This window comes from Streptococcus sp. NPS 308, assembly GCF_002355895.1.
Taxonomy (GTDB): Bacteria; Bacillota; Bacilli; order Lactobacillales; family Streptococcaceae; genus Streptococcus.
On sequence record NZ_AP017652.1, the window covers coordinates 190,001 to 247,671 of the forward strand.

Below are 57,671 nucleotides of genomic sequence, written 5' to 3' on the forward strand. Positions count from 1 at the left end.
TTTTGCACCTTGTCTTTTTTTATCAGTTTTTGTTGAGTTAGCAATTTTTCCATTTTAAAATAAATCATCAAGTTTATTAGCCAATGTTTTCTGTTTGCTAGGGTACAAATGAGAATAAGTATCAATTGTTGTTGTAATAGATGCGTGTCCTAATCTTTCTTTGACAACAAGATAATCCTCTCCTTGATTTATAAGTAATGATGTATGAGAGTGTCTCAAATCATGTATTCTTATTTTCTTTAAATCTTTACCCCTTTCTAGTATTTGCTTAAACTTCTTATCAATCATATTTTTTGTAATTGTTATTCCTTGAGGTTATCCGAACGTTAAATTATCTTCAGCATGTATTTACAAAAGAGTATAATCCCTTTCATCAACAGAGCATTTTTGATATACTATATTTAATTAGAATATAAAAACTTTTGGAGAGAAGGAGGTAAAAGAGTGGACAAACAAACCATTTTTTACTGCTATAGAATGACTCATGATTATGGTATCAATCCTTGTGTCTTTACAGAAAATTATGATACAACTCCTCATCTTCTTACCGAAGGAGGATGTATGCTTCAGCTAAGAAGGAATATTAAAAAGAACTGGGCGGATAAAATAAACTCTAAGTCTGTAGATGCTTACATAATGGCTGTAGCAGGGCATTCAAATGATGGGAAAAAATGGAGAGATGATCAAGGAATGTTTATCACTCCAAAATATAATCATCTAATTTTTGTTGCTAAAATTAGTGAAATTTTAACAATGAAAGAATATTTACTTTCTCCAAAATCTAATAATAGAAGAGATGCTTATACTTATCAATGGCTGATTGAAAAGTATGGATTAAACCAATCAAGTTTTATGAAAGAAATAGTGATTCTTGCAGACCGTTTTAATTATTTTGGCAAGTCTCCACTTAAAATTCCTAAAGAAATTTTAGACTTTTTTCCGATGGGAGAACGAGCAAGAATGAATGGGAAACCATTCCCAAGATGGAATGCTAAAAATGGATTTTATAATTCGGAAGAGAGATTTACTGATGTGTTAGAATTAATGGAATTTGCTGAAACTATACTAGGTTCACAAAACAAAGTAATGGATTTGCCCTATCATCCATTCTTTATACGAGGAAAAGAATTGTGAAAATAATTTTATCAAGAAAGGGATTTGATTCATCCAATGGTTCCATCCCGAGTCCTATATTACCTGACGGGACGCTACTTTCATTGCCAATACCTGCCAAGTTTGATAGTATCTCTTTTGACGACTTAAACTATAACGGAGTATTATTTTCAGATATCTTAAGACAACTAAAAGGGAAAGAAGATAAAACAAATCATTATAATTGTCATCTTGATCCAGATATAAGAGGAAATCTTAGGAATACTCCTGTTTCTAACTGGAGAGCAGCATTTGGTCAAATTAAAAGCTCACAGGGATTATTAAGAAATCAAAATGTTTCTATCGGCGATCTTTTTCTATTTTTCGGATGGTTTAGACAAACCGAAGGAGATATTTACAACGGAACATTGCATTTTAAAAAAGATGCCCCGGATCTAAATATCATTTATGGTTATTTGCAAATTGGTAATATGATGAATGATAAAGAATCTCTGCAAAATATGTATCCATTTCATCCTCATTCTTGCGACCATATGAGTAATTTGCAATCAAATATGCTTTATATCCCAAGTGAAAACTTATCATTTTTACCTCAAGAAAAAGGATATGGAACTTTTAATTTTCACGATGACAGAGTATTAACAATGAATGGTAAATCAAGAAGTGTATGGAAAGAGATACCAGCGCTCATGCCTGAAAATATAAATGGGAATCATAAAAATTCTGCTAAAGATTGTGGTTTAAAATATTCTGGTATATGGCAAGAAAAAGTTTTGTTAGAAAATGAATTATCAAATTTTTGGGCTAAAGAGTTATTTTTGTTATAATAAAAAAACACTTACCCTAATTAAAGGAGAAAATAAAATGATTACATTAACTGTTGAAAAAGATTGGACTGGGAAATACACGTTTATAGTTTCGAATGGATTTGATAGTCAAAGTTTGACACCAGGAACATTTGTTTCAGATTTTCAAATCGACCAAGCTAAACAAAACATTCAGTATGCCGGAAGTATTGATGATGGTATTAGAGTAGTAAAAAATGCTTTAGGAATTATCTAAAAGAAAAATATTAGAGTCATTTATACAAAAATTAGACCTAATTTATGTCTAGTTTGTTAATATTCTATATACCTCAAATAATCGTACAAGTGTCTTGAATACCTCTGGATGAATATAACCTGTTGGGATATATCGTCTATTCTCTGATGATGCTCTTAGAACGATACGGTATGGAGTGTTACCAAAAAGTTACAAAAATTTGAAAAATGAGTCTATTTTGCAAGATTCAAAAGTCCTAAAACCCTATTAAATCAAGGTTATAAGAGTTAAAAAATGTATTCATAGAACTCAAAATCCAGTGTCCATTAGGACGTGCCGGTTCGACCCCAGCCGCCGGTATAGTATGAAATACAAGGTTTTCGGACCTTGTTTTTTGATTTAGTGAAGATTTTGATATTTTTCTTTAAGTACAGATAACTGATGAATGATCTTTTTCTTCTTATTCTAGTCATTTTTAGTGTATTTTTGGTATAATATTACTTATTCACAATTTATTTTGATTATGAAAGAGTTTGGTGATTAATGTCTCGGTCTGTTGAATTACTAAAGAAACGTTACTTAAAGAATATAAAAGAGAACCCAGATTTATTTATTGGGATTGAGTTAGAATTTCCGATTGTAAATTTAGAGGGTAAAGCTACAGATGGTGAAGTTGGTAAGGATCTCTTTCGGTATTTACCATCAGTACTGGGATTTACTATCGAAAAAGTGGATGATTTTGGGAATCCAATTCAGTTACTTGATCCAGTTAGCCAAGATACTATCTTATTCGAAGTCTCCTATACAACTATCGAGTTTGCATTCGGAAAGGCCGAATCTATCCAAGAGGTAGAAGAACGCTTTAACTTCTATATGGCTACGATTCAGAATAAGTTGGGCGAAGCTAATCATGCTATTGTTGGTTGTGGTATTCATCCCAACTGGGATAAAAATGAGAATTGTCCAGTGGCTTATCCCCGCTATCAGATGTTGATGGATTATTTGAATTTGAGTAGAAATGTTACTAAATCAGATTTACATCAATTCCCTGAGTATGGAGCCTTTATCTGTGGGAGTCAGGTTCAACTAGACGTTTCAAGGTCCAACTACCTGCGTGTTATCAATGCTTTTACGCAAATTGAAGCAGCAAAAGCCTATTTGTTTGCAAACTCTGAGTTTTCAGGGGCAGATTGGGATACTAAGATTTCCAGGGATATTTTTTGGGAAGAATCCATGCATGGTATCTATCCAGAGAATGTCGGTGTCAATACTAGACTCTTTAAAGACGAGGATGATTTTTTTGACTATCTAAATTATTCTGCGATTTTTACTGCGGAGCGTGATGGGCAGACCTATTATTTTTATCCGATTCAGGCTAGAGATTATTTGGCTACACCTGAAATTCAGGCATTTACCCTTAATGGGGATGAAGTTCTTATTTACCCTCGGGAGAAGGATTTTGAAACCCATCGTAGTTACCAGTACCAAGACTTAACGACTCGAGGAACAGTTGAATTTCGTAGTGTTTGTACGCAAGCTCTAGATAGAACTTTTACTTCTGCTGCCTTTCACTTGGGATTGTTGGTTCATTTAGACAAGCTTGAAGCTTACTTGCGAACTGCTCCATTTTTTACCACAGCTGGTCGTGATTATAAGTTTTTAAGACGACATTTTTCTAAAAAACAACTCACAGGTGAGGAAGAAGCTGCGATTCGAGAATTTTCTAAAGACTTACTCATCCTAGCTGAGGAAGGACTGGAGAAGAGAGGCAAGCAAGAAATGACCTACTTACAGCCTTTGAAAGAAGAATTGGGCCTATAATTTCTCTGATAAAGGGAGAATTTTCTGAAAAATCATGATATAATGGAAAAGACTATAGATAAAGGATAGAGATTCATGACATTAGTTTATCAATCAACGCGTGATGCGAACAATACAGTAACTGCCAGCCAAGCGATTTTGCAAGGTTTGGCGACGGATGGTGGTTTGTTTACACCGCTTACTTATCCAAAGGTGGATTTGGACTTTGAAACATTAAAAGATGCTTCTTACCAAGAAGTGGCTAAGTTAGTTTTGTCAGCCTTTTTAGATGACTTTACAGCTGAGGAGTTGGACTACTGTATCAACAATGCCTACGATAGCAAGTTTGATACTCCAGCTATTGCGCCATTGGTGAAACTGGATGGGCAATACAACTTGGAATTGTTCCATGGTTCAACGATTGCCTTTAAGGATATGGCCTTGTCTATCTTGCCATACTTTATGACGACGGCTGCTAAAAAGCATGGTTTGGAGAACAAGATTGTCATTTTGACAGCGACATCGGGTGATACTGGGAAAGCTGCTATGGCAGGATTTGCCGATGTGCCTGGAACTGAGATTATCGTCTTTTATCCAAAGGATGGTGTCAGCAAGGTGCAAGAGTTGCAAATGACTACTCAGACTGGCGACAATACTCATGTTATTGCTATTGATGGTAACTTTGACGATGCGCAAACTAACGTCAAACATATGTTTAACGATGTAGCTCTGCGTGAAAAGTTGGCTGCCAATAAACTGCAATTTTCATCAGCTAACTCTATGAACATTGGTCGTTTGGTACCACAGATTGTCTACTATGTTTATGCCTACGCTCAGTTGGTCAAGTCTGGTGAGATTGTGGCTGGTGATAAGGTCAACTTCACAGTACCAACAGGAAACTTTGGAAATATCTTGGCTGCCTTTTATGCTAAACAAATCGGTCTGCCAGTTGGTAAATTGATCTGTGCTTCAAATGACAATAATGTTTTAACTGACTTCTTCAAGACACGTGTTTACGATAAGAAACGTGAGTTTAAAGTAACAACTAGTCCATCTATGGATATCTTGGTATCTTCAAACTTGGAGCGTTTGATTTTCCATCTTTTGGGGAATGATGCGGTTAAGACAGCTGAACTCATGAATGCCTTGAGTACACAAGGACAATATGAATTGACAGACTTTGATGCAGCGATTCTGGAACTCTTTGTAGCTGAATATGCGACTGAGGAAGAAACTGCGACAGAAATTAAACGTGTTTATGATACAGATGCCTACATCGAGGACCCACACACAGCTGTTGCCTCAGCTGTTTATAGAAAATACCAAGTGGCTACTGGCGATGCGACTAAGACAGTGATTGCTTCAACAGCTAGTCCATACAAGTTCCCAGTGGTTGCCGTAGAAGCGGTAACAGGAAAATCAGGCTTGACTGACTTTGAAGCCTTGGCTCAATTACATGACATTTCAGGAGTGGCAGTGCCACCAGCGGTTGATGGGCTTGAAACAGCTCCGGTTCGTCATAAAACAACAGTGGCAGCTGCTGACATGCAAGCAGCGGTGGAGACTTATCTAGGACTTTAAGACAGAGGAAGTAAACTCGGTTGGGAAACCAACTGAGTTTCTTTTCATCAGGAGGAGAGATTGTTTAAGAAAAATAAAGACATTCTTAATATTGCCTTGCCAGCTATGGGTGAAAACTTTTTGCAGATGCTCATGGGGATGGTGGACAGCTACTTGGTCGCCCACTTGGGCTTGATCGCTATTTCGGGTGTTTCAGTAGCTGGCAATGTTATCACGATTTACCAGGCCATTTTCATCGCTTTGGGGGCTGCTATTTCCAGTGTTATTTCAAAAAGCATGGGGCAGAAAGACCAGTCCAAGCTAGCTTATCATGTGACTGAAGCGCTGAAGATTACCTTGCTACTGAGTTTGCTTTTAGGAGCCTTGTCTATCTTTGCTGGGAAAGAGATGATAGGACTTTTGGGGACTGAACAGGCTGTAGCCGAAAGTGGAGGACTCTACCTTTCTTTGGTGGGAGGTTCAATTGTTCTTTTGGGCTTGATGACCAGTTTTGGGGCCTTGATTCGTGCAACGCATAATCCACGTCTACCCCTCTATGTTAGTTTTTTATCCAATGCCTTGAATATTCTCTTTTCGAGTCTAGCTATTTTTGTCCTTGATATGGGGATAGCTGGTGTTGCATGGGGGACTATTCTGTCTCGCTTGGTTGGTCTTGTGATTTTATGGTCGCAATTAAAACTGCCTTATGAGAAGCCATCTTTTGGTCTAGATAAGGAACTATTGACCTTAGCTTTACCAGCAGCTGGAGAGCGGCTTATGATGAGGGCTGGAGATGTCGTCATCATTGCTTTGGTCGTTTCTTTTGGGACGGAGGCAGTAGCGGGAAATGCAGTCGGGGAGGTTTTAACCCAGTTTAACTATATGCCTGCCTTTGGCGTCGCTACGGCAACGGTCATGCTGGTGGCTCGAGCAGTTGGAGAGGATAATTGGAAAAGAGTAGATAATTTGAGTAAACAAACCTTTTGGCTTTCTCTGCTTCTCATGTTGCCCTTAACTTTCAGTATCTATGCCTTAGGGACACCACTGACACACCTCTATACGACGGATCCTGTTGCGGTTGAAGCTAGCGTTTTGGTGGCACTTTTCTCACTACTAGGGACTCCCATGGCGACAGGGACAGTTATTTATACGGCGGTTTGGCAGGGCTTAGGAAATGCTCGTCTCCCCTTTTATGCGACAAGTATCGGGATGTGGTGTATCCGCATTGGGACAGCCTATCTGATGGGGATTGTGCTTGGTTGGGGCTTACCTGGTATTTGGGCAGGAACCCTTTTGGATAATGGTTTTCGATGGTTATTTCTACGCTACCGTTACCAGCGTTATATGAGTTTGAAAGGATAGGAAATGCAAAGAACAGCTTTCATTTGGGATTTAGATGGAACCTTATTGGACTCTTACGAAGCGATTTTGTCAGGAATTGAGGAAACCTTTGGTCAGTTTTCTATTCCTTATGATAAGGAGAGCGTGAGAGAGTTTATCCTCAAGTATTCGGTGCAGGATTTGCTGGAGCAGGTGGCAGAAGAGCGAAAGCTGGATGCGGAAGTACTCAATCAGGTACGTGCCCAGAGCTTGTCTGAGAAAAATGCCCAGGTAGTTTTGATGCCAGGTGCGCGTGAAGTGCTAGCTTGGGCAGATCAAGCAGGGATTCAGCAGTTTGTTTATACCCATAAAGGGGGCAATGCCTTTACCATTTTAAGAGACTTGGGGTTGGAATCCTATTTTACAGAGATTTTAACCAGTCAGAGTGGTTTTGCGCGCAAGCCCAGTCCAGAAGCAGCGACATATCTGCTAGACAAATATCAGCTGGATCCTGATAACACTTATTATATAGGAGACCGGACTTTGGATGTGGAATTTGCCCAGAATAGTGGCATTCAAAGCATTAACTTTTTAGAGTCGTCTTATGAAGGGAATCAGAGGATTCAAGTACTAGCTGACATTCCTTATATTTTTGAGGATAAGTGATGAGAAGATTGTGTCAGTTTTGTGACAGAAACCTAACAAACTATTTCAAGTAATAGTGTTTGTTACAAGGAATAGACAGTTCTGTTAAATAGGCCCGAGGGGGCTTTTTTTGTGCTTTTTTTGTGTTATGATAGACAGGTACTCATTTGAAAGGAATGTGAAAGAATGAAGAAAAGAATTATTTTAGCCTCAACAGTAGCCTTGTCTTTTGCGCCAGCATTGGCAACTCAAGCGAAAGAAATTGCATGGACAGCACGTACCGTTGAGCAAATCCAAAATGACGTGACGAAAAACGAGAACAAAAACAGCTATACAGTTCAGTATGGTGATACCCTGAGCACGATTGCAGAAGCTTTGGGGATAGATGTGACGGTTCTTGCCAATTTGAACAAAATCACTAATATGGACTTGATTTTCCCAGATACTGTCCTCACTACAACTGTCAATGAGGCAGAAGAGGTGACGGAAGTTGAAATCCAAACTCCTCAAACAGATGCTAGTGAAGAAGTGACGACTGCGACAGCTGATTTGACGACTAATCAAGTGACCGTCGATGAACAAACAGTTCAAGTAGAAGACCTTTCTCAACCAATTGAGGATGCTCCAACTGCAACAGAGACTGAAAAACCAGTAGAAGTAGCGCCAAGTTCAGAAGTTTCTGAGACAGCGACAGTTGCTGAAGAGACACCATCTACAGAAACACCTGTAGCTGAAGAAACAGCTGAAACGACTCCAGCGGAAGCACCAGTAGCAGCAACAACTCGCCCAGTTGAAGAAGCTCCTCAAGCAGCGACTACAGTAACCGAAGAAACGGCAGCAACAACTCCAGCAGAAGCACCAGTAGCAGCTGCTCCAGCAACTGAAACACCTGCTGATACAGCAGGATCAAGTGCAACAGAAGAAGCAGCATCAACAGCAACTTCTGACACTGCAACTTCGACTTATCAAGCAGAGCAAAGCCAAACTCCTTCAAGAACGTATTCAGCTCCAGCGGCTCCTGACTATGCAGGACTTGCTGTAGCTAAGTCTGAGAATGCTGGTCTTCAACCGCAAACGGCAGCCTTTAAGGAAGAAGTAGCCAACTTGTTTGGGATTACATCCTTTAGTGGCTACCGTCCTGGTGACAGTGGGGACCATGGTAAAGGTTTGGCCATCGACTTCATGGTTCCAGTGAGTTCAGCACTAGGGGATCAAATTGCAGAATATGCAGTCAAAAATATGGCTAGCCGTGGTATCAACTATATCATTTGGAAACAACGTTTCTACGCTCCATATGATAGTAAATATGGGCCAGCCTATACGTGGAATCCAATGCCAGACCGTGGAAGTGTGACCGAAAACCACTATGACCACGTTCACGTTTCAATGAACTAATCATTAAAATGGAAGTTGGGAACTGATTAAGTTCCCGCTTCTTTTTTGTGTGTAAATTCTTCAGGATAATAAGAAAAGCCGCATCCTGCAAGATGCTGCTTTTTTAGGTTTTTATCCATTTCGACGTTTACGAGCTAGTAGGGCTCTGTAAAAGAAGATATGATTGTTTTGTATATAGGGAAGGATTGAAAAACTAGCAATTCCAAAAGTGAGCCAGTTGAGGAAGTACCAAGGGAGTAGTTGCAAGTCGAGGACAAAGCGCTGGAATTTGTAACCCTTCATCAAGAAACGGCTGGTTTTCAGGATTTGACGGGGTTTAGCCTGTCCTAAATCCAGAGTGTCGCAGAGGAGGAATTCTACCTGCGAGTAGGCATAATGTTGCGGAACGTAGAGGATGTTCCCTACAATCATCAAGATGAGACTCGCGAAAAAGTAGAGACCAAAGGTCATAAGGAATTGCTCTGTTTCAACTGATGAGAGGTCTAATTTTGGAAATTCAGGATGTAGGGCGACAAATCTCCGAGCTAAGAGATTGCTATAAAAGAGAAAATAAACGCCTACTAAGTTTGGAATGCTCCATAAAAAGAGGTAGAAACGTTTGAGGAGCAGAGTTAGGAAGGTTTGCGAGAAGCGCTCTTCAGCAAAGAGAGCCAGGCTTGATTTTACTGAGAGTTCTGTATCAGGATCCTTGAGGAGTCTGAGTGTCGCAAAAGCAGCACCTGCTAGAAAAATCGTGCTCATAAAAGAAACCACTAGCGGGAAGAGATAGGCTTGGAGAACTTGTGCCAGCATGCTGAAAAAGGATTGCTCTAAAACACTTTCTTCGAGACGAGCCAAGGGGTTGAGAAAGCCTGACAAGATGACCAGCATACTAGGTAAGAGATAGACGAGAAAGAGGCGGGGATTTTCAGCCTGAAATTGCCTCGTCTGCAGACGAATGGTTTTTAAATCAATTTTTGGGTATTTCATTCTCTCATTATACCATAGTTCGTGACAGTTCCTAGTTTTTTTGATAAAATCATACAGTATGCCTTTGGGCACAAAGTATGAACTGGGACTGTTTTTCCCAGCTTCGGAGGTAAAAAATGTCAGATTCACCAATCAAATACCGTTTGATTAAGAAAGAGAAACACACGGGAGCTCGTCTGGGAGAAATCATCACCCCGCACGGTACCTTCCCGACACCTATGTTTATGCCAGTTGGGACCCAAGCTACTGTAAAAACCCAGTCACCAGAGGAGTTGAAGGAGATGGGATCAGGGATTATCCTCTCTAATACCTATCATCTCTGGCTTCGCCCAGGGGACGAACTCATTGCACGCGCAGGTGGTCTCCACAAATTTATGAACTGGGACCAGCCAATCTTGACGGATAGTGGTGGTTTCCAGGTTTATTCCCTAGCAGATAGCCGAAATATCACCGAAGAAGGCGTAACCTTTAAAAACCATCTCAATGGCTCCAAGATGTTCCTATCCCCAGAAAAGGCCATCTCTATTCAGAACAATCTGGGCTCAGACATCATGATGTCCTTTGACGAATGTCCTCAATTTTATCAACCTTATGACTACGTTAAGAAATCAATCGAGCGTACTAGCCGTTGGGCTGAGCGTGGTTTGAAGGCTCACCGTCGCCCACATGACCAAGGTTTGTTTGGAATTGTACAGGGGGCAGGCTTTGAAGATCTTCGCCGTCAGTCAGCTCATGACCTTGTCAGCATGGACTTCCCTGGCTACTCTATCGGTGGTTTGGCAGTAGGAGAAACGCACGAAGAAATGAATACAGTCTTGGACTTCACAACTCAACTTCTTCCTGAAAACAAACCTCGCTATTTGATGGGTGTGGGAGCACCAGATAGCTTGATCGATGGAGTTATTCGTGGTGTGGATATGTTTGACTGTGTCTTGCCGACTCGTATCGCTCGTAACGGGACTTGTATGACCAGTCAAGGTCGTTTGGTTGTCAAAAATGCCCAGTTTGCTGAGGACTTTACACCACTGGATCCTGAGTGTGATTGCTACACATGTAAGAACTACACACGCGCCTACCTTCGTCATTTGCTCAAGGCTGATGAAACCTTCGGTATCCGCTTGACTAGCTACCATAATCTCTACTTCTTGCTTAATCTGATGAAGCAAGTACGTCAAGCCATTATGGATGACAATCTCTTGGAATTTCGTGAGTATTTTGTGGAAAAATATGGCTACAATAAGTCGGGCCGCAATTTCTAAAATGGAATTTATAGAAGCTAAAAAATCCTGCGTTTTCTCGTAGGATTTTTCTTCTTTTTTTGATAGAATAAAGTGTATAACGAAAGGGAGAATAAACTCGTATGCGCATTAAATGGTTTTCCTTGATTAGGATTACAGGTTTACTACTGGTACTCTTGTACCACTTCTTTCAGACCATCTTTCCTGGAGGCTTTTTCGGGGTAGATGTCTTTTTCACATTTTCAGGATTCTTGATTACCTCTCTCCTCTTGGAAGAGTTTGGTAAGAAAAGCCAGATTGATTTGCTGGGCTTTTTTAAGAGACGGTTTTACCGTATCGTACCACCTGTGGTTTTGATGGTTTTGGTGACCATGCCCTTTACTCTCTTAGTTCGTCAAGACTATGTTGCAGGTATTGGCGGTCAGATTGCTGGAGTTTTCGGCTTTGTGACCAACTTCTATGAAATGCTTACGGGGGGCAGTTACGAATCTCAGTTCATTCCCCACCTCTTTGTTCATAACTGGAGTTTGGCTGTTGAGGTTCACTACTACATCCTTTGGGGTTTGGCTGTCTGGTTCTTGTCTAAACGATCAAAATCTAGTAGTCAGTTGAGAGGAACCGTCTTTCTCCTGTCTGCGGGAGCATTCATCCTTAGCTTCTTCTCTATGTTTATTGGTAGTCTCATGGCTAGTTCCTATTCGTCTGTCTATTTTTCAAGTCTAACCCATGTCTACCCTTTCTTTTTAGGAAGTATCCTTGCGACAGTTGTGGGAGTTCGTCAGACGACTGATTTGGTCAAACAATTTGATCGAATGTGGAATCTTCGTCAGAATCTACTGGTGTTTGCTGCAGGGCTTTTGGTATTGTTGCTTCTGACTTTCTTTGTTAAGTTTACCTACCTGTTCGCTTACTTGTTTGGTTTCTTACTTGCCAGCTTAGCAGCCGTGGTCATGATTTTCGCTGCACGTGTCTTGCATGAGAAGACTCCAGAGATACAAGAACCTAGGATAATCACCTTTCTAGCGGATACCAGCTATGCGGTTTATCTCTTCCACTGGCCTTTCTATATTATCTTTTCTCAATTAATGGGGAATCTATTAGCTGTTATCCTGACAGTTATCTTTTCCTATTTCTTTGCTATCTTGTCCTTTTATATTATTGAGCCATTGATTGCTGGTAGGACCAATCCTATCATTAGGAAAATCAGTAAACTGCCTCATATCAAATCCATTAGTGCTTCTAGTGTGGGAATCCTTGTAGTGATTGCCTTAGTGATTACTATTGTATCTCCTCAGGTTGGAGCCTTTGAAACAGACTTGATGGTCAATGGTTTTAAACAAGCGCAAACCAATATAGGACAAACAAAGACTCTTGCTGAACAAGCCGAACTGAGTCGTTTGGGAATTTCTGAGGGAACGAGTCTGATTGGAGATTCGGTAGCCTTGCGTGCTAATACAGCCTTACAAGAGGCACTTCCTGAAGCAAATATTAACGCTCAGGTTAGTCGGACGACCAAGCAAGCCAATGACATTATGCTTCTTAACAACCAGAACAAGGCACTGCTAAAAACAGTTGTCATTGCAACAGGGGTTAATAATCCTGAAGGTTATAAGAATGATTTGGACAGCATCGTTAACAATCTGCCCAAAGGACACCATCTGATATTGGTGACACCTTATGAGGGAGACAAGAGCAAGGATACTTATACATCAGTAGAGCAGTATGCGGCTTATGCGCGAGAATTAGCTGAAAAGAATCCTTATGTGAGCATCGCAGACTGGAATAAGGTCGCTAAGGAGCACCCTGAAATCTGGGCTGGAACTGACCAAGTCCACTTTGGAAATGATAGCAACATGATTGAAGAAGGTGCTAAATTATACGCAGAGACGATTGCAGCTGCTGTTAAGGCTGCTCAAGAACTACCTGTGAAATCAAAATAAGATCAAAGAGTTGGAGAAATCCAGCTCTTTTAAAATATCTCCAGAAAATAGGTCTATACCATTTACAAATGAAAAAGAAAGGTTTATAATGTAATTGACATAATAAATTCTAGAAACAATCTATCAAGGAGGTTATCATTATGCCTAATTATATTAAAGCGGATCAGTTTTTCTACCCACACGGAGTTCGTCGTGGCGGTTACTTGGAACTTGTGGATGGCAAGTTTGGAAAGCATGTAGAAGAGATTCCTGAAGGAGCTGAGGTGATTGACTATACAGGCTACAGCATTGCCCCAGGACTTGTGGATACCCACATTCATGGATTTGGTGGTGTGGATGTTATGGATAATAACATCGAAGGAACCCTTCATACCATGAGTGAAGGGCTCCTTAGCATGGGAGTAACGAGTTTCTTGCCAACTACTTTGACCTCTTCTTATGAGCAATTGCTCGCAGTAACAGAAAATATCGGTGCCCGTTACCAGGAAGCAACTGGAGCGAAAATTCGGGGTATCTATTTTGAAGGTCCGTATTTCACAGAAAAATACAAGGGGGCTCAAAACCCTACCTACATGAAAGATCCTCGTATGGATGAGTTTCGTGCTTGGCAAAAAGCAGCAAATGGCTTGCTCAATAAAATTGCCCTTGCGCCAGAACGTGAAGGTGTAGAAGACTTTGTACGTACGGTTACGGGAGAAGGTGTGACAGTTGCTCTTGGTCACTCAGATGCAACATTTGACGAAGCTAAAAAGGCAGTAGATGCTGGGGCTAGTGTTTGGGTACATGCCTACAATGGGATGCGTGGTTTGACTCACCGTGAACTCGGTATGGTTGGAGCCATGTATCAATTACCTCATACCTATGCAGAGTTGATCTGTGACGGTCACCATGTGGATCCGAAAGCCTGCGAAATCCTTATCAAACAAAAAGGAACAGAAAATATTGCTCTTATCACAGACTGTATGACAGCTGGTGGATTGGAAGACGGCGACTACATGTTGGGAGAATTCCCAGTTGTCGTTGCAAATGGAACTGCTCGTCTCAAATCCACAGGTAACTTGGCGGGTTCTATTCTCAAACTCAAAGACGGTTTGAAGAATGTGGTTGACTGGAACATTGCCTCTCCACATGAAGCAGTCATGATGGCGAGCTTCAACCCAGCAAAATCTGTTCACATTGATGATGTTTGTGGCCAAATCCGTGAAGGCTACGATGCTGACTTTATCGTGCTAGATAAAGATTTGGAATTGGTAGCTACCTATCTAGATGGTGTGAAACGTTATCAAGCATAAGATGATAAAATAGGGGTCGGCAAAGGACTCCTATTTTTATGATAGTCTCAAAATAGGTTTTAATAAGTTTCTCTGATAGGGCACTTAAGCAAAATTCTTTCCTTGTTTTGAAAAATTCGTTATAATATACGGTACAAAGGAAGTAGTGAAAATGTATCGTGTTATAGAAATGTATGGGGACTTTGAGCCTTGGTGGTTCATGGAAGGTTGGGAAGAAGATGTCATCATGAGTCAACGGTTTGACAAGTACTATGATGCTCTAAAATATTACAAAACTTGCTGGTTTGAGTTAGAAAGCAAAACTCCTTTCTATAAGAGTCGGAGTGACCTTATGACCATTTTTTGGGATCCTGCGGACCAGCGTTGGTGTGATGAGTGTGATGAGTATTTGCAACAATATCACTCCCTCCTCCTTCTAGAAGACGAAGGCATCATACCCGATGAAAAACTACGCCCAGGTTATGAAAAACAAACAGGTCAAGAAAAGCACCGTTCTTGCCGCATAAAATGGAGATAAAAAAGTAACTTTTTAAGTTGCTTTTTTTATTTTTTTGCGAATAGTTAGATAAGGAGGGAGCTATGGTACAAGAAATTGCACAGAAAATGATTGCGACTGCTAAGGAAAAAGGAGCTCAGGATATCTATTTCATTCCCAAGGAAGCTACTTATGAACTTCATATGCGAATTGGTGATGAGAGGTGTCTCATTGACTCCTATGATTTTGAGGTTTTAGCTGCAGTGATTAGTCATTTCAAGTTTGTGGCGGGTATGAATGTAGGAGAAAAACGCCGTAGTCAGCTGGGCTCTTGCGACTACCAGCATGGAAAGAAGGTATCTTCTCTGCGCTTGTCAACCGTAGGAGATTATCGGGGACATGAGAGTTTGGTCATTCGTTTGTTGCACGACGAGGAAAGGGAGTTGCGCTTTTGGTTTCAGGATCTAGTTGAGTTAGGAGAGCAGTACAGGCAACGGGGCCTCTATCTCTTTGCAGGTCCAGTCGGCAGTGGTAAGACGACCTTGATGCACGAATTAGCTAAGTCCCTCTTTAAGGGACAGCAGGTCATGTCTATCGAAGATCCAGTAGAAATCAAGCAGGACGACATGCTCCAGTTGCAGTTGAATGAGGCGATTGGACTGACCTATGAAAATCTAATCAAACTGTCTCTCCGACATCGCCCAGACCTCTTGATTATCGGTGAAATTCGGGACAGTGAGACGGCGCGTGCAGTTGTCAGAGCCAGTTTGACAGGTGCGACGGTCTTTTCAACCATTCATGCCAAAAGTATCCGAGGTGTTTATGAGCGCCTTCTGGAGTTAGGTGTGACGGAGGAGGAACTAGCAGTTGTTCTGCAAGGCGTCTGCTACCAGAGATTAATCGGGGGAGGAGGAATCCTTGACTTTGCAAACAAAGACTATCAAGAACACCAGCCAACTAGCTGGAATGAGCAGATTGACCAGCTTCTTAAAGATGGACATATCACAAGTCTTCAGGCTGAAACGGAAAAAATTACCTACCGCTAAGCAGAAGAAAATTATCACCCTGTTTCATAATCTCTTCTCTAGTGGATTTCACTTGGTGGAAATTATTTCTTTCTTGGGCAGAAGTGCGCTGCTGGAAAAGGACTATGTGGCCCAGATGCACCAAGGCTTGTCTCAGGGAAAATCTTTCTCAGAAATGATGAACAGCTTGGGCTTTTCAAGTGCTATTGTGACCCAGCTATCCCTAGCTGAAGTTCATGGAAATCTTCATCTGAGTTTGGGCAAGATAGAAGAATATCTGGATAATTTGGCCAAGGTTAAGAAAAAGTTAATCGAAGTGGCGACTTATCCCTTGATTTTGCTGGGATTTCTCCTGCTAATCATGCTGGGGTTGAGGAACTATTTGCTCCCTCAACTAGATAGTAGCAATATTGCTACCCAAATCATCGGCAATCTGCCACAAATTTTTCTGGTACTCGTGCTGATTTTCTCTCTAATTCTACTTTTAGCCCTCACTTTCTATAAAAGAAGTTCCAAAATGTGCGTCTTTTCTATTTTGGCACGGATTCCTTTCCTTGGAATCTTTGTTCAGACCTATCTGACGGCCTATTACGCGCGTGAATGGGGCAATATGATTTCGCAGGGGATGGAGCTGATGCAGATTTTTCAGATTATGCAGGAACAAGGCTCTCAGCTCTTTAAAGAAATCGGTCAAGATCTGGCTCAAGCCCTGCAAAATGGTCGTGAATTTTCCCAAATCATAGCAACCTATCCCTTCTTTAAAAAGGAGTTGAGTCTCATCATCGAGTATGGGGAAGTCAAGTCCAAGCTGGGGAGCGAGTTGGAAATCTATGCCGAAAAAACTTGGGAAGCCTTTTTTACCCGAGTCAATCGCACCATGAACTTAGTACAGCCACTGGTTTTTATTTTTGTGGCCCTGATTATCGTTTTACTTTATGCGGCAATGCTTATGCCCATGTATCAAAATATGGAGGTAAATTTTTAAAATGAACAAACTCATGACAAAATTAAAAAAAGCCAAAGTTCAAGCTTTCACTCTGGTAGAGATGTTAGTCGTCTTGCTCATCATCAGCGTTCTTCTCTTGCTCTTTGTACCCAATTTGACCAAGCAAAAGGATGCCGTAGATGACAAAGGAAAAGCTGCTGTTGTCAAGGTGGTGGAAAGTCAGGCAGAACTTTATCGTTTGGATAAAAATGATGATGCTACCCTCAGCAAATTACAAGCGGACGGTCGTATCACAGCTGAGCAAGCCAAAGCTTATAAAGACTACCATGCAAAACAAAAAACAAGTCAAACGGTTGCAGATTAAGGCCTTTACCATGTTTGAAAGTCTCTTGGTTTTAGGACTTGTGAGTATCCTTGCCTTGGGCTTATCCGGCTCTGTCCAGTCCACTTTTGCGGCGGTAGAGGAGCAGATTTTCTTTATGGAGTTTGAAGAACTCTATCGGGAAACCCAAAAACGCAGTGTAGCCAGCCAGCAAAAGACTAGTCTAAACTTGGATGGGCAGACGATTAGCAATGGCAGTCAAAAGTTGACCGTTCCTAAAGGAATTCAAGCACCATCGGGACAAAGTATCACATTTGACCGAGCTGGGGGCAATTCGTCCTTGGCTAAGGTTGAATTTCAGACCAGTAAAGGAGCGATTCGCTATCAGTTATATCTAGGAAATGGAAAAATTAAACGCATTAAGGAAACAAAAAATTAGGGCAGTGATTTTACTGGAAGCAGTAGTTGCTTTAGCTATCTTTGCCAGCATTGCGACGCTTCTTTTGGGACAAATTCAGAAAAATAGGCAAGAAGAAGCAAAAATCTTACAAAAGGAAGAAGTCTTGAGGGTAGCTAAGATGGCACTGCAGACAGGTCAAAATCAGGTAAAGATAAACGGAGTTGAGATTCAGGTGTTTTCTAGTGAAAAGGGATTGGAGGTCTACCATGGTTCAGAGAAGTTACTCGACCTTAAAGAGCAGTAAGGTAAGAGCTTTCACTCTTTTAGAATCTCTGATTGCCCTTATCGTCATTAGCGGTGGCTTGCTTCTCTTTCAAGCCATGAGTCAGCTCCTCATTACAGAAGTTCGCTATCAGCAACAAAGCGAGCAAAAGGAGTGGCTCTTGTTTGTGGACCAGCTAGAGGCTGAGTTAGAGCGTTCGCAGTTTGAGAAGGTGGAAGACAATCGCCTCTATATGAAGCAAGACGGCAAGGCTATCGCTATGGGCACATTCAAATCGGATGATTTTCGAAAAACCGATAGCAGTGGACGGGGTTACCAGCCGATGGTTTATGGCCTCAAATCAGCACAAATCACAGAGGATAATCAACTGGTTCGCTTTCGTTTCCAGTTTCAAAAAGGCTTAGAAAGGGAATTCATCTATCGTGTGGAAAAAGCAAAAAGTTAAGGCAGGAGTTCTCCTATATGCGGTCACCATGGCAGCCATTTTTAGCCTTTTGTTGCAGTTTTATTTGAATCGGCAAGTTGCCCATCACAAAGACTTTGCCCTAAACAAAGAAAAGTTGGCCGCTTTTGCCATGGCCAAGCGAAGCAAAGATAAGGCTGAGCAAGAAAGTGGGGAACGAGTCTTTAACCTAGGAAAAGTCACTTATCAAAATACCAAAACAGGTTTTGCAACAAGTGTTCATATGAATAAGGGCAACTATGAATTTCTCTTTCCGTCGATGAAAGCCAAGGAAAATAAAACGGATAAAAAGCAACAGCTAGCGACTGATTCAAATCCAAAACAAAATCAGAAAAAAACAGAAGACAAGGCAGATAAGAAAGCCAATTCCTAGGCAATTCAACTTCTTTGTGTTACACTAAAAGCATGAAACACGATTTTAATCACAAAGCAGAAACCTTTGATTCGCCCAAAAATATCTTTCTCGCAAACTTGGTTTGTCAAGCAATTGAAAAACAGATTGATTTTCTATCAGACAAGGCAATACTGGACTTTGGTGGTGGGACGGGTCTGTTAGCCTTGCCTCTAGCTAAGCAAGCCCAGTCGGTTACCCTTGTAGACATCTCGGAAAAAATGCTGGAGCAAGCCCGTTTGAAAGCAGAGGACCAAGAAATCAGGAATCTTCAACTCTTGGAGCAGGATTTACTGGCAAATCCCTTGGATCAGCAATTTGATCTGATTGTTGTCAGTCGGGTTCTTCATCATATGCCTGATCTAGATGCGACTCTTGCCATGTTTCACCATCATCTTAGGGAGAATGGACAGGTCCTCATTGCTGATTTTGTCAAGACAGATACCAACCACCACGGATTTGAATTGGCTGAACTAGAAACCAAGCTAACCCAGTTTGGTTTTTCGAGCATTGACAGTCAGATTCTTTACAGTGCTGAAGATCTTTTCCTAGGAAATTACGCAGAGCTCTTTTTAACTGTAGCCCAAAAATCACTCGCTCACTAAAGCAGTGATTTTTTCTCTTCAGATGGAAAAAATAGGGGAATTTTGATAAGATAGGAATATGGATTTTGAAAAAATTGAACAAGCTTATACGTATTTACTAGAGAATGTCCAAATCATCCAAAGTGATTTGGCGACCAACTTTTATGACGCCTTGGTAGAGCAAAACAGCATTTATCTGGATGGCGAGACTGAGCTAAAGCAGGTCAAGGAGAACAATCAAGCCCTTAGGCGCTTAGCACTTCGCAAGGAAGAGTGGCTCAAGACCTACCAGTTTCTCTTGATGAAGGCAGGGCAAACGGAGCCTTTACAAGCCAATCACCAGTTTACACCGGATGCCATTGCCCTCCTCTTGGTACTTATTGTGGAAGAGTTGCTTCATAAAGAGGAAATTAGCATCCTCGAAATGGGTTCTGGCATGGGGATTCTGGGGGCTACCTTCTTGACTTCTCTTGCTAAAAAAGTGGATTACTTGGGAGTCGAAGTGGATGATTTGCTAATTGATCTGGCAGCCAGTATGGCAGATGTGATTGGTTTGCAGGCAGGTTTTGTTCAAGGTGATGCCGTTCGACCGCAAATGCTTAAAGAAAGCGATGTGGTCATCAGCGATTTGCCTGTCGGCTATTACCCAGACGATGCCATCGCTTCACGCTATCAAGTGGCTTCTAGTCAAGAACATACCTATGCCCATCATTTGCTGATGGAACAAGGTCTTAAGTACCTCAAGTCAGATGGCTATGCTATTTTTATGGCTCCGAGTGATTTGTTGACCAGTCCTCAAAGTGATTTGTTAAAAGATTGGCTCAAAGACGAAGTGAGTCTGGCTGCTATCATCGCCTTACCAGAGGATATTTTTTCAACGGCCAGTCAGGCCAAGAGTATTTTTGTCTTACAAAAGAAAAGAGACAAGGAAACAGAACCTTTTGTCTATCCTCTAACAAGTCTGCAAGATCCGTCAGTATTGTTGACCTTTAAAGAAAATTTTCAAAATTGGAGCAAAGGTACTGAAATATAAGGTAGATTTTGTTATAATAGATGAAAACGCTTAAAAGGGGTATCATCTTATGACAAAAACAATTGCAATCAATGCTGGAAGTTCGAGTTTGAAATGGCAACTATACCAAATGCCAGAAGAAACTGTATTGGCGAAAGGCTTGATTGAACGTATTGGCTTGAAGGATTCAATCTCAACTGTAAAATTTGACGACCGTTCTGAAAAACAAATTCTTGATATTGACGATCACACACAAGCCGTTAAAATTTTATTGGATGATTTGATTCGTTTCGATATCATCAAATCTTATGATGAGATTACAGGTGTTGGACACCGCGTTGTAGCTGGTGGTGAATACTTCAAGGAATCAACGGTCGTTGAGGGCGATGTTTTAGAGAAAGTCGAAGAGTTGGGACTTTTGGCTCCTCTCCACAATCCAGCCAACGCAGCAGGAATTCGTGCATTCAAGGAATTGCTTCCGGATATTACCAGCGTTGTTGTATTTGATACCTCATTCCACACAACCATGCCAGAGAAGGCTTACCGCTATCCTCTACCAACTAAATACTACACAGAGAACAAGGTTCGTAAATACGGAGCCCACGGGACAAGTCATCAGTTTGTAGCTGGAGAAGCAGCAAAACTTTTGGGACGCCCTCTAGAAGATTTGAAATTGATTACCTGCCACATCGGTAATGGTGTTTCGATTACGGCAGTTAAGGGCGGTCGTTCGGTTGACACTTCTATGGGCTTCACACCACTTGGTGGAGTGATGATGGGAACTCGTACAGGAGATATTGACCCAGCTATCATCCCTTATTTGATGCAGTATACTGAGGACTTCAACACGCCAGAAGATATCAGTCGTATTCTCAATCGTGAATCAGGACTCATGGGTGTTTCAGGCAAGTCAAGTGATATGCGTGATATCGAAGCGGCTGTAGCAGAAGGTAACCACGATGCGAAATTGGCTTATGAAATCTATGTTGACCGTATCCAAAAACATATCGGTCAATACCTTGCTGTCCTAAACGGAGCAGACGCAATCATCTTTACAGCAGGTGTTGGTGAAAATGCAGTAAATTTCCGTCGTGATGTTATTTCAGGCATCTCTTGGTTTGGATGTGATGTAGATTCAGAGAAGAACGTCTTTGGCGTAACTGGAGATATCTCAACAGATGCAGCATCTGTTCGTGTCTTGGTTATCCCAACTGATGAAGAATTAGTGATTGCGCGTGATGTGGAACGCTTGAAAAAATAAGCTGTTTAACATTTTATTGAGCAAAGAATAGAAGAAAAGAAGGTCGGAAAACGTAGTTTCCCACCTTTTTTTATGGAGAAAATCTCTAAAACCTTGCTGTTATTGGCTTTTTGGAAAAATATGGTATAATAGTAGTAATTTAATAGATGGAGTTGAGTTTTGAAGAAAAACTTTCGTGTAAAAAGAGAGAAAGATTTTAAGGCAATTTTCAAGGAAGGGACAAGTTTTGCCAATCGAAAATTTGTTGTCTACCAATTGGAAAACCAGCAAAACCATTTTCGAGTAGGACTGTCCGTTAGTAAAAAACTGGGGAATGCAGTTACCAGAAATCAAATTAAGAGACGAATCCGACATATCATACAAAATGCAAAGGGGAGTCTGGTAGATCATGTCGATTTTGTTGTGATTGCTCGAAAAGGGGTGGAAACCTTGGAATATGCAGAGATGGAGAAAAATCTACTCCACGTATTAAAGTTATCAAAGATATACCAGGAAGGAAATGGGAGTGAAAAAGAAACTACAGTTGACTAGTTTGTTGGGTCTGTCCTTGTTTATCATGACGGCCTGTGCAACAAATGGTACAGCTAGCGATATAACGGCAGATTCGACAGATCTTTGGAGCAAATTTGTCTACTTTTTTGCTGAAATTATCCGCTTTTTGTCCTTTGACATTAGTATCGGAGTGGGGATTATCCTCTTTACAATCCTGATTCGTACGATTCTATTACCAGTCTTTCAGACTCAGATGGTTGCCTCTAGAAAAATGCAAGAGGCTCAACCACGCATCAAGGCTCTGCAAGAACAATATCCGGGTCGTGATATGGAAAGTAGAACCAAGCTAGACCAGGAGATGCGGAAGGTCTATAAAGAATTGGGAGTCAAACATTCGTCCTCTATTTGGCCGATTCTAATACAAATGCCGGTCCTCTTGGCTTTGTTCCAAGCCTTGAGTCGAGTGGAATTTTTAAAAACAGGGCACTTCTTATGGGTGAACCTAGGGGGAGTAGACACAAGCTTTATCCTTCCGATTTTGGCGGCAGTCTTTACCTTCTTGAGCAGTTGGTTATCAAATAAGGCCTTGCCTGAAAGAAGTGGAGCTATGACAGGGATGATGTACGGGATGCCGGTACTGATCTTTATCTTTGCCATCTCTGCACCTAGTGGAGTTGCCTTGTACTGGGCTGTATCCAATGCTTATCAAGTTTTGCAAACCTATTTCTTGAACAATCCTTTCAAGATTATTGCTGAAAGAGAAGCAGTAGTCCAAGCAGAAAGAGATTTAGAAGGCAAGAAGAGAAGAGCCTTGAAGAAAGCACAGAAAAAGAAAAAATAAGGAGGAATCTGGTAATGGTATTATTTACAGGTTCAACGGTTGAAGAAGCAATCCAAAAAGGGTTGAAAGAATTAAATATTTCAAGAATGAAGGCCCACATCAAGGTCGTTTCAAAAGAGAAAAAAGGTTTCTTGGGCTTGTTTGGTAAGAAGCCAGCTCAAGTTGATATCGAAGCAATCAGTGAAACAACAGTGATTAAAGCCAATCAACAGGCTGTCAAAGGTGTTCCAAAAGAAGTCAATGAAAAGAATGAGCCAGTGAAAACCGTCAGCGAAGCGACTGTTGATTTGGGATATGTGGTTGAAGCCATCAAGAAAATTGAAGAAGAAGGTCAAGGTGTCTCTGAAGAGGTCAAGGCTGAAATCCTGAAAAATGAAAAACATGCCAGCACGATTTTGGAAGAAACAGGTCATATTTCAATTTTAAATGAACTGCAAGTAGAAGATGCTACTGAGGAAGTTAAGCCTGCTCCAGAAAAAGAAGCTGAAACGCAAGAAGTAGCGAGCCAATCGTTGGAAGATTTGGGCTTAAAAGTAGAGCCAAGTTATGATACCGAACAAGTGGCAACAGAAGTAGCTAACTACGTTCAAACCATTGTGGATGATATGGATGTTGAAGGAACGATTTCGAGCGACTACAATCGTCGTACCATCAATCTTCAAATTGACACCAACGAACCAGGCCGTATTATCGGCTATCATGGAAAAGTCTTGAAGGCCCTTCAACTCTTGGCACAAAATTATCTTTACAATCGCTATTCAAGAACGTTCTACATTACGATTAATGTCAATGATTATGTTGAACACCGTGCAGAAGTCTTGCAAACCTACGCTCAAAAATTGGCGACTCGCGTTTTAGAGGAAGGGCGTAGTCAACAAACTGATCCAATGTCAAATAGCGAACGCAAGATAATCCATCGCATTATTTCACGCATGGATGGCGTGACGAGTTACTCTGAAGGTGACGAGCCAAATCGCTATGTTGTCGTAGATGCAGAATAAGCAAAGCAAAATCAGGTTCATCCTGATTTTTTGCTAGGAAAGGAAAGATTCAGATATGCTGAAAGCAGTTAGAGAATACCTATCATTTGCAGGAATCCAGTATCGTAATCCAGATAAGTCTGGAGATGAGCGAGAGAAGATGCTGGAATTACGCCACAAAGGGCAGGAGGCTCGTAAGGCTTTTACAAACCTGGTCAAGACCTTCCAAGCAAGTCATCCCGAATGGCAATTGCAACAGACTAGTCAGTGGATGAATCAAGCGCAGCGTTTGCGACCGCATTTCTGGGCCTATCTACAGAGAGAGGGGCAGGTAACAGAACCCATGTTAGCCTTGCGTTTGTATGGCGAAACCTCAGATTTTGGGATTTCCTTAGAAGTCAGTTTCATCGAGCGCAAGAAGGATGAGCAGACGCTGAGCAAACAAGCCAAGATTTTAGATATTCCACCAGTAGAAGGAATCTATTATCTAGCATATACCGATGGTCAAAGTCAAAAGGTAGAAGCTAATGAAGAAAACCGTCTGCTCTTACGCGAGAAGGTGCGCAATCAGGAAGTCCGTAAAGTTTTGGTTAAGGCAGATGTTTCCTTCATTGCAAATCAGTCAGTAAAAGCGATATTGGAGAAGCTAGAAGACGCTTATACTCGCTTGCTCCCGTACTATGAAGTGACGAGGGGATAGACAAATCAAATGTGATAGATGAACGCAAATTGTTTTATTGCTATTCTATACATTTTTTCATATAATAGTAAAATAGGATGTGTGATTCATTAATCACCTCAAAGAGAAAGGAAATTCTATGTCAAATCTATCTGTTAATGCAATTCGTTTCCTAGGAATTGACGCTATCAACAAAGCCAACTCAGGTCACCCAGGGGTGGTTATGGGGGCTGCTCCTATGGCCTATAGCCTCTTTACAAAGCAACTTCGTATCAATCCTGCACAACCAAACTGGATCAACCGTGATCGCTTTATCCTCTCAGCAGGTCACGGTTCTATGCTTCTCTATGCCCTTCTTCACCTTTCTGGTTTTGAAGATGTTAGCATGGATGAGGTCAAGAACTTCCGTCAATGGGGTTCCAAAACACCAGGTCACCCAGAATTTGGCCATACTGCAGGGGTTGATGCTACAACTGGTCCTCTAGGACAAGGGATTTCGACTGCCACTGGTTTTGCCCAAGCAGAACGATTCCTTGCAGCGAAGTATAACCGCGAGGGCTTCAATATCTTTGACCACTATACTTATGTGATCTGTGGTGACGGAGATTTGATGGAAGGTGTTTCAAGCGAGGCAGCTTCATACGCAGGTTTGCAAAAACTCGACAAGTTGGTTGTTCTTTATGATTCAAATGACATTAACTTGGATGGTGAAACAAAGGATTCCTTTACTGAAAGTGTTCGTGACCGCTACAATGCCTACGGTTGGCATACAGCCTTGGTTGAAGATGGAACAGACTTGGAAGCAATCCATGCTGCTATCGAAGCAGCTAAAGCTTCAGGAAAACCATCTTTGATTGAAGTGAAGACTGTTATTGGATACGGTTCTCCAAATAAACAAGGAACGAATGCGGTACACGGTGCTCCTCTTGGAGCAGATGAAACTGTGGCTACTCGCCAAGCTCTCGGTTGGGACTATGAACCATTTGAAATCCCAGAGCAAGTTTACGCTGATTTCAAAGAAAATGTTGCAGATCGTGGCGCATCAGCTTATCAAGCTTGGACAAAACTAGTTGCTGATTATAAAGAAGCTCATCCCGAACTGGCTGCAGAAGTCGAAGCCATCATCGACGGACGCGACCCAGTTGAGGTAACTCCAGCAGACTTCCCAGCCTTAGAAAACGGCTTCTCTCAAGCAACTCGTAATTCAAGCCAAGATGCTTTGAATGTTGTAGCTGCCAAGTTACCAACTTTCTTAGGTGGATCCGCTGACCTCGCTCACTCAAACATGACTTATATCAAGACTGACGGACTTCAAGATGATGCCAATCGCTTGAACCGCAACATTCAGTTTGGTGTTCGTGAATTTGCAATGGGAACGATTTTGAACGGGATGGCCCTTCATGGTGGACTTCGTGTATACGGTGGTACTTTCTTTGTCTTCTCTGACTATGTGAAAGCAGCTGTCCGTTTGTCAGCATTGCAAGGACTTCCTGTGACTTATGTCTTCACCCATGACTCTATTGCGGTTGGTGAAGATGGTCCAACTCATGAACCAGTTGAACACCTAGCAGGTCTTCGTGCTATGCCAAATCTCAATGTTTTCCGCCCAGCAGATGCGCGTGAAACTCAAGCAGCTTGGTACCTTGCAGTGACAAGCGAAAAGACACCAACTGCCCTTGTCTTGACACGTCAAAACTTGACTGTTGAAGAGGGAACAGACTTTGGCAAGGTTGCTAAAGGTGCCTATGTTGTCTATGAAAATGCAGCTGACTTTGACACTATCTTGATTGCAACAGGTTCTGAGGTAAATCTCGCTGTCGCAGCTGCCAAAGAATTGGCTGGTCAAGGTGCAAAAGTCCGCGTAGTCAGCATGCCATCTACAGATGTCTTTGACGCACAAGACGCAGCTTATAAAGAAGAAATCCTTCCAAATGCAGTTCGTCGTCGCGTTGCAGTCGAAATGGGAGCAACCCAAAACTGGTACAAATATGTTGGTCTTGATGGAGCAGTTCTCGGTATTGATACCTTTGGAGCATCTGCCCCAGCACCAAAAGTATTGGCAGAGTATGGATTTACAGTTGAGAATCTAGTCAAAGTCGTTCAAAACTTGAAATAATCGCAGAAATCAGAGTGAAAACTCTGATTTTTTATAACCATAAAAACAAGGCACAACCTTGTAAAAGTAGCTGAAATTTGATATAGTAGTCCTATGTAAAATACAAAGGAGAAAATACTATGGAAAATATTAGTCCAAATTTAACATTTGTGATCATGCTTGTAGGTATGTTTGCCTTGATGTTCTTTATGCAACGTTCTCAAAAGAAACAAGCACAAAAGCGTATGGAAAGCTTGAACAAGCTTCAAAAAGGCTATGAAGTGATCACAATCGGTGGACTCTACGGAACAGTGGATGAAGTAGATACTGAGAAACGAACAATCGTACTGGACGTAGATGGTGTTTATTTGACTTTTGAATTAGCTGCTATCAAGACAGTGTTGCCCCTCAAAGAAGCTGTGACACCAGAAGGAGCAGTTATCGACGAAAGTGGAGCAATCGAAGAATAAAACGGGATCCTATCACTCCCGTTTTTCTATGATATGAGAGGAAAAGGGATGAAAAAAATAGTATTTGTGTGCTTAGGAAATATCTGTCGCAGTCCTATGGCAGAGTTTGTGATGAAGTCCATGACGAGTGATTATCAAGTTGAGAGTCGTGCAACTTCGTCTTGGGAACATGGCAATCCGATTCATAAGGGAACGCAAGGGATTTTCCAGCAGTATCAGATTCCTTATGACAAAGACAAAACATCGCTTCAGATTGGCAGAGAAGACTTTGAGTCGTTTGATTATATTATCGGTATGGATGCTTCAAACGTTGCAGATTTGCGTCAAATGTGTCCTCAGGAACAAGAGCACAAGATTTATGCTTTTGCATCTGAAAGTGTTCCAGATCCATGGTACACAGGAGATTTTGAGGAAACCTATGCACGCATCACAAGTGGATGCCAAAGCTGGTTAGACCGTTTAGAAAATGAGAATGACAATGGAAAAGTTTAAAGAAATCTTCGAAAAATATCGAGTATATCTAACTCGCTCGCGTATAGAGATTGCAACCGTTCTTCTAATCGCTATCTGTGCCGTATCAGTTTTTCTACTAAACATACCAAAAAAAGGAGTACTGATACTTGACAATGGTGCGCTTGTTTATGATGGAACCTTGGTAAGAGGAAAGATGAATGGTCAGGGGACTATGACTTTTGAAAACGGGGACCAATACACAGGAGAGTTCAATAATGGGGCTTTCAATGGTAAAGGAACCTTCCAGTCCAAATCTGGCTGGAAATACGAAGGCGATTTTGTAAACGGCCAGGCCGAAGGTCAAGGGAAATTGACAACCGAGCAAGAAGTTGTCTATGAAGGAAGCTTTAAACAAGGCGTTTTCCAACAAAAACAATAACCTCCTGATTAGGGGGTATTCTTACAGACGAAAAAGAAAGCGCTTACCAGAATGCTTGTTAGAGAAGACCCCTCAATGTAGAAAAAGTTTGTGAAATAAAAATATTTTTATTCTAATTTCACAATCATTAGAGTAAAATCCCGTAGCACCGCGATATTGATAATAAATTCACAAATGAATAAAATTTCTTTGTGAAATCTACATGAAACTGTTTACAAAGTCTGAAAAAAGAGTTATAATAAACTTGTGAAAAAATTAACAAAGGGTTTAAATCCTTTAAGGCTATGGAGGAAAATATGGCTGATAAAAAAACTGTAACACCTGAGCAAAAACAACTCGCTGCTGAAAAGCATGTAGACGGACTAGTACAAAAAGCTTTGGTTGCGCTTGATGAAATGCGCAAGTTGAACCAAGAACAAGTTGACTACATCGTAGCGAAAGCTTCGGTTGCAGCTCTTGATGCGCACGGTATCCTAGCACAACACGCAATTGAAGAAACTGGTCGTGGTGTATTTGAAGATAAGGCGACAAAAAACCTTTTTGCCTGTGAACATGTTGTGAATAACATGCGCGGAGTTAAAACTGTCGGAGTTATCGAAGATGATCCCGTTACAGGATTGACTAAGATTGCAGAACCTGTCGGTGTTGTGTGTGGTGTCACTCCAACAACAAACCCAACATCAACAGCAATTTTCAAATCATTGATTGCTTTGAAAACACGTAATCCAATCGTGTTTGCCTTCCACCCATCAGCTCAAGAATCTTCTGCCCATGCAGCACAAATCGTTCGTGATGCGGCAATCGCAGCTGGAGCTCCTGAAAACTGTGTTCAATGGATTACAGAGCCATCTATGGAGGCAACTGGAGCGCTTATGAACCACGAAGGTATTGCGACTATCCTTGCAACTGGTGGTAATGCCATGGTTAAGGCTGCTTACTCATGTGGGAAGCCAGCTCTTGGGGTAGGTGCCGGAAACGTTCCAGCCTATGTAGAAAAATCTGCCGACCTTCGTCAAGCTGCCCATGACATCGTTATGTCTAAATCATTTGATAATGGTATGGTCTGTGCATCAGAGCAAGCGGTTATCATTGATAAAGAAGTGTATGACGAATTTGTAGAAGAATTCAAATCATACCACACTTACTTTGTAAACAAAAAAGAAAAAGCCCTTCTTGAAGAATTCTGTTTCGGTGTGAAAGCAAACAGCAAAAACTGTGCTGGTGCTAAACTAAATGCCAACATCGTTGGTAAACCAGCAACATGGATTGCAGAACAAGCAGGATTCAGCGTTCCAGAAGGAACAAACATCTTGGCTGCAGAATGTGCAGAAGTAGGACCAAAAGAACCATTGACTCGTGAGAAATTGTCACCAGTTATTGCTGTCCTAAAAGCTGAAGACACAGAAGATGGTCTTACAAAAGCTCGTCAAATGGTTGAGTTTAACGGACTTGGTCACTCAGCAGCTATCCATACAAAAGACGAAGAGCTTGCTAAACGCTTTGGTACAGAAATCAAAGCTATGCGTATTATCTGGAACTCTCCATCTACTTTCGGTGGTATTGGTGATGTTTACAATGCCTTCATCCCATCATTGACACTTGGATGTGGTTCATACGGACGCAACTCAGTTGGTGATAACGTGAGCGCTATTAACCTTCTAAACATCAAGAAAGTAGGGAAACGTAGAAATAATATGCAATGGTTTAAAGTTCCTTCAAAAATTTACTTCGAACGCAACTCTATCCAATATCTTCAAACATGTGAAGATATTGAGCGCGTTCTGATTGTTACAGACAAATCTATCGAAAAACTTGGCTTTGTTCAACGTGTTATTGATCAATTGAACGCACGTAGCAACCGTGTAACTATTCAAGTCTTCTCAGATGTTGAACCAGATCCAGACATCACAACTGTAGAACGTGGTGCTGAAGTGATGAAAGCATTTGAACCAGATACAATTATCGCTCTTGGTGGTGGTTCTCCAATGGACGCTGCGAAAGTGATGTGGCTCTTCTACGAACAACCAGAAATCGACTTCCGTGACTTGGTTCAAAAATTCATGGATATCCGTAAACGTGCCTTCCGCTTCCCATCACTTGGTAAGAAAGCGAAGTACATCGGTATCCCAACAACTTCAGGTACAGGTTCAGAAGTAACACCATTTGCCGTTATCTCTGACAAGAAAAACAACCGCAAATACCCATTGGCTGACTACTCATTGACACCAACGATTGCGATTGTTGATCCTGCTTTGGTTGAATCAGTTCCAGACTTCATCGCAGCTGACACTGGTATGGACGTCTTGACTCACGCTACTGAAGCTTACACTTCAAACTTTGCCAACGACTACACAGACGGTATTGCGCTTCAAACAATCAAACTTGTCTTTGAATGGTTGGAAAAATCTGTTAAGACAGCTGACCCAGAAGCACGTGAAAAAATGCATAATGCGTCTACAATGGCTGGTATGGCCTTCGCCAATGCCTTCCTTGGTATGAGCCACTCAATGGCCCACAAGATCGGTGGTGTTCACCATACTGTTCACGGACGTACAAACGCAATCTTGCTTCCATACGTTATCCGTTACAACGGAACTCGTCCATCTAAGACGACTACATGGCCTAAATACAACTACTGGAAAGCTGATGAGAAATTCCAAGACATCGCGAAAATGCTTGGCTTGCCTCACTCAACTCCAGAAGAAGCAGTTGAAGCATACGCTAAAGCTGTTTACGAACTTGGTGTTGCAGTAGGTATCAAGATGAACTTCAAGGATCAAGGGATTGATGAAAAAGCTTGGAAAGACAGCTTGCATGAAATTGCCTTGCTTGCTTATGAAGACCAATGTTCACCTGCTAACCCTCGCTTGCCAATGGTAGCTGACATGGAAGAAATCATGGCAGATGCTTACTATGGTTATGCAGAACGTCCAGGACGTCGTAAATAATCGTTTATCAGCCTAGAGACAGGAGAAATCCTGTCTCTTTTTTGTACATTTTTTTGAAAAATGGTATAATAAGCGTATATATTTATTTGAAAATCAAACATTTTTATGGCATTGTGAGGAAGACATGGGACAAGTGAATGAATTAGGAGAGAAGGTACGAATCCTTAGAGAGGAGAAAGGTCTTAGTCGTCCAGTTTTTTGTGGGGATGAGTCAGAATTGTCAGTCCGTCAGTTGGTCCGCATCGAAAAAGGAGAATTTCGTCCTACGATAAAAACACTAGAATATATAGCGAATACACTAGGTATTCCATCTTATGTCTTGATGCCAGACTATAAGGAATTACCCAAGCGTTACCAAGAATTAAAGTACTTTCTTCTTCATCATCCTGACTACGGCGACAAAGAGTTGCAGGAACAGAAGGAAGAATATTTTGATGAGATTTTTGAATATTTTTATGATGGTTTGCCACATGATGAGAAAGTGCTAGTGGATTGTCTTCAAGCTATAGATGCAGTGAGAGCGACTGGTAATTCCTTGTATGGTGATAGTGTGCTTGAGAATGGTTTACAAGATTTACTATCCAGAGATGTATATAAGGCTGAGGATTTATTGAAATTGAGGCTGTATTTTGTATGTAAGTTAATGGATGGTTTAAACGAGGGTGAGATAAAAAAGTCTGAGCATGAAACTATTCTTTATTTTCATGATAAATTAAGTTCTCAGGTTGATAAGATAGAGTTCGATTGTTTGGACTTACTTAGAGACTCCTTGTTAGCTTCTTTAACTTGTATAGAGATTATGGGGCTATTTCATTATTTTAAGAGAGCAGTTGAGACCTTAAATAGAATAGGACAGAAAACACGAGATTTTCAAAAACAACCGATTGTCTTGATGGTGGAGTGGAAATATTATATTCAGACGGATTATGAAACAGCCAAACAAAAGTATGAAGAAGCAAAAATGATGGCAAGGATGTTTGGCAATGAGAAGTTAATTGTTAGTTTAGATAATGAATGGGCCGAGGATCTAGAAAGATATCGTTAAAGGGTTTATAGGAGTGACATTTCTGTTATAGGGAATGTCTCTTTTTGTACATTTTTTGATAAAATGTTATAATAAATGCATATATTTGTTTGAGTATCAAAGTTTTTGGAATGATCCTAGAGGTAAAGAGAAGTGAATGAATTAGGAGAGAAGGTACGAATCCTTAGAGAGGAGAAAGGTCTTAGTCGTCCAGTTTTTTGTGGGGATGAGTCAGAGTTGTCCGTTCGTCAGTTGGTCCGCATTGAAAAAGGAGAATTTCGTCCTACGATAAAAACACTGGAATATATTGCGGATAGGCTAGGTATTCCATCGTATGTCTTGATGCCAGACTATAAGGAATTACCCAAGCGTTACCAAGAATTAAAGTACTTTCTTCTTCATCATCCTGACTATGGAGACAAAGAGTTGCAGGAACAAAAGGAAGAATATTTTGATGAGATTTTTGAGAGTTTTTATGATGATTTACCACGTGATGAGAAAGTGATAGTGGATTGTCTTCAAGCCATAGATGCAGTGAGAGCGACTGATGATGAACAGTATGGGCTTGCGCTAGTAGATGAGTATTTGGACGAACTTTGTAATCAAAGTGAGTTTTCGTTTTCAGACCTTTTGAAAATTCGATTGTATTTTTTATGTAGTTATTTAGAAAATATAAAAAAAGGATACTTATCTATTAGCGAGCAGATAAAACTTCAATCAATGTTTCAAAAGGTTTGTGATAAAGTAGAGAAAAGTAATACCGAAGATTTATTTCTAGTTCGAGACGTATTATTTGCAGGATTAGGTAGTTGTGAACTGCTTAACAACCTAGAGTTATTTAAGTTGGCGGTGGAAAAACTCAATTGGATTGCTGAAAAAACACGAGATTTTCAAAAACAACCGATTGTCTTGATGGTGGAGTGGAAATATTATATTCAGACGGATTATGAAACAGCCAAACAAAAGTATGAAGAAGCAAAAATGATGGCAAGGATGTTTGGTAATGAGCAGTTACTCATTAGTTTAGATAATGAATGGGCCGAGGATCTAGAAAGATATCTTTAAATGCTTTATAGGAGTGACATTTCTGTCATTGGGGAAATGTCACTTTTTTGTTACAATGGATTCGAAAAAAGAAGGAATTTTTTTGAATCTGATTCTGTTAGATTAATTTATATTAGCATTGTTTATTGTAGTTTGTATCGGTACACGATAACACAAGTGATTAAAGGAGATTATAATGTCTATTTTATCCATGAAAAATATTTCAAAATTTTACGCTTTGGACGGCAAACATAAAGAGCAGGCTCTAAGAAATATTAATCTACAGATTGCAGAAGGAAAAATTACAGCGATTTATGGTCCGTCAGGCTGTGGCAAAACCAGTCTATTGAATATTATCAGTGGTCTTGATAGAGAGTATGAGGGAATTTTAGCTTTTAAAGGGGAGTCTCTCAGAGAACTATCGGAGATTGAATTAACTCAATTCCGTAAAGATAATATTGGATTTGTCTTTCAAAACTTCAATCTCATTCCTCACCAGTCTGTTTTGGACAATGTTAAGTTGCCTCTCTATGTCAAAGATTTATCCGATAAAGAAATGACAAGGATCGCTCAGGAGCAACTTCATAGTCTAGGGATGGAGCCTTTTATGGCTAAGAATGTAAAACAGCTTTCTGGTGGGCAAAAGCAACGTGTAGCCATTGCACGTGCTTTGGTCAATCAACCAGATATGATTGTAGCTGATGAGCCAACTGGGTCACTCGATTCTCAATCTCAGGAGATGGTTTTGGAAGTGTTCAAAAATTTGGCCCAAGCTGGGAAAACAGTTCTGATTGTTACTCATAACCCGGAGGTTGCTGAGTATGCAGATGTGATTATCAAAATGAAGGATGGTGAAGTCGTTGAAGAAGTCAAAAAATAAAGGATTATCCTTTAAAAATAAATTCAAGCTTTCTTTAAGTAACTTTATGGAAAGAAAGTGGCGTAACTTGTTGATTGCAGTAGCAACCTCGATTGGTTTTGTAGGCGTGTTGATTTCTTTTGGTTTAGGAAATGCCTTGATTTCGATGATTGATGAAAATACCAACGGGGGCAAGCTTCCTTCCCAAGTTCAGATTGCACTGAATTCTAGTGTTGCTGGAAGAGGTTTTCTAAACCAAGATGATAAGAACTACATCACAGATACGATTGGGAAAGAAAATATTAAATATCTAGAGAGTCCTTTTGGTATGACCATGTCAAAGATCAGCATAGACGGACACGAAGTGGATTTTAGCCAAGCCCTGCCTTCTTATGCTCAAATCGTGAGTTTATATGAAGATACAAGTATTTCTGTTAGTAGCAATGAAAAAGAAAAAGTGCTAGCAGGCTCTCTTTATACGGATGTTAACGAGCAGGGATTGACGATTCCGATGAGTTTGCTCAAAAATTGGAATGAACAAACCGGGAACAATCTGACGGCTAGTGATGTGATTGGTAAACCAGTATCGGCAACCATTGTAGAAAATGCTGCTGAAGGTAGCAAGTTGGCAGGTTTTCAGACTCATATTGTGCGTGTCATCAATGACGAAGATGATACAGAAGATAGTAATAGTTTTATGGCATCCAAGCAGATAGAAACGATTTTAAAAGAAGCTGAATTCACAAAGGCCGTATCCTATTTTATTTTGGAGCTTAAAGACCCATCTCGTACGAAAACAGTAACAGAAGAATTGCAGAAAAATAAGAAGTATACAGTTCTCTCTCAACAGGCTGTTCTTGATATTGTGATTACCTTTATTCGTGTCATCCAGGGATTACTGATTGTGCTTTCTTCACAAGCGATTGTGGTGGCAGCAGTTATGATAGGCATCATCATTTATATCAATATCATGCAACGTTCTAAGGAAATCGGTGTCATGAAGGCTGTTGGCTATCAAAATAGAGATGTGAAAGGAATCTTTATCTACGAAGCTCTTTGGATTGTAGGAATTGCCTTGTTTATAGCTTTCATCATTGCTCAAGGGATAGGCAGTCTAGCGAATGTTATTGTTCACCATTTCTATCCATCAATCTCTAAAGTTTTTGAATTAAATCTTCTCTCTATTTTAGGGACTTTGGTTTTTGCTTTGTTTCTTGGCTATATTTCTGCCTTCTTCCCAGCACGTAAGATTAGCAAAATGGATCCAGTGGAATCCTTACGCTATGAGTAGAGAAAGAAATTACAGAGGCATCCTATCAAAAAGAAACTGACATAGAAAATCAAGGTCAGCACTTGCAATTAAGCTCAAATAGTTATATAATAGGTTCGTTGAAAGGTGATTTGTAGTGATTCAAGTTACTCTTTTCACAATAAAAATTTCATGATTTTCATAAGGAGGAAATCACTAATGGTAGTTAAAGTTGGTATTAACGGTTTCGGCCGTATCGGTCGTCTTGCTTTCCGCCGTATCCAAAACGTAGAAGGTGTTGAAGTTACTCGCATCAACGACCTTACAGATCCAGTTATGCTTGCTCACTTGTTGAAATACGACACAACTCAAGGTCGTTTCGACGGTACTGTAGAAGTTAAAGAAGGTGGATTCGAAGTTAACGGTAAATTCGTTAAAGTTTCTGCTGAACGTGATCCAGAACAAATCGACTGGGCTACTGACGGTGTAGAAATCGTTCTTGAAGCAACTGGTTTCTTTGCTAAGAAAGATGCAGCTGAAAAACACCTTAAAGGTGGAGCTAAGAAAGTTGTTATCACTGCTCCTGGTGGAAACGACGTTAAAACAGTTGTATTTAACACTAACCACGACGTTCTTGACGGTACTGAAACAGTTATCTCAGGTGCTTCATGTACTACAAACTGCTTGGCTCCAATGGCTAAAGCTCTTCAAGACAACTTCGGTGTTGTTGAAGGATTGATGACTACTATCCACGCTTACACTGGTGACCAAATGATCCTTGACGGACCACACCGTGGTGGTGACCTTCGCCGTGCTCGTGCTGGTGCTGCAAACATCGTTCCTAACTCAACTGGTGCTGCTAAAGCTATCGGTCTTGTAATCCCAGAATTGAATGGTAAATTGGACGGATCTGCACAACGCGTTCCAACTCCAACTGGATCAGTTACTGAATTGGTAGCAGTTCTTGAAAAGAACGTTACTGTTGATGAAGTAAACGCAGCTATGAAAGCAGCAGCTAACGAATCATACGGATACACTGAAGATCCAATCGTATCTTCAGATATCGTAGGTATGGCTTACGGTTCATTGTTCGACGCAACTCAAACTAAAGTTCTTGATGTTGACGGCAAACAATTGGTTAAAGTTGTATCATGGTACGACAACGAAATGTCATACACTGCACAACTTGTACGTACTCTTGAATACTTCGCAAAAATCGCTAAATAATTCATGAGTTGATAAAAGCAAGACTAATAGGTCTTGCTTTTTCTATTTTTAGATAAAACAAAATGGATGATTTAGCGGTCATCCATTCTTTTTTAATTCTCTCTCAAATGTATCAGAAAGGGCAGTGAAGCTCAACTTTTCTAAGGTGAGTGGATGGGTAAGGGATAGTCGGAAGGCATGGAGCATGAGCCGGCTTGTCTTTGATTGACTATTATAGAGAGGGTCGCCTAGGATAGGGTGTTTATGGTGAGAGAGGTGAACACGAATCTGATGCGTTCGACCGGTCTTTAGTTTGCAACGAACAAGAGAAGTCTTATTTGGAAATTGTTTTAATCGACTTAACTGTGTTTCAGCATATTGCCCATTTTTGGAATCTACCACTCGTTTTCTGCGATCATGTCGATCGCGACCAATTTTATCTCGGAAGATAAGTTTTTTACTCCCTACTTGCCCCTCTACGAGTGCCCAGTACTCACGAGCGATTTCCTTTTTCTCCAACAAACGATTAAGAATGGGAAGGATAAAAGGATTTTTTGCAAAAAGCACTAGGCCGCTTGTTTCCATATCCAGACGATGAACAATATAGCAAGTTTGACCAACGTAGGCAGAGACGTGGTTGAGAAGGGCGATTTCATCTGGTTGATTGCCGTGTGTTTTCATGCCTTCGGGTTTGTTGACAACAATGAGATGTTGATCTTGATAAATTTCTTGAACGAGGTCTGGCTTGCCCCAAAGAATTTCCTTTGGGGGATAATCTTCCTCGTCAAAAGTCAATTGGCAAATATCCCCTGACTTGACCATCTCGTTCCAGTGAACTTCTTCGTGGTTAATTAAGATGTTCTTCTTTATTCTCAAAAAATGACGGATCTTTCTGGGAATGAGGAGTTGTTCCTCTAGGAATTGCTTGACCGTCATTTGAGGCAAGGATTCGGGTAGTGTAAATATGAATTGCATACAGATATTGTAACAAAAAAAGCCCTATTTGGATAGGGAGTAGCTAAATTCTTGAGTTCCTATGGTGAAGATGATAAAATAAACGCATGAAATTAGATAAATTATTTGAGAAGTTCCTTTCTCTTTTTAAAAAAGAAACGAGTGAATCAGCAGAGTCTGATTCTACTAGTATGCGTCGTTCACGGAGCGATAGAAAAAAATTAGGCCATGTAGGTCCGATTCGGAAATTTTGGCGTCGCTATCATTTAACAAAAATTGTGCTTATCATCGGATTGAGTACAGGATTGTTGGTGGGCACCTATCTGTTTGCTATAGCCAAGTCTACTAATGTTAATGACTTGCAGAGTGCCTTGAAAACAAGAACTCTGATTTTTGACCGCGAAGAAAAAGAGGCTGGCGCCCTATCCGGTCAAAAGGGAACTTATGTTGAGTTGACGGATATAAGTAAAGACTTGCAGAATGCTGTCGTCGCGACAGAGGACCGTTCCTTCTATAAAAATGACGGGATTAACTATGGTCGTTTCTTCCTAGCTATTGTAACAGCAGGTCGTTCTGGAGGCGGTTCTACCATCACCCAACAGTTGGCGAAAAATGCCTATCTGTCTCAGGACCAAACCGTTGAACGGAAGGCCAAGGAGTTTTTCCTAGCTTTAGAGTTGACAAAGAAATACAGCAAGGAGCAAATCCTTACTATGTACCTCAATAACGCCTACTTTGGGAATGGTGTCTGGGGTGTAGAGGATGCGAGTAAGAAATATTTCGGTGTATCGGCTGCAGAATTAACCCTTGATCAAGCGGCAACTCTAGCTGGGATGCTCAAGGGGCCAGAGTTGTATAATCCTTTGAATTCCATTGAAGATTCAACTAACCGCAGGGATACGGTGCTACAAAATATGGTTGCAGCAGGCTATATTGATAAAAATCAAGAAACGGAAGCAGCTGGAGTAGATATGGCTTCTCAACTCCAAGATAAGTATGAAGGTAAGATTTCTGATTATCGTTATCCATCCTATTTTGACGCGGTTGTCAACGAGGCAGTCTCTAAGTACAATCTAACAGAAGAAGAGATTGTCAACAACGGTTATCGAATCTATACAGAACTTGACCAAAACTATCAAGCAAACATGCAGGTTATTTACGAAAACACTGCGCTATTTCCAACGGCAGAAGACGGAACGCATGCCGAATCAGGTAGTGTTGCTCTAGAGCCTAAAACGGGTGGAGTGCGTGGAGTTGTTGGTCGCGTAGCTGGTGATGACAAATCAGGCTTCCGTAATTTTAACTATGCAACTCAGTCTAAACGCAGTCCAGGTTCGACGATTAAGCCTTTGGTCGTTTACACTCCAGCCGTGGAATCTGGATGGGCTCTGAACAAGCAACTGGACAACCACACCATGCAGTATGACAGTTATCAAGTAGACAACTATGCTGGCATTAAGACTTCTCCTGAAGTACCTATGTATCAAGCCTTGGCAGAATCACTCAACCTACCAGCGGTTGCGACTGTAAATGATTTGGGGATCAATAAGGCTTTTGAAGCTGGAACGAGATTTGGTCTGAATATGGAGAAAGTTGACCGCGTTCTCGGAGTTGCCCTAGGTGGAGGAGTAGAGACAAATCCTCTCCAAATGGCACAAGCCTATGCAGCCTTTGCTAACGAAGGTCTGATGCCCGAGGCGCATTTTATCACTCGTATCGAAAATGCCAGCGGTCAGGTCATTAAGAGTCATAAGAACTCTCAAAAACGAGTGATTGATAAGTCGGTAGCCGATAAAATGACTAGTATGATGCTAGGAACATTTACTAATGGGACAGGGATTAGTTCATCGCCAGCAGATTATGTCATGGCAGGGAAGACAGGTACTACTGAGGCTGTTTTCGATCCGGAATATACCAGTGACCAGTGGGTGATTGGTTATACTCCAGATGTGATAATTAGCCACTGGCTTGGCTTCCCAACGACAGATGAGAACCATTATCTAGCAGGTTCAACCTCAAATGGAGCAGCCCATGTCTTTAGAAGTATGGCTAATACCATTTTGCCCTACACTCCAGGTAGCACTTTTACAGTTGAGAATGCTTATAAACAAAATGGGATTGAACCAGAAAATACGAAGCAGCAAGTCGTTGAAAATGAAACAAATCAGACGGAAGATCCGCTAGGAGATATTCGTAGTCGTGCTCAAAATCTTGTAGATGAAGCAGGCCGGGCAATTTCAGAAGCCAAGATAAAAGAAAAAGCTCAGACAATATGGGACTCAATCCTCAATCTATTTCGCTAAGAGGCTTGTCAAAGCCTAGGTTTCTTGTTATAATAGATAAGATGGAGGCGTTATGGCACTAAAAAAAGCAAGCCTAGCATGTGCAGTTTGCGGTTCAAGAAATTACTCAATCAAAATTAGTGGGAACCCCAAGCCAACACGACTAGAAGTAAATAAATTTTGTAAACATTGTGGAAAATATACAACACATAGAGAAACGAGATAGGAGAGAACGATGGGTTTTATTAAGGATATTTTTAAACTTCTTAAAGAAACAACTTGGCCAACTCGCAAAGAAAGCTGGAGAGATTTTCGCTCTATTATGGAATATACAGCCTTCTTTGTGGTCATCATTTACATTTTTGACCAGTTGATTGTTTCAGGTTTGATTCGATTTATTAACATTTTTTAGAAGAAAAGCGGAGAACTTCTGCTAGCTTTCTTCTATTATGAAAGGAAATATCATGGATAGTTTTGACAAGGGATGGTTTGTTCTACAAACTTATTCTGGCTATGAAAATAAGGTAAAAGAAAATCTATTGCAACGTGCGCAAACTTATAACATGTTGGATAATATTCTACGCGTTGAGATTCCAACACAAACTGTGCAAGTTGAGAAAAATGGAAAGAAAAAAGAAATTGAAGAGAATCGCTTTCCGGGTTATGTCCTTGTAGAAATGGTCATGACAGATGAAGCATGGTTCGTTGTTCGAAACACACCTAACGTAACAGGATTCGTCGGGTCACACGGGAACAGATCAAAACCAACTCCACTATTGGAACAAGAAATCCGTGATATTCTGGTTTCAATGGGACAAACTGTTCAGGAGTTCGACATTGACGTTGAAGTTGGTCAAACCGTCCGCATCATTGATGGTGCTTTTGCAGACTGCACAGGTAAAATTACTGAAATTGATAACAACAAAGTGAAGATGATGATTTCTATGTTTGGTAATGATACGATTGCAGAAGTGAATCTCAACCAAATTGCAGAATTATAACCCCCGAGAGGCTATGCCTCTCTTTTTATGTGCCGTTGAGGGCGGAAGAAGTATAGAATAGAGGAAAGAGCCCCATAGGCTCTCGCATTCTGCTAGACTAAAGGCAGAAAGGAGAGATCTATGAATCTAAAAGAATTGTACGAAGAAAGCAAAGGGATTGTCCATAAGTGTCGGAAAGATTATCACCTCCATCTGTGGGAGAAAGAGGACTGGGACCAGGAAGGTATGATGTGCCTGTATGAGTTGGTCAGTCACCATCCAGAGTTACTAGCGGGTGAACGTCACCAACTATATGTATATTTCAAAACCAAGTTTAGAAATCGTATCCTAGATTACATCCGTAAACAGGAAAGTCACAAGCGTCGTTTCGATAAAGAACCCTATGAGGAGGTAAGCGAGATTAGTCACCGCTTAGGAGAAAAAGGGCTGAGACTGGATGATTATTATCTCTTTCACGAACTTCTGAAGACATACAAATCCGAGCAGAGTAAGGAAAAACAAGAGTTGGTGGACCGTCTCATGGGAGGAGAAATCTTCAGAGGACGCAAGGCCCTACTGAGGGAGCTTTCTATCGTCTTCCAAGAATTTGTATAGGTTTGAAAAAAGTTCTTGACAAAGGGAGAAAAGTAGGTATAATAGAAAGAGTCGAAAAGCTCAGGTCCGTTGGTCAAGGGGTTAAGACACCGCCTTTTCACGGCGGTAACACGGGTTCGAATCCCGTACGGACTATGGGTATATTGTGGTTAGAAAAAACTTGGAAAAAAGTTTAAAAAACTTGTTGACAGAGAGAGCTAGCTGTGATATACTAATATAGTTGTCGCTCATGAGAGAAGTGAGAGACAAAGACCTTTGAAAACTGAACAAGACGAACCAATGTGCAGGGCACTATAACTGAAGTTATAGTACTGAACAATGAAAAAAACAATAAATCTGTCAGTGACAGAAATGAGTGAGAACTCAAACTTTTAATGAGAGTTTGATCCTGGCTCAGGACGAACGCTGGCGGCGTGCCTAATACATGCAAGTAGAACGCTGAAGGAGGAGCTTGCTTCTCTGGATGAGTTGCGAACGGGTGAGTAACGCGTAGGTAACCTGCCTGGTAGCGGGGGATAACTATTGGAAACGATAGCTAATACCGCATAAAATTGATTATTGCATGATAGTCAATTAAAAGGTGCAATTGCATCACTACCAGATGGACCTGCGTTGTATTAGCTAGTTGGTGGGGTAACGGCTCACCAAGGCAACGATACATAGCCGACCTGAGAGGGTGATCGGCCACACTGGGACTGAGACACGGCCCAGACTCCTACGGGAGGCAGCAGTAGGGAATCTTCGGCAATGGACGGAAGTCTGACCGAGCAACGCCGCGTGAGTGAAGAAGGTTTTCGGATCGTAAAGCTCTGTTGTAAGAGAAGAACGAGTGTGAGAGTGGAAAGTTCACACTGTGACGGTATCTTACCAGAAAGGGACGGCTAACTACGTGCCAGCAGCCGCGGTAATACGTAGGTCCCGAGCGTTGTCCGGATTTATTGGGCGTAAAGCGAGCGCAGGCGGTTAGATAAGTCTGAAGTTAAAGGCTGTGGCTTAACCATAGTACGCTTTGGAAACTGTTTAACTTGAGTGCAAGAGGGGAGAGTGGAATTCCATGTGTAGCGGTGAAATGCGTAGATATATGGAGGAACACCGGTGGCGAAAGCGGCTCTCTGGCTTGTAACTGACGCTGAGGCTCGAAAGCGTGGGGAGCAAACAGGATTAGATACCCTGGTAGTCCACGCCGTAAACGATGAGTGCTAGGTGTTAGACCCTTTCCGGGGTTTAGTGCCGCAGCTAACGCATTAAGCACTCCGCCTGGGGAGTACGACCGCAAGGTTGAAACTCAAAGGAATTGACGGGGGCCCGCACAAGCGGTGGAGCATGTGGTTTAATTCGAAGCAACGCGAAGAACCTTACCAGGTCTTGACATCCCTCTGACCGCTCTAGAGATAGAGTTTTCCTTCGGGACAGAGGTGACAGGTGGTGCATGGTTGTCGTCAGCTCGTGTCGTGAGATGTTGGGTTAAGTCCCGCAACGAGCGCAACCCCTATTGTTAGTTGCCATCATTCAGTTGGGCACTCTAGCGAGACTGCCGGTAATAAACCGGAGGAAGGTGGGGATGACGTCAAATCATCATGCCCCTTATGACCTGGGCTACACACGTGCTACAATGGCTGGTACAACGAGTCGCAAGCCGGTGACGGCAAGCTAATCTCTTAAAGCCAGTCTCAGTTCGGATTGTAGGCTGCAACTCGCCTACATGAAGTCGGAATCGCTAGTAATCGCGGATCAGCACGCCGCGGTGAATACGTTCCCGGGCCTTGTACACACCGCCCGTCACACCACGAGAGTTTGTAACACCCGAAGTCGGTGAGGTAACCTTTTAGGAGCCAGCCGCCTAAGGTGGGATAGATGATTGGGGTGAAGTCGTAACAAGGTAGCCGTATCGGAAGGTGCGGCTGGATCACCTCCTTTCTAAGGATAAGGAACTGCACATTGGTCTTGTTTAGTCTTGAGAGGTCTTGTGGGGCCTTAGCTCAGCTGGGAGAGCGCCTGCTTTGCACGCAGGAGGTCAGCGGTTCGATCCCGCTAGGCTCCATTGGTGAGAGATCACCAAGTAATGCACATTGAAAATTGAATATCTATATCAAATAGTAACAAGAAAATAAACCGAAAACGCTGTAGTATTAATAAGAGTTTATGACTGAAAGGTCAAAAAATAAGGTTAAGTTAATAAGGGCGCACGGTGGATGCCTTGGCACTAGGAGCCGAAGAAGGACGTGACAAACGACGATATGCCTTGGGTAGCTGTAAGTAAGCGATGATCCAGGGATTTCCGAATGGGGGAACCCAACAGGTACTACCTGTTACCCATATCTGTTAAGGATATGAGGAGGAAGACGCAGTGAACTGAAACATCTAAGTAGCTGCAGGAAGAGAAAGCAAAAGCGATTGCCTTAGTAGCGGCGAGCGAAACGGCAGGAGGGCAAACCGAAGAGTTTACTCTTCGGGGTTGTAGGACTGCGATGTGGACTCAAAGATTATAGAAGAATGATTTGGGAAGATCAGCCAAAGAGAGTAATAGCCTCGTATTTAAAATAGTCTTTGTACCTAGCAGTATCCTGAGTACGGCGGGACACGTGAAATCCCGTCGGAATCTGGGAGGACCATCTCCCAACCCTAAATACTCCCTAGTGACCGATAGTGAACCAGTACCGTGAGGGAAAGGTGAAAAGCACCCCGGGAGGGGAGTGAAATAGAACCTGAAACCGTGTGCCTACAACAAGTTCGAGCCCGTTAATGGGTGAGAGCGTGCCTTTTGTAGAATGAACCGGCGAGTTACGATATGATGCGAGGTTAAGTTGAAGAGACGGAGCCGCAGGGAAACCGAGTCTGAATAGGGCGCATTAGTATCATGTCGTAGACCCGAAACCATGTGACCTACCCATGAGCAGGTTGAAGGTGCGGTAAGACGCACTGGAGGACCGAACCAGGGCACGTTGAAAAGTGCTTGGATGACTTGTGGGTAGCGGAGAAATTCCAAACGAACTTGGAGATAGCTGGTTCTCTCCGAAATAGCTTTAGGGCTAGCGTCGACATAAAGATTCTTGGAGGTAGAGCACTGTTTGGGTGAGGGGTCCATCCCGGATTACCAATCTCAGATAAACTCCGAATGCCAAAGAATTATGGTCGGCAGTCAGACTGCGAGTGCTAAGATCCGTAGTCGAAAGGGAAACAGCCCAGACCACCAGCTAAGGTCCCAAAATAATTGTTAAGTGGAAAAGGATGTGGGGTTGCACAGACAACTAGGATGTTAGCTTAGAAGCAGCTATTCATTCAAAGAGTGCGTAATAGCTCACTAGTCGAGTGACCCTGCGCCGAAAATGTACCGGGGCTAAAACAATTTACCGAAGCTGTGGATACCTTTATAGGTATGGTAGGAGAGCGTTCTATGTGTGATGAAGGTATACCGTGAGGAGTGCTGGAACGCATAGAAGTGAGAATGCCGGTATGAGTAGCGAAAGACAGGTGAGAATCCTGTCCACCGTAAGACTAAGGTTTCCAGGGGAAGGCTCGTCCGCCCTGGGTTAGTCGGGACCTAAGGAGAGACCGAAAGGTGTATCCGATGGACAACAGGTTGATATTCCTGTACTAGAGTATGTAGTGATGGAGGGACGCAGTAGGCTAACTAAAGCAGACGAATGGAAGTGTCTGTCTAAGCAGTGAGGTGTGATATGAGTCAAATGCTTATATCTGTAACATTGAGCTGTGATGGGGAGCGAAGTTTAGTAGCGAAGTTAGTGACGTCACACTGCCAAGAAAAGCTTCTAGCGTTTAAACATACTCTACCCGTACCGCAAACCGACACAGGTAGTCGAGGCGAGTAGCCTCAGGTGAGCGAGAGAACTCTCGTTAAGGAACTCGGCAAAATGACCCCGTAACTTCGGGAGAAGGGGTGCTGACTTTATGTCAGCCGCAGTGAATAGGCCCAAGCAACTGTTTATCAAAAACACAGCTCTCTGCTAAATCGTAAGATGATGTATAGGGGGTGACGCCTGCCCGGTGCTGGAAGGTTAAGAGGAGTGCTTAGGAGTAATCCGAAGGTATGAATTGAAGCCCCAGTAAACGGCGGCCGTAACTATAACGGTCCTAAGGTAGCGAAATTCCTTGTCGGGTAAGTTCCGACCCGCACGAAAGGCGTAATGATTTGGGCACTGTCTCAACGAGAGACTCGGTGAAATTTTAGTACCTGTGAAGATGCAGGTTACCCGCGACAGGACGGAAAGACCCCATGGAGCTTTACTGCAGTTTGATATTGAGTGTCTGTACCACATGTACAGGATAGGTAGGAGTCTACGAGATCGGGACGCCAGTTTCGAAGGAGACGATGTTGGGATACTACCCTTGTGTTATGGCCACTCTAACCCGGATAGGTTATCCCTATCGGAGACAGTGTCTGACGGGCAGTTTGACTGGGGCGGTCGCCTCCTAAAAGGTAACGGAGGCGCCCAAAGGTTCCCTCAGAATGGTTGGAAATCATTCGCAGAGTGTAAAGGTATAAGGGAGCTTGACTGCGAGAGCTACAACTCGAGCAGGGACGAAAGTCGGGCTTAGTGATCCGGTGGTTCCGTATGGAAGGGCCATCGCTCAACGGATAAAAGCTACCCTGGGGATAACAGGCTTATCTCCCCCAAGAGTTCACATCGACGGGGAGGTTTGGCACCTCGATGTCGGCTCGTCGCATCCTGGGGCTGTAGTCGGTCCCAAGGGTTGGGCTGTTCGCCCATTAAAGCGGCACGCGAGCTGGGTTCAGAACGTCGTGAGACAGTTCGGTCCCTATCCGTCGCGGGCGTAGGAAATTTGAGAGGATCTGCTCCTAGTACGAGAGGACCAGAGTGGACTTACCGCTGGTGTACCAGTTGTCTTGCCAAAGGCATCGCTGGGTAGCTATGTAGGGACGGGATAAACGCTGAAAGCATCTAAGTGTGAAACCTACCTCAAGATGAGATTTCCCATGATTTTATATCAGTAAGAGCCCTGAGAGATGATCAGGTAGATAGGTTAGAAGTGGAAGTGTGGCGACACATGTAGCGGACTAATACTAATAGCTCGAGGACTTATCCAAAGTAACTGAGGATACGAAGCGCGAGGTTTACTTGTGATTTGATAGATATTCAATTTTGAGTAGGTATTACTCAGAGTTAAGTGACGATAGCCTAGGAGATACACCTGTACCCATGCCGAACACAGCAGTTAAGCCCTAGAACGCCGGAAGTAGTTGGGGGTTGCCCCCTGTGAGATATGGAAGTCGCTTAGCTCTTTGGGAGTTTAGCTCAGCTGGGAGAGCATCTGCCTTACAAGCAGAGGGTCAGCGGTTCGATCCCGTTAACTCCCATAGGTCCCGTAGTGTAGCGGTTATCACGTCGCCCTGTCACGGCGAAGATCGCGGGTTCGATTCCCGTCGGGACCGTTTAAGATAACGGAAGTTATTTTAGACTCGTTAGCTCAGTTGGTAGAGCAATTGACTTTTAATCAATGGGTCACTGGTTCGAGCCCAGTACGGGTCATCTTTGCGGGTTTGGCGGAATTGGCAGACGCACCAGATTTAGGATCTGGCGCTTAACGGCGTGGGGGTTCAAGTCCCTTAACCCGCATAATAGAAATCAGCCGGCTTAGCTCAGTTGGTAGAGCATCTGATTTGTAATCAGAGGGTCGCGTGTTCAAGTCATGTAGCCGGCATTTTTTTATATAAGAGGTCGATGCGAACGTAGTTCAGTGGTAGAACACCACCTTGCCAAGGTGGGGGTCGCGGGTTCGAATCCCGTCGTTCGCTTAGAGAGGCCGGGGTGGCGGAACTGGCAGACGCACAGGACTTAAAATCCTGCGATTGGTAACGATCGTACCGGTTCGATTCCGGTCCTCGGCATATATTGATGGGCACCCTTAGCTCAACTGGATAGAGTACCTGACTACGAATCAGGCGGTTAGAGGTTCGACTCCTCTAGGGTGCATTTTTTCTATTTAACTCGGGAAGTAGCTCAGCTTGGTAGAGTACTTGGTTTGGGACCAAGGTGTCGCAGGTTCGAATCCTGTCTTCCCGATCAATCACGAGGATACTTTAGGGTATCTTTTTTTGTTTATCAAGGGGATTCTGAGAATCTTCTTTTTTGTTTGTGGGAATCATTTTATGAAAACTGGCAGTACTTAAGGAATGGTAGTGACTATATATTTTCTTTAATTATGGTAAAATAGTAAGAGAATAATGTGAGGGAAATGAATGTCAAGTAAGTTTGAAATTTTAATGAATCAATTAGGAATCTCTGAACAACTAAAACAGGATCCTGCTCTTATTGATGCAAGCATTGAGCGTGTCGTGATTCATAAAATTAGTAGGGTTTGGGAATTTCATTTTGTATTTTCTAAAATTTTGCCTATTGAAATCTTTCTGGGGTTAAAGAAGGGGTTGAGTGAAGAATTTTCTAAGACAGGAAATCAAGCTGTTTTTGAAATCAAGGCTCTGTCTCAAGAATTTTCTAATCAACTCTTACAGGCCTACTACAAGGAGGCTTTTTCTGAAGGTCCGTGTGCCAGCCAAGGATTTAAATCTCTTTATCAGAATTTGCAAGTTCGTGCGGAGGGAAATCAGCTCATTATTGAAGGTTCCGAGGCGATTGATAAGGAACACTTTAAGAAGAATCATCTTCCTAATCTAGCGAAACAACTTGAAAGATTTGGTTTCCCATCCTTTGTATGCCAAATAGAAAAGAACGATGCCCTTACACAAGAGCAGGAGGAAGCCTTTCATGTGGAGAATGAACAGATTGTTCAGGCTGCCAACGAAGAAGCTCTGCGGGCTATGGAGCAACTGGAACAAATGGCTCCTCCACCAGTAGAAGAGAAACCAGCCTTTGATTTTCAGGCTAAAAAGGCTTCGGCCAAGCCAAAGTTAGACAAGGCAGAAGTTACCCAGATGATTGATGTGACGACTGAGGAAAATCGTTTGGTCTTTGAGGGGGTAGTTTTTGATGTCGAGCATAAAGTGACCAGAACAGGCCGTGTCTTGATTAACTTTAAGATGACGGACTATAGTTCGAGCTTCTCAATGCAAAAATGGGTCAAGAATGAAGAAGAGGCTCAGAAATTTGACCTCATCAAAAAGAATTCTTGGCTCCGTGTTCGTGGAAATGTAGAGATGAATAACTTTACAAGAGATTTAACCATGAACGTGCAGGATGTGCAGGAAGTTGTTCACTATGAGCGGAAGGATTTGATGCCAGAAGGTGAGCGTCGGGTTGAGTTTCATGCTCATACAAATATGTCGACTATGGATGCTCTGCCTGAGGTCGAAGAAATCGTTGCGACAGCTGCAAAATGGGGTCATAAGGCGGTAGCAATTACGGACCATGGCAATGTCCAGTCCTTCCCACATGGCTATAAGGCAGCCAAGAAAGCGGGAATCCAGCTAATCTATGGAATGGAAGCTAATATTGTGGAGGATCGTGTTCCTATTGTCTACAATGAGGTTGAGATGAATCTATCTGAAGCAACCTACGTGGTCTTTGACGTGGAAACGACAGGTCTTTCAGCCATCTATAATGATTTGATTCAGGTTGCGGCATCTAAGATGTACAAGGGCAATATCATCGCTGAATTTGATGAATTTATCAATCCTGGCCATCCCTTGTCAGCTTTTACTACTGAGTTGACTGGGATTACAGATGACCATGTTAAAAATGCCAAACAACTGGAACAAGTTTTACTAGAATTCCAAGAATTCTGCAAGGATACGGTCCTAGTCGCCCACAATGCCACCTTTGACGTTGGCTTTATGAATGCTAATTATGAGCGTCATGGTTTGCCTAAGATTAGCCAGCCAGTAATCGACACGCTAGAGTTTGCTAGAAACCTCTACCCTGAGTATAAACGTCATGGTTTGGGCCCTTTGACTAAGCGTTTTGGTGTGGCTCTGGAACACCACCACATGGCCAACTACGATGCGGAAGCTACTGGTCGCCTGCTTTTCATCTTTATCAAAGAGGTAGCAGACAAACATGGTGTGACGGATTTGGCTAGGTTAAATATTGATCTAATCAGTCCAGATTCTTATAAAAAAGCTCGAATCAAGCATGCGACGATTTATGTCAAGAATCAGGTGGGGCTGAAGAATATCTTTAAGCTGGTTTCTTTGTCCAATACCAAGTATTTTGAAGGAGTTCCACGGATTCCGAGAACAGTTCTAGATGCCCACCGGGAAGGTTTGATTTTAGGTTCAGCCTGTTCAGAAGGTGAAGTTTTTGATGCAGTTGTTTCCCAAGGTGTGGATGCAGCGGTTGAGGTGGCCAAGTATTATGACTTTATTGAGGTCATGCCACCTGCCATCTATGCTCCTTTGATTGCCAAGGAGCAAGTCAAGGATATGGAGGAACTTCAGACCATTATCAAGAGTTTGATAGAGGTTGGAGACCGTCTTGGCAAGCCTGTTCTAGCTACGGGAAATGTCCACTATATCGAACCGGAAGAAGAGATTTACCGTGAAATTATCGTCCGTAGTTTAGGTCAGGGGGCGATGATTAACCGAACCATCGGTCACGGTGAACATGCCCAATCAGCACCACTTCCAAAGGCTCATTTTCGAACGACTAATGAGATGTTGGATGAATTTGCCTTCTTGGGAGAGGAACTAGCTCGGAAATTGGTTATTGAAAATACCAATGCCTTAGCAGAAATTTTTGAACCTGTTGAGGTGGTTAAGGGTGACTTGTACACTCCTTTCATTGACAAGGCTGAAGAAACGGTCGCTGAGTTAACTTATAATAAGGCCTTTGAGATTTATGGAAATCCGCTGCCAGATATCGTTGATTTGCGGATTGAAAAAGAATTGACTTCTATTCTGGGGAATGGCTTTGCCGTGATTTATCTGGCTTCCCAGATGCTGGTGCAACGTTCCAATGAACGGGGCTACTTGGTTGGGTCTCGTGGATCTGTCGGATCTAGTTTCGTCGCGACCATGATTGGGATTACGGAGGTTAATCCTCTCTCTCCTCACTATGTCTGTGGTCAGTGTCAGTACAGTGAGTTTATCACCGATGGTTCTTACGGTTCAGGTTTTGATATGCCCAATAAGGACTGTCCAAACTGTGGTCACAAACTCAGCAAAAATGGACAGGATATTCCGTTCGAGACCTTCCTTGGTTTTGATGGGGACAAGGTTCCCGATATTGACTTGAACTTCTCGGGAGAAGACCAGCCTAGCGCCCACTTGGATGTGCGTGATATCTTTGGTGAAGAATATGCCTTCCGTGCAGGAACGGTTGGTACGGTGGCTGCCAAGACTGCCTATGGCTTTGTCAAGGGCTATGAGCGGGACTATGGGAAGTTTTATCGTGATGCGGAGGTGGAACGCCTCGCTCAAGGCGCTGCTGGTGTTAAGCGGACAACAGGACAACACCCGGGGGGGATCGTTGTTATTCCTAACTACATGGACGTCTACGATTTTACGCCTGTCCAGTATCCGGCAGATGACGTGACGGCTGAATGGCAGACCACGCACTTTAACTTCCACGATATCGATGAGAACGTCCTCAAACTTGATGTGCTAGGTCATGATGATCCAACTATGATTCGGAAATTGCAGGACTTGTCTGGGATGGACCCTAATGAAATTCCTATGGATGATGAAGGCGTGATGGCCCTCTTTTCTGGTACGGATGTGCTAGGTGTGACGCCGGAGCAAATCGGAACGCCGACGGGTATGCTGGGGATTCCAGAATTTGGAACCAACTTTGTACGTGGGATGGTAGATGAGACGCATCCAACGACTTTTGCGGAGTTGCTTCAGCTGTCTGGTCTGTCCCATGGTACCGATGTGTGGTTGGGAAATGCTCAGGATTTGATCAAGCAAGGAATTGCGGACCTATCAACTGTTATCGGTTGTCGGGACGACATTATGGTTTACCTCATGCATGCGGGTCTAGAGCCTAAGATGGCCTTTACCATCATGGAGCGCGTACGTAAGGGCTTGTGGTTGAAGATTTCCGAAGAGGAGCGAAATGGCTATATCGAAGCCATGAAGGCCAATAAGGTGCCAGAGTGGTATATCGAATCTTGTGGAAAAATCAAGTATATGTTCCCTAAAGCCCATGCGGCAGCCTACGTTATGATGGCTTTGCGTGTGGCCTACTTCAAGGTTCATCATCCCATTTATTATTACTGCGCTTACTTCTCTATCCGCGCCAAGGCTTTTGATATCAAGACCATGGGGGCAGGTTTAGATGCTATCAAGCGCAGAATGGCAGAAATCGCTGAAAAACGGAAGAACAACGAAGCCTCCAATGTAGAAATTGACCTCTATACAACTCTTGAAATCGTCAATGAGATGTGGGAACGTGGTTTCAAATTTGGCAAGCTAGATCTATACCGTAGTGATGCGACCGAATTCCTCATCGACGGAGATACACTGATTCCACCATTTGTCGCTATGGATGGTCTGGGAGAGAACGTTGCTAAGCAGTTGGTACGAGCGCGTGAAGAGGGCGAATTCCTTTCTAAGACAGAACTCCGCAAGCGTGGCGGACTGTCATCTACCTTGGTTGAAAAGATGGATGAAATGGGTATTCTCGGCAATATGCCAGAGGATAACCAGTTGAGTTTATTTGATGAGTTTTTCTAAAATATAGAAAGAGATTTTTATGAAACTTACCATTTCCGCTCAGGATAAGCCAGCGCAGAAGGTATTTGATTACCAGCTGGATCTTGACCCTGATACGATTTTGAAAATGACCGCTTTGATTTGCGGCACTGTGGCAGCGGTTAGCCTGTTGTCCCTGTTTAAAGAGAAATAACAATAGAAAAGGAAAAATAAAATGGTTTTACCAAATTTTAAAGAAAATCTAGAAAAATACGCGAAATTGTTGGTTGCGAACGGAATCAACGTGCAACCTGGCCATACTTTGGCCCTCTCTATCGATGTGGAGCAACGTGAGTTGGCTCACTTAATCGTCAAAGAAGCTTATGCCTTGGGTGCGCATGAGGTCATCGTTCAGTGGACAGATGATGTCATCAACCGTGAGAAATTCCTCCACGCGCCAATGGAGCGTTTGGACAATGTGCCAGAGTACAAGATTGCTGAGATGAACTATCTCTTGGAGAACAAGGCTAGCCGTCTTGGTGTCCGTTCTTCTGATCCAGGTGCCCTGAACGGAGTGGATGCGGATAAGCTTTCAGCTTCTGCCAAAGCTATGGGGCTTGCCATGAAACCAATGCGTATCGCAACTCAGTCCAACAAGGTTAGCTGGACAGTGGCTGCCGCTGCTGGGCTTGAGTGGGCTAAGAAAGTCTTCCCAAATGCAGCAAGCGACGAAGAAGCAGTCGATCTCCTTTGGGACCAAATCTTCAAAACTTGCCGTGTCTACGAAGAAGATCCTGTTAAGGCTTGGGAAGAACACGCTGCTATCCTTAAGAGCAAGGCTCAAATGCTCAATAAAGAACAATTCTCAGCCCTTCACTACACAGCGCCAGGGACAGATTTGACACTTGGTTTGCCTAAGAACCACGTTTGGGAATCAGCAGGAGCTATTAATGCTCAAGGGGAAGGTTTTTTGCCAAATATGCCAACAGAAGAGGTCTTTACCGCGCCTGACTTCCGTCGTGCAGATGGGTATGTAACCTCTACAAAACCACTTAGCTATAACGGAAATATCATCGAAGGGATTAAAGTAACCTTTAAAGACGGACAAATCGTTGACATCACTGCTGAGAAGGGTGATCAGGTCATGAAAGACCTTGTCTTTGAAAATGCGGGCGCGCGTGCCTTGGGTGAATGTGCCCTGGTACCAGATCCAAGTCCAATTTCTCAGTCAGGCATTACCTTCTTTAATACCCTTTTCGATGAAAATGCGTCAAACCACTTGGCTATCGGTGCAGCATATGCAACTAGCGTTGTTGGTGGTGCAGAGATGAGTGAAGAAGAGCTTGAAGCTGCTGGACTTAACCGTTCAGATGTTCACGTGGACTTTATGATTGGCTCTAATCAAATGGATATCGATGGTATCCGTGAGGATGGAACACGCGTACCCCTCTTCCGTAATGGAGACTGGGCAATTTAAGGAGAAGCTATGCTTGGAAGTATGTTTGTTGGTCTCCTAGTGGGACTCTTGGCAGGTGCTTTAACCAATCGCGGAGAAAGCATGGGATGCTTTGGGAAAATGTTTCTCGGCTGGATTGGTGCCTTTCTGGGGCACCTGCTCTTTGGAACTTGGGGTCCAATTATAGCAGGAACGGCCATTGTCCCAGCTATTTTAGGAGCTATGATTGTCTTAGCGATTTTCTGGAGACGAGGAAGTTAGTTTCTTGAAAAATTAGAAAAAAGGAGGTTGGTCACTTGGGCCAGCCTCCTTTTGAGTATGATATAATAGTTCTATGAGATTAGATAAATTTTTAGTTGCCTGCGCTGTGGGAAGTCGGACAGAGGTCAAAAACTTGCTCAAGGCTGGACGCGTGACGGTCAATGGCAAGAAAGAAAAATCAGCTAAACTGCAGATTGACGAAGAAAGAGACCAAATTCGTTTTGATGGTCAAGTGCTAGAGTACGAGGAGTTTGTCTACTACATGATGAACAAGCCCCAAGGAGTCATTTCAGCGACTGAGGATAACAAGCATAGAACGGTTTTAGACTTGTTAGATGACTATGCTCGCGCCAAGGAAGTCTTTCCAGTGGGGCGCTTGGATATTGATACCCATGGTCTTTTGCTCTTGACCAATGATGGTCAGCTGGCCCATGCGTTGCTTTCACCCAAACGTCATGTGGATAAAACTTACTTGGCTCAAGTCAAGGGGATTATGACCCAAGAAGATGTGGATACATTTGCCAAGGGCATTCCGCTCAAGGATTTCAGCTGCCAGCCAGCTAAGCTGGAGATTGTGTCGGTGGATCCAGAAAAGAATCAAAGTCTAGTTCGCGTGACCATTGCTGAAGGCAAATTCCACCAGGTCAAACGCATGGTAGCTTACTGTGGTAAGGAAGTCGTGAACCTGCAACGTTTGACGATGGGGACTCTAGTTTTGGATGAGAACTTGAAAAGGGGTGAGTGGCGTCGCTTGACCCAGGAGGAGTTAGAAGTTCTCTTTGCTAGTGTTGCTTAAGTCAATTTACTTTAGTAAAAAGGTGAGTTTATTTGACTTGCTTTTTTCATTTTTCAGTTGCTTCCTTTGTGAAAAGAGTTATAATAGACAGTAGAATAAAAGGAGGAATCTATGAACGCGATTCAAGAATCATTTACAGATAAATTATTTGCTAACTATAAAGCAAATGTAAAATACCAAGCTATTGAAAATGCTGCAAGCCATAACGGAATTTTTGCAGCCCTAGAACGTCGCCAAAGCCATGTTGACAACACCCCTGTTTTCTCATTGGATTTGACCAAGGACAAGGTGACCAACCAGAAAGCATCTGGTCGTTGCTGGATGTTTGCAGCCCTTAATACCTTCCGTCACAAACTCATCTCTCAATACAAGCTCGAAAACTTTGAACTGTCACAAGCCCACACCTTCTTCTGGGACAAGTATGAGAAATCAAACTGGTTCTTGGAGCAAGTCATTGCGACTGCAGACCAAGACTTAACTAGCCGCAAGGTTAGCTTCCTACTCCAAACACCACAACAAGACGGTGGACAGTGGGATATGGTAGTGTCCCTCTTTGAGAAATATGGTGTCGTTCCTAAGTCAGTTTACCCTGAGTCTATCTCATCTAGCAATAGCCGTGAGCTCAATGCCATCCTCAATAAATTGCTCCGTCAAGATGCCCAAATCTTGCGTGACTTGCTCGCTTCTGGTGCAGACCAAGTGACTGTTCAAGCTAAGAAAGAAGACCTCTTGCAAGAAATCTTTAACTTCCTTGCTATGTCACTAGGTCTTCCACCGCGTAAATTTGACTTTGCTTATCGCGACAAGGATGATAACTACCAAAGTGAAAAGGGGATTACTCCACAAGAGTTTTACAAGAAATATGTCAATCTTCCTCTAGAAGATTATGTTTCTGTTATCAACGCTCCAACCGCTGACAAGCCATACGGTAAATCATATACAGTTGAGATGTTGGGAAATGTCGTCGGTAGCCGTGCGGTTCGTTATATTAACGTTCCTATGGAGCGTTTGAAAGAATTGGCGATTGCCCAAATGCAAACAGGAGAAACTGTTTGGTTTGGTTCAGATGTCGGCCAACTCAGCAACCGCAAAGCTGGAATCCTTGCGACTGATGTTTATGACTTTGAATCAAGCATGGATATTCAACTCACTCAAGACAAAGCTGGACGTTTGGATTATAGCGAAAGCTTGATGACCCACGCCATGGTCTTGACGGGTGTGGACTTGGACGAAAATGGTGAATCAATCAAGTGGAAGGTTGAAAACTCATGGGGAGACAAGGTCGGTACAGATGGTTACTTCGTCGCCTCAGACGCTTGGATGGATGAATACACCTACCAAATCGTTGTCCGTAAGGAATTGCTGACAGCAGAAGAACAAGCTGCTTATGAAGCAGAACCAATCGTGTTAGCACCATGGGATCCAATGGGTGCCTTGGCAGAATAAAGTATAGAGAAAAGAGGTTAGGGGAATCCTAGCTTCTTTTTTTCAAGTAATTTCTTAAAGTAGTGATAGATAATGCTTGTCAAGGGAGTTCTTCTTATTTTGAGTCTTTAAGTGACAGAGAAAAAGATATGTGTTATTATAGTAGTACAAAAGGATATCGGAGTAGAAATGAAGTATTTAAGCAGCCAAGACACCAAGGATCGTCAACGAAACATCAGCGACATTAAACCTTATAAAACAACCAAGGAAATCGTCGTTTCAAATATCTTTACCTTCTTTAATGCCATGAACTTGGCTCTGGCAGTTCTGGTAGCCACAACCTTGCGATTTGAGAATATGCTCTTTTTAGGTGTGATTGCTATCAATACAGCCATTGGGATTTTCCAAGAAGTGCGTTCAAAAAATGCTTTGGAAAAGCTAAGTTTGCTTGGTAAAAGTAAGTACAAGGTCAATCGAGATGGTCAAACGATTGAGATTGATCCAGAGGACATCGTACTGGGCGAGTATCTGCATCTCAATCTGGGAGATCAGGTGCCTGTAGATGCAGAAGTGCTTGAAGGGAATATTGAAGTGGATGAGTCCTTGCTGACGGGTGAGAGTGATTCGGTCTTTAAAACAGTTGGTGACAAGCTGATGAGCGGAAGCAATGTTGTCAGCGGTACTTGTCTGGTCCTTGCTACAGCTGTGGGTCCCGATAGTTATATCAACAAACTTGCAAAATCCAGCAAGGAATTCAAAAAATACCCTTCTCAACTGCGCGATTATATGGATAAGATTTTAAAAATCGTCTCTATCCTGCTGGTACCAGTTGCCATTCTGCTCTATGTCAGAGGTTTTAGTCTAGGGCGAACTTATGTTGAGATTGTCTTGGGAAGTTCTGGTGCTTTGGTCGGCATGATTCCAGAGGGATTGATTCTCCTGGTCAGTGTGTCTCTGGCGGTAGCGGCCATGAAGCTGGCTAAAAAGAAGGTTCTAGTGCAGGAACTATACTGTGTGGAGACCTTGGCGCGTGTAGATGTTCTTTGTTTTGATAAGACAGGAACCATCACGACTGGTAATATGAAGGTCCAAGAAATGGATGTTAATTTAGCAGAGAAGCTATCTTCTTATCTAGCTTATTTTGAGGATGAAAATGCGACGTCGCGGGCTCTGAAGACTTACTTAACCTGTGAGAAAAAATGGGAAGTTCAAGAAGTTGGTGCCTTTTCAAGTAAAAACAAGTATTCCTTTGTCCAAGTTAAAGATGGAGGAACTTACTTTTTCGGTGCTTATGAGTTTCTCGGCTTCACCCAGCCGATGGATCCTTACTATGAACATCTGAAACAGCAAGGTTTTCGAATCTTGACACTTGCCCATAGTAAGGACCACATCACGAGTCCAGCTAATATGGAACTACTAGGGCACGTCGTTTTGTCAGATGAAATCAAGGACAATACCAAGGAAACCTTTGACTATTTCGAATCTCAAGGTGTTGAAGTGAAGATTATCAGTGGGGATAATCATGTAGCTGTATATGGGGTGGCTCGTAAGGCAGGTTTTAAGGAAGAAGCCCGTGCGATTGATATGACCCAGGTGAGTGAACAAGACTTTGAAAGAGTGGTCTTGGAACACGAAATCTTTGGGCGTGTGACACCTAAACAGAAGCAAAAGATGGTATCTATTTTGCAAAATGATGGTAAAACAGTTGCCATGAGTGGTGACGGAGTCAACGATGTTCTAGCTCTCAAGAAAGCAGATATCAGCTTTGCTATGAAGGGGGCTACCAGCGCAGCCAAAAGTGTATCCAATATTGTTTTCCTGACAGATGATTTTGCAGTATTTTATGATATCTTGATGGAAGGACGCCGGGTCATTAACAACATCCAAAAGGTAGCCTCTCTTTTTCTAACAAAGACCTTCTTCTCCATCGTTTTTGCCATTTTGAGTGTGGTATTTGGTTTGGAATTTGCCTTTATCCCCATTCAGTTTACAATCATTTCAGCCATTACGATTGGGATTCCATCCTTCTTCCTGACTTTTGAGTCCAATAAAGAAAAGGTTAGCACTCACTTTATGAG

50 protein-coding genes, 11 tRNA genes, 3 rRNA genes and 1 pseudogene (1 of these 65 cut by a window edge) are annotated in these 57,671 nt (G+C 42.4%); 62 read left to right on the forward strand and 3 right to left on the reverse strand.

Going from position 1 to position 57,671, the window contains the following annotated elements; genetic code table 11:
• Positions 1–54 precede the first annotated feature (54 nt).
• Positions 55–306 (reverse strand): annotated as a pseudogene (locus SNAG_RS01105) (tyrosine-type recombinase/integrase); the annotation flags it as partial.
• A gap of 171 nt (positions 307–477) precedes the next feature.
• Between SNAG_RS01105 and SNAG_RS01110 the strand changes: the two are divergent.
• The 8 genes from SNAG_RS01110 to SNAG_RS01145 all read left to right on the forward strand — a co-directional run bounded on the left by SNAG_RS01110 (position 478) and on the right by SNAG_RS01145 (position 8,874).
• Positions 478–1,134 (forward strand): hypothetical protein, encoded by a 657-nt coding sequence (locus tag SNAG_RS01110; RefSeq protein ID WP_096408791.1) that lies wholly within the window; start codon positions 478–480, stop codon positions 1,132–1,134.
• Positions 1,131–1,940 (forward strand): hypothetical protein, encoded by an 810-nt coding sequence (locus tag SNAG_RS01115; protein WP_096405899.1) that lies wholly within the window; start codon positions 1,131–1,133, stop codon positions 1,938–1,940. Before SNAG_RS01110 ends, SNAG_RS01115 begins: the two co-directional genes overlap by 4 nt.
• Positions 1,941–1,977: 37 nt before the next feature.
• A complete protein-coding gene (locus SNAG_RS01120; RefSeq protein ID WP_096405901.1) occupies positions 1,978–2,175 on the forward strand; it encodes a hypothetical protein in 198 nt (65 codons plus the stop codon).
• A gap of 522 nt (positions 2,176–2,697) precedes the next feature.
• Complete coding sequence (locus tag SNAG_RS01125) at positions 2,698–3,975, forward strand: gamma-glutamylcysteine synthetase (RefSeq protein ID WP_096405902.1); 1,278 nt, start codon at positions 2,698–2,700, stop codon at positions 3,973–3,975.
• A gap of 75 nt (positions 3,976–4,050) precedes the next feature.
• Positions 4,051–5,535, forward strand: a complete 1,485-nt coding sequence (thrC, locus tag SNAG_RS01130) for a threonine synthase (protein ID WP_096405904.1) — start codon at positions 4,051–4,053, stop codon at positions 5,533–5,535.
• Between the two features lie 60 nt (positions 5,536–5,595).
• Entirely contained in the window at positions 5,596–6,876 is a 1,281-nt protein-coding gene (locus SNAG_RS01135) for an MATE family efflux transporter (protein ID WP_096405905.1), read from the forward strand.
• Between the two features lie 3 nt (positions 6,877–6,879).
• Positions 6,880–7,500 carry an HAD family hydrolase gene (locus SNAG_RS01140; protein ID WP_096405907.1) on the forward strand — a complete coding sequence of 207 codons (621 nt, stop codon included), beginning with the start codon at positions 6,880–6,882 and terminating at the stop codon, positions 7,498–7,500.
• 165 nt (positions 7,501–7,665) lie between these two features.
• Positions 7,666–8,874, forward strand: coding sequence for a LysM peptidoglycan-binding domain-containing protein (locus tag SNAG_RS01145; protein ID WP_096405908.1), 1,209 nt, complete (start codon positions 7,666–7,668; stop codon positions 8,872–8,874).
• A gap of 111 nt (positions 8,875–8,985) precedes the next feature.
• On the opposite strand, the gene SNAG_RS01150 is transcribed toward SNAG_RS01145, so the two are convergent.
• Positions 8,986–9,843, reverse strand: a complete 858-nt coding sequence (locus SNAG_RS01150) for a DUF975 family protein (RefSeq protein ID WP_096405910.1) — start codon at positions 9,841–9,843, stop codon at positions 8,986–8,988.
• A gap of 116 nt (positions 9,844–9,959) precedes the next feature.
• Between SNAG_RS01150 and tgt the strand changes: the two genes are divergently transcribed.
• The 28 genes from tgt to gap all read left to right on the forward strand — a co-directional run bounded on the left by tgt (position 9,960) and on the right by gap (position 36,275).
• Positions 9,960–11,102, forward strand: a complete 1,143-nt coding sequence (tgt, locus tag SNAG_RS01155) for a tRNA guanosine(34) transglycosylase Tgt (protein ID WP_096405911.1) — start codon at positions 9,960–9,962, stop codon at positions 11,100–11,102.
• A 101-nt stretch (positions 11,103–11,203) separates the two neighbouring features.
• A complete protein-coding gene (locus tag SNAG_RS01160; RefSeq protein ID WP_096405913.1) occupies positions 11,204–13,021 on the forward strand; it encodes an acyltransferase family protein in 1,818 nt (605 codons plus the stop codon).
• 140 nt (positions 13,022–13,161) lie between these two features.
• Positions 13,162–14,313: an N-acetylglucosamine-6-phosphate deacetylase gene (gene nagA / locus SNAG_RS01165; RefSeq protein WP_096405914.1), complete on the forward strand. Its 1,152-nt coding sequence runs from the start codon at positions 13,162–13,164 to the stop codon at positions 14,311–14,313.
• Between the two features lie 151 nt (positions 14,314–14,464).
• Entirely contained in the window at positions 14,465–14,830 is a 366-nt protein-coding gene (locus tag SNAG_RS01170; protein ID WP_096405916.1) for a DUF1033 family protein, read from the forward strand.
• 62 nt (positions 14,831–14,892) lie between these two features.
• Positions 14,893–15,834 carry a competence type IV pilus ATPase ComGA gene (gene comGA, locus SNAG_RS01175; protein ID WP_096405917.1) on the forward strand — a complete coding sequence of 314 codons (942 nt, stop codon included), beginning with the start codon at positions 14,893–14,895 and terminating at the stop codon, positions 15,832–15,834.
• The gene (gene comGB, locus SNAG_RS01180) at positions 15,782–16,798 is read left to right on the forward strand and encodes a competence type IV pilus assembly protein ComGB (protein ID WP_096405919.1); all 1,017 of its coding nucleotides are present in this window, start codon (positions 15,782–15,784) and stop codon (positions 16,796–16,798) included. Before comGA ends, comGB begins: the two co-directional genes overlap by 53 nt.
• Position 16,799: 1 nt before the next feature.
• A complete protein-coding gene (gene comGC, locus SNAG_RS01185; RefSeq protein WP_001037925.1) occupies positions 16,800–17,123 on the forward strand; it encodes a competence type IV pilus major pilin ComGC in 324 nt (107 codons plus the stop codon).
• A complete protein-coding gene (gene comGD, locus SNAG_RS01190; RefSeq protein ID WP_172842371.1) occupies positions 17,086–17,520 on the forward strand; it encodes a competence type IV pilus minor pilin ComGD in 435 nt (144 codons plus the stop codon). Before comGC ends, comGD begins: the two co-directional genes overlap by 38 nt.
• Positions 17,483–17,785, forward strand: coding sequence for a competence type IV pilus minor pilin ComGE (comGE, locus tag SNAG_RS01195; RefSeq protein ID WP_172842372.1), 303 nt, complete (start codon positions 17,483–17,485; stop codon positions 17,783–17,785). Before comGD ends, comGE begins: the two co-directional genes overlap by 38 nt.
• Positions 17,748–18,209 (forward strand): competence type IV pilus minor pilin ComGF, encoded by a 462-nt coding sequence (gene comGF, locus SNAG_RS01200; protein WP_096405922.1) that lies wholly within the window; start codon positions 17,748–17,750, stop codon positions 18,207–18,209. Before comGE ends, comGF begins: the two co-directional genes overlap by 38 nt.
• Complete coding sequence (comGG, locus tag SNAG_RS01205; RefSeq protein WP_096405924.1) at positions 18,187–18,600, forward strand: competence type IV pilus minor pilin ComGG; 414 nt, start codon at positions 18,187–18,189, stop codon at positions 18,598–18,600. Before comGF ends, comGG begins: the two co-directional genes overlap by 23 nt.
• Positions 18,601–18,632: 32 nt before the next feature.
• Entirely contained in the window at positions 18,633–19,223 is a 591-nt protein-coding gene (locus tag SNAG_RS01210; protein WP_172842373.1) for a class I SAM-dependent methyltransferase, read from the forward strand.
• A 58-nt stretch (positions 19,224–19,281) separates the two neighbouring features.
• Positions 19,282–20,235: a class I SAM-dependent methyltransferase gene (locus tag SNAG_RS01215; RefSeq protein ID WP_096405925.1), complete on the forward strand. Its 954-nt coding sequence runs from the start codon at positions 19,282–19,284 to the stop codon at positions 20,233–20,235.
• Positions 20,236–20,284: 49 nt separating this feature from the next.
• A complete protein-coding gene (locus tag SNAG_RS01220; RefSeq protein WP_000167798.1) occupies positions 20,285–21,475 on the forward strand; it encodes an acetate kinase in 1,191 nt (396 codons plus the stop codon).
• Between the two features lie 159 nt (positions 21,476–21,634).
• Positions 21,635–22,006 carry a ribonuclease P protein component gene (gene rnpA, locus SNAG_RS01225; RefSeq protein WP_000739254.1) on the forward strand — a complete coding sequence of 124 codons (372 nt, stop codon included), beginning with the start codon at positions 21,635–21,637 and terminating at the stop codon, positions 22,004–22,006.
• Complete coding sequence (locus SNAG_RS01230; protein ID WP_172842374.1) at positions 21,981–22,808, forward strand: YidC/Oxa1 family membrane protein insertase; 828 nt, start codon at positions 21,981–21,983, stop codon at positions 22,806–22,808. The genes rnpA and SNAG_RS01230 overlap by 26 nt, the downstream gene beginning before the upstream one ends.
• Before the next feature lie 14 nt (positions 22,809–22,822).
• Positions 22,823–23,809, forward strand: coding sequence for an RNA-binding cell elongation regulator Jag/EloR (gene jag, locus SNAG_RS01235; protein WP_096405929.1), 987 nt, complete (start codon positions 22,823–22,825; stop codon positions 23,807–23,809).
• A gap of 55 nt (positions 23,810–23,864) precedes the next feature.
• Positions 23,865–24,488: a ribonuclease P gene (locus SNAG_RS01240; RefSeq protein ID WP_096405930.1), complete on the forward strand. Its 624-nt coding sequence runs from the start codon at positions 23,865–23,867 to the stop codon at positions 24,486–24,488.
• A 118-nt stretch (positions 24,489–24,606) separates the two neighbouring features.
• The gene (tkt, locus tag SNAG_RS01245; protein WP_096405932.1) at positions 24,607–26,583 is read left to right on the forward strand and encodes a transketolase; all 1,977 of its coding nucleotides are present in this window, start codon (positions 24,607–24,609) and stop codon (positions 26,581–26,583) included.
• Positions 26,584–26,711: 128 nt separating this feature from the next.
• Entirely contained in the window at positions 26,712–27,032 is a 321-nt protein-coding gene (yajC, locus tag SNAG_RS01250; RefSeq protein WP_025168480.1) for a preprotein translocase subunit YajC, read from the forward strand.
• A 48-nt stretch (positions 27,033–27,080) separates the two neighbouring features.
• Positions 27,081–27,524 carry a low molecular weight protein-tyrosine-phosphatase gene (locus SNAG_RS01255; RefSeq protein WP_096405933.1) on the forward strand — a complete coding sequence of 148 codons (444 nt, stop codon included), beginning with the start codon at positions 27,081–27,083 and terminating at the stop codon, positions 27,522–27,524.
• Entirely contained in the window at positions 27,511–27,924 is a 414-nt protein-coding gene (locus SNAG_RS01260) for an MORN repeat-containing protein (RefSeq protein ID WP_096405935.1), read from the forward strand. Before SNAG_RS01255 ends, SNAG_RS01260 begins: the two co-directional genes overlap by 14 nt.
• 296 nt (positions 27,925–28,220) lie before the next feature.
• Positions 28,221–30,872 (forward strand): bifunctional acetaldehyde-CoA/alcohol dehydrogenase, encoded by a 2,652-nt coding sequence (gene adhE / locus SNAG_RS01265; protein ID WP_096405936.1) that lies wholly within the window; start codon positions 28,221–28,223, stop codon positions 30,870–30,872.
• Positions 30,873–30,996: 124 nt separating this feature from the next.
• Positions 30,997–31,917: a helix-turn-helix domain-containing protein gene (locus tag SNAG_RS01270; RefSeq protein WP_096405938.1), complete on the forward strand. Its 921-nt coding sequence runs from the start codon at positions 30,997–30,999 to the stop codon at positions 31,915–31,917.
• Positions 31,918–32,049: 132 nt separating this feature from the next.
• A complete protein-coding gene (locus tag SNAG_RS01275) occupies positions 32,050–32,961 on the forward strand; it encodes a helix-turn-helix domain-containing protein (RefSeq protein ID WP_096405939.1) in 912 nt (303 codons plus the stop codon).
• A gap of 175 nt (positions 32,962–33,136) precedes the next feature.
• Entirely contained in the window at positions 33,137–33,820 is a 684-nt protein-coding gene (locus SNAG_RS01280) for an ABC transporter ATP-binding protein (RefSeq protein ID WP_096405941.1), read from the forward strand.
• The gene (locus SNAG_RS01285) at positions 33,789–35,090 is read left to right on the forward strand and encodes an ABC transporter permease (protein WP_172842375.1); all 1,302 of its coding nucleotides are present in this window, start codon (positions 33,789–33,791) and stop codon (positions 35,088–35,090) included. The genes SNAG_RS01280 and SNAG_RS01285 overlap by 32 nt, the downstream gene beginning before the upstream one ends.
• Positions 35,091–35,267: 177 nt before the next feature.
• Complete coding sequence (gene gap, locus SNAG_RS01290; RefSeq protein WP_000260681.1) at positions 35,268–36,275, forward strand: type I glyceraldehyde-3-phosphate dehydrogenase; 1,008 nt, start codon at positions 35,268–35,270, stop codon at positions 36,273–36,275.
• Positions 36,276–36,353: 78 nt separating this feature from the next.
• Here gap and SNAG_RS01295 read toward each other — a convergent pair whose 3' ends face one another.
• Complete coding sequence (locus SNAG_RS01295; RefSeq protein WP_096405943.1) at positions 36,354–37,229, reverse strand: RluA family pseudouridine synthase; 876 nt, start codon at positions 37,227–37,229, stop codon at positions 36,354–36,356.
• A gap of 86 nt (positions 37,230–37,315) precedes the next feature.
• Between SNAG_RS01295 and pbp2a the strand changes: the two genes are divergently transcribed.
• The 26 genes from pbp2a to SNAG_RS01425 all read left to right on the forward strand — a co-directional run.
• Positions 37,316–39,511 carry a penicillin-binding protein PBP2A gene (pbp2a, locus tag SNAG_RS01300; RefSeq protein WP_096405944.1) on the forward strand — a complete coding sequence of 732 codons (2,196 nt, stop codon included), beginning with the start codon at positions 37,316–37,318 and terminating at the stop codon, positions 39,509–39,511.
• Between the two features lie 52 nt (positions 39,512–39,563).
• Positions 39,564–39,716 (forward strand): 50S ribosomal protein L33, encoded by a 153-nt coding sequence (rpmG, locus tag SNAG_RS01305; protein WP_001809375.1) that lies wholly within the window; start codon positions 39,564–39,566, stop codon positions 39,714–39,716.
• 9 nt (positions 39,717–39,725) lie between these two features.
• Entirely contained in the window at positions 39,726–39,902 is a 177-nt protein-coding gene (secE, locus tag SNAG_RS01310; RefSeq protein ID WP_000505776.1) for a preprotein translocase subunit SecE, read from the forward strand.
• A 52-nt stretch (positions 39,903–39,954) separates the two neighbouring features.
• Entirely contained in the window at positions 39,955–40,491 is a 537-nt protein-coding gene (gene nusG, locus SNAG_RS01315; protein WP_096405946.1) for a transcription termination/antitermination protein NusG, read from the forward strand.
• Between the two features lie 120 nt (positions 40,492–40,611).
• Entirely contained in the window at positions 40,612–41,085 is a 474-nt protein-coding gene (locus SNAG_RS01320) for a transcriptional regulator (protein ID WP_096405947.1), read from the forward strand.
• A gap of 63 nt (positions 41,086–41,148) precedes the next feature.
• A tRNA-Glu gene (locus SNAG_RS01325) sits at positions 41,149–41,220 on the forward strand.
• A 235-nt stretch (positions 41,221–41,455) separates the two neighbouring features.
• Positions 41,456–43,002, forward strand: a 16S ribosomal RNA gene (locus tag SNAG_RS01330).
• A gap of 51 nt (positions 43,003–43,053) precedes the next feature.
• A tRNA-Ala gene (locus tag SNAG_RS01335) sits at positions 43,054–43,126 on the forward strand.
• A 124-nt stretch (positions 43,127–43,250) separates the two neighbouring features.
• Positions 43,251–46,153, forward strand: a 23S ribosomal RNA gene (locus tag SNAG_RS01340).
• Between the two features lie 76 nt (positions 46,154–46,229).
• Positions 46,230–46,345 (forward strand): 5S ribosomal RNA (gene rrf, locus SNAG_RS01345).
• The 16S, 23S and 5S rRNA genes sit together here with 11 tRNA genes alongside, the layout of an rRNA operon.
• Positions 46,346–46,350: 5 nt before the next feature.
• Positions 46,351–46,423: transfer RNA gene (locus SNAG_RS01350), tRNA-Val, on the forward strand.
• Between the two features lie 2 nt (positions 46,424–46,425).
• Positions 46,426–46,498: transfer RNA gene (locus tag SNAG_RS01355), tRNA-Asp, on the forward strand.
• A gap of 24 nt (positions 46,499–46,522) precedes the next feature.
• Positions 46,523–46,595, forward strand: a tRNA-Lys gene (locus SNAG_RS01360).
• 5 nt (positions 46,596–46,600) lie between these two features.
• A tRNA-Leu gene (locus tag SNAG_RS01365) sits at positions 46,601–46,682 on the forward strand.
• Between the two features lie 12 nt (positions 46,683–46,694).
• Positions 46,695–46,767 (forward strand) — tRNA-Thr (locus SNAG_RS01370).
• 22 nt (positions 46,768–46,789) lie between these two features.
• Positions 46,790–46,861 (forward strand) — tRNA-Gly (locus SNAG_RS01375).
• Positions 46,862–46,868: 7 nt separating this feature from the next.
• Positions 46,869–46,954 (forward strand) — tRNA-Leu (locus SNAG_RS01380).
• An 11-nt stretch (positions 46,955–46,965) separates the two neighbouring features.
• Positions 46,966–47,039: transfer RNA gene (locus SNAG_RS01385), tRNA-Arg, on the forward strand.
• Between the two features lie 16 nt (positions 47,040–47,055).
• Positions 47,056–47,129: transfer RNA gene (locus SNAG_RS01390), tRNA-Pro, on the forward strand.
• A 176-nt stretch (positions 47,130–47,305) separates the two neighbouring features.
• Entirely contained in the window at positions 47,306–51,697 is a 4,392-nt protein-coding gene (locus tag SNAG_RS01395; RefSeq protein ID WP_096405949.1) for a PolC-type DNA polymerase III, read from the forward strand.
• 19 nt (positions 51,698–51,716) lie between these two features.
• Positions 51,717–51,869, forward strand: coding sequence for a hypothetical protein (locus SNAG_RS09805; RefSeq protein ID WP_000778898.1), 153 nt, complete (start codon positions 51,717–51,719; stop codon positions 51,867–51,869).
• 21 nt (positions 51,870–51,890) lie between these two features.
• On the forward strand, positions 51,891–53,132 hold the full coding sequence (locus SNAG_RS01400) for an aminopeptidase (protein WP_096405950.1): 1,242 nt from the start codon (positions 51,891–51,893) through the stop codon (positions 53,130–53,132).
• 9 nt (positions 53,133–53,141) lie between these two features.
• The gene (locus tag SNAG_RS01405) at positions 53,142–53,372 is read left to right on the forward strand and encodes a GlsB/YeaQ/YmgE family stress response membrane protein (RefSeq protein ID WP_096405952.1); all 231 of its coding nucleotides are present in this window, start codon (positions 53,142–53,144) and stop codon (positions 53,370–53,372) included.
• A gap of 73 nt (positions 53,373–53,445) precedes the next feature.
• Positions 53,446–54,168, forward strand: a complete 723-nt coding sequence (locus SNAG_RS01410) for a pseudouridine synthase (protein ID WP_096405954.1) — start codon at positions 53,446–53,448, stop codon at positions 54,166–54,168.
• 111 nt (positions 54,169–54,279) lie between these two features.
• Entirely contained in the window at positions 54,280–55,614 is a 1,335-nt protein-coding gene (gene pepC / locus SNAG_RS01420; RefSeq protein ID WP_096405955.1) for an aminopeptidase C, read from the forward strand.
• Positions 55,615–55,782: 168 nt separating this feature from the next.
• Positions 55,783–57,671: the 5' portion of an HAD-IC family P-type ATPase gene (locus SNAG_RS01425; RefSeq protein ID WP_096405957.1), read on the forward strand. Its footprint extends 340 nt past the window's final position; the window shows 1,889 of its 2,229 coding nt (coding positions 1–1,889); its start codon is at positions 55,783–55,785; the stop codon falls past the right edge of the window.

Coding starts and splice junctions, on each gene's coding strand:
- thrC (WP_096405904.1), top strand. CDS start 4,051: ATGACATTAGTTTATCAATCAACGCGTGATGCGAACAATACAGTAACT.
- rpmG (WP_001809375.1), top strand. CDS start 39,564: ATGGCACTAAAAAAAGCAAGCCTAGCATGTGCAGTTTGCGGTTCAAGA.
- tkt (WP_096405932.1), top strand. CDS start 24,607: ATGTCAAATCTATCTGTTAATGCAATTCGTTTCCTAGGAATTGACGCT.
- SNAG_RS01140 (WP_096405907.1), top strand. CDS start 6,880: ATGCAAAGAACAGCTTTCATTTGGGATTTAGATGGAACCTTATTGGAC.
- SNAG_RS01280 (WP_096405941.1), top strand. CDS start 33,137: ATGTCTATTTTATCCATGAAAAATATTTCAAAATTTTACGCTTTGGAC.
- comGC (WP_001037925.1), top strand. CDS start 16,800: ATGAACAAACTCATGACAAAATTAAAAAAAGCCAAAGTTCAAGCTTTC.
- tgt (WP_096405911.1), top strand. CDS start 9,960: ATGTCAGATTCACCAATCAAATACCGTTTGATTAAGAAAGAGAAACAC.
- comGB (WP_096405919.1), top strand. CDS start 15,782: ATGGACATATCACAAGTCTTCAGGCTGAAACGGAAAAAATTACCTACC.
- comGD (WP_172842371.1), top strand. CDS start 17,086: ATGCAAAACAAAAAACAAGTCAAACGGTTGCAGATTAAGGCCTTTACC.
- SNAG_RS01215 (WP_096405925.1), top strand. CDS start 19,282: ATGGATTTTGAAAAAATTGAACAAGCTTATACGTATTTACTAGAGAAT.
- comGF (WP_096405922.1), top strand. CDS start 17,748: ATGGTTCAGAGAAGTTACTCGACCTTAAAGAGCAGTAAGGTAAGAGCT.
- jag (WP_096405929.1), top strand. CDS start 22,823: ATGGTATTATTTACAGGTTCAACGGTTGAAGAAGCAATCCAAAAAGGG.
- SNAG_RS01285 (WP_172842375.1), top strand. CDS start 33,789: ATGGTGAAGTCGTTGAAGAAGTCAAAAAATAAAGGATTATCCTTTAAA.
- SNAG_RS01125 (WP_096405902.1), top strand. CDS start 2,698: ATGTCTCGGTCTGTTGAATTACTAAAGAAACGTTACTTAAAGAATATA.
- adhE (WP_096405936.1), top strand. CDS start 28,221: ATGGCTGATAAAAAAACTGTAACACCTGAGCAAAAACAACTCGCTGCT.
- secE (WP_000505776.1), top strand. CDS start 39,726: ATGGGTTTTATTAAGGATATTTTTAAACTTCTTAAAGAAACAACTTGG.
- SNAG_RS01210 (WP_172842373.1), top strand. CDS start 18,633: ATGAAACACGATTTTAATCACAAAGCAGAAACCTTTGATTCGCCCAAA.
- pepC (WP_096405955.1), top strand. CDS start 54,280: ATGAACGCGATTCAAGAATCATTTACAGATAAATTATTTGCTAACTAT.
- SNAG_RS01295 (WP_096405943.1), bottom strand. CDS start 37,229: ATGCAATTCATATTTACACTACCCGAATCCTTGCCTCAAATGACGGTC.
- comGE (WP_172842372.1), top strand. CDS start 17,483: ATGGAAAAATTAAACGCATTAAGGAAACAAAAAATTAGGGCAGTGATT.
- gap (WP_000260681.1), top strand. CDS start 35,268: ATGGTAGTTAAAGTTGGTATTAACGGTTTCGGCCGTATCGGTCGTCTT.
- SNAG_RS01160 (WP_096405913.1), top strand. CDS start 11,204: ATGCGCATTAAATGGTTTTCCTTGATTAGGATTACAGGTTTACTACTG.
- SNAG_RS01405 (WP_096405952.1), top strand. CDS start 53,142: ATGCTTGGAAGTATGTTTGTTGGTCTCCTAGTGGGACTCTTGGCAGGT.
- SNAG_RS01410 (WP_096405954.1), top strand. CDS start 53,446: ATGAGATTAGATAAATTTTTAGTTGCCTGCGCTGTGGGAAGTCGGACA.
- nagA (WP_096405914.1), top strand. CDS start 13,162: ATGCCTAATTATATTAAAGCGGATCAGTTTTTCTACCCACACGGAGTT.
- SNAG_RS01220 (WP_000167798.1), top strand. CDS start 20,285: ATGACAAAAACAATTGCAATCAATGCTGGAAGTTCGAGTTTGAAATGG.
- SNAG_RS01255 (WP_096405933.1), top strand. CDS start 27,081: ATGAAAAAAATAGTATTTGTGTGCTTAGGAAATATCTGTCGCAGTCCT.
- SNAG_RS01320 (WP_096405947.1), top strand. CDS start 40,612: ATGAATCTAAAAGAATTGTACGAAGAAAGCAAAGGGATTGTCCATAAG.
- pbp2a (WP_096405944.1), top strand. CDS start 37,316: ATGAAATTAGATAAATTATTTGAGAAGTTCCTTTCTCTTTTTAAAAAA.
- SNAG_RS01170 (WP_096405916.1), top strand. CDS start 14,465: ATGTATCGTGTTATAGAAATGTATGGGGACTTTGAGCCTTGGTGGTTC.
- comGA (WP_096405917.1), top strand. CDS start 14,893: ATGGTACAAGAAATTGCACAGAAAATGATTGCGACTGCTAAGGAAAAA.
- SNAG_RS01240 (WP_096405930.1), top strand. CDS start 23,865: ATGCTGAAAGCAGTTAGAGAATACCTATCATTTGCAGGAATCCAGTAT.
- SNAG_RS09805 (WP_000778898.1), top strand. CDS start 51,717: ATGAAACTTACCATTTCCGCTCAGGATAAGCCAGCGCAGAAGGTATTT.
- SNAG_RS01145 (WP_096405908.1), top strand. CDS start 7,666: ATGAAGAAAAGAATTATTTTAGCCTCAACAGTAGCCTTGTCTTTTGCG.
- SNAG_RS01110 (WP_096408791.1), top strand. CDS start 478: ATGACTCATGATTATGGTATCAATCCTTGTGTCTTTACAGAAAATTAT.
- SNAG_RS01400 (WP_096405950.1), top strand. CDS start 51,891: ATGGTTTTACCAAATTTTAAAGAAAATCTAGAAAAATACGCGAAATTG.
- SNAG_RS01395 (WP_096405949.1), top strand. CDS start 47,306: ATGTCAAGTAAGTTTGAAATTTTAATGAATCAATTAGGAATCTCTGAA.
- SNAG_RS01270 (WP_096405938.1), top strand. CDS start 30,997: ATGGGACAAGTGAATGAATTAGGAGAGAAGGTACGAATCCTTAGAGAG.
- nusG (WP_096405946.1), top strand. CDS start 39,955: ATGGATAGTTTTGACAAGGGATGGTTTGTTCTACAAACTTATTCTGGC.
- SNAG_RS01260 (WP_096405935.1), top strand. CDS start 27,511: ATGGAAAAGTTTAAAGAAATCTTCGAAAAATATCGAGTATATCTAACT.
- SNAG_RS01150 (WP_096405910.1), bottom strand. CDS start 9,843: ATGAAATACCCAAAAATTGATTTAAAAACCATTCGTCTGCAGACGAGG.
- SNAG_RS01120 (WP_096405901.1), top strand. CDS start 1,978: ATGATTACATTAACTGTTGAAAAAGATTGGACTGGGAAATACACGTTT.